The sequence below is a fragment of the Plantactinospora sp. GCM10030261 genome, assembly GCF_042666615.1.
Taxonomy (GTDB): Bacteria; Actinomycetota; Actinomycetes; order Mycobacteriales; family Micromonosporaceae; genus KBS50.
On record NZ_JBHTDD010000029.1, the window covers coordinates 1 to 56700 of the forward strand.

Sequence of the window (56700 nt, forward strand, 5' to 3'; positions counted from 1 at the left end):
GCCTCGGCCCGCGCCGGTCCGCCTCGGCCCGCGCCGGTCCGCCTCGGCCCGCGCCGGTCCGCCTCGGCCCGCGCCGGTCCGCCTCGGCCCGCGCCGGCCCGTCAGGTCACGGCCCGGCCGCGCGCCTCGCGAACCAGAATGCCGATGATCGACGCCGCGGGGATCGCCAGCAACGCTCCCACGATGCCGGCCAGGTCGGCGGCGATCAGCACACTGATCAGCACCGTCAACGGGCTGAGCCGGACGATCCGGGAATAGATAAGTGGTTGCAGGACGTGGTTCTCCACCTGCTGGTAGACCACGAAGAAGACAAGCACCACGATGCCGGCGACGGGGGAGTGCAGGAAGCTCGCGCCGGCCGCGATGACCGCGCCGATGGTGGCGCCGACCAGGGGGATCAGGTCCGCGACGGCGACCAGCACGGCCAGCAACCCGGCGTACGGGACACCCAGCACCGCCATCACCGCGAAGGTCAACCCGCCGCAGATCACGCTGATCAGGAGGTTCCCGCTGATGTAACCGGTGATGGTCCGGGCGGACTGGTGACCGATCCGGCGCACCCGAGGCACCTGCCGGTCGGGGACGAAGGAGAGGACGCCGCTGACGATCCGCGGCGCCTGCAACACCATGAGGTACGCCAGCACCGCGATGGTGATCAGGCCGGCCAGCGTGGTGATCGCCGCCTTGATGGCACCCAGCGACGACTGCTGGAGCCGCTGACCGTACTGGCGGAACTGCTCGGCGTGCGAGTCGATGAACTGCCGCAGGTGCAGCCGCTCCAGCAGGCCGCCGATCGGTCCCTGCCCGGCGCGCGCCTCGCGGGCCAGGTGTGGCAGCCGCTCGCTGAGTTGGCTGGCCTCACCGGCCAGCGGCGCGATGACCAGCGCGGCCAGCGCGGCCAGCAGCACGAAGACGGCCAGGAAGACGAGCAGGGTGGCCAGCCAACGCCACCGGACGAGGCGTCGCTCGGTCCAGTTCACGGCGGGATGCACCGCCACCGCGAAGAACACCGCCACCAGGATCCAGCTCAGCACCCGGCGGGTCACCCAGATCAGCGCGAGAGTCAACGCCGTGGCGAGCAGCAGACCAATGACGATCATGACGCGCCGGGCCGTCGCCCGGTCGTCACCGGTCACCGGTCCGGGGCCGTCCACCCGGCCCGGCTACCCGGCCGGCGGAACCGGAAACCGCTGGGCGGGACCGGGTCGGGTCTACCCGGGGTGGTGCGGCCGGGCCAGGGTCGGCCGGGTCAAGTCGGGTCGTGCACCGGGCGGGCCCCGGCCGCGAACCCGGACAGGGCGGCCCCGGCGAGCACCCGACCGGGGGCCGGATCCCGCGCCGCGCGCGTCGCCAGCCGGGCGATCGGCAGCCGACCCGGGCGTCGTGCCGCCGCCAGCACGACGTTGCCGTACCGCCGGCCGCCCAGCATGCCGCCGGCCGCGATCAGGCACACCTCGGCGAAAACCGACCGCAGGGTCGCCACCTGGGCACGGGAGAAGACCAGGGGCGGCAGATCGGTCAGGTTCACGGCATAGAGCCCGTCCGGGCGTAGTGCCCGGGCCGCCTCGGCGGCGAACTCGGCGGTGGTCAGGTGGCCCGGCATCCGGGCGCCCTCGTACACGTCGACCAGCACCAGGTCGTACCGGCCGGACGGTTCGGCGGCCACCGCCTCCCGCGCGTCCGCCACCTCGACCGTCACGCCTGGCGGCGGGGGCAGTTCGCGTCGGACCAGATCCATGAGAGAGGCGTCCCGGTCCACCACCCGCTGCGCGGAGCCGGGACGGGTGGCCGCCAGGTAGCGTGGCAGGGTCAGCGCGCCGCCGCCGAGATGCAGCGCGCGCAGGGGCACGCCGACCGGTGCCGCGGTGTCCAGCACCGAGGCCATCCGTCGGACGTAGTCGAAGCGCAGCCGCCGCGGGTCGTCGAGGTCGACATAGGACTGTTCGACGCCGTCGACAAACAGGGTCCAGCCGGCGGGGTGGTGGGGGTCGGGAGCCAGGACCGTCTCGACGGTGGCCGACCGGAGTCCGCGTCGGGGCACCGGCGGAGACTACCCGGTCCCGCCGGCCCGTACTCGCCGGCCAACTGGGCGGCCGGAGGCGGACCGCGACCGACGACGGGACAGTCAGGACAGCCCGGCGCCCGCGTCCTCGACGGCGTCGTCCACCCGGTGCGCGAGGTCGACGTCCAGGCCGGTGACGCCCTCGGCCCGGCCGGTGCGCACGGTGAGCACGGCGGTGTCCGGGGTGGGACGACCGATGCTCGGGCCCCGGCCCAGCTCGGGCTTGAGCCGGGACAGGCGGTCGAGCACCCGATCCAGGTTCGCCGGCGGCAGCTCGATGGTCCGGCACAGCACACCGTCCTCGACCGACCAGTACGGCAGCCGGGCCAGGGCGGTGGCGAGGTCCTCGGCGGCCAGCTCGGCGGTGCCGCTGGAGGGACCGACCAGATCCCCGCCGGTGGGCAGCGGTCCGACCAGTTCGCGCAGGGCCACCGGCAGGTCGATCGAGTCGAGCAGCCCAGCGTGGGCGTCGGCGAGGGCGGTCAGGGTCGCCTGCGCCTGGTATCGGGCCCGCTCGGTGGTGCGGCGGCTGAGCCGGGCCACCTCCGCGACGAAGCCCGCCACGTCCCGCTGTCGGTCCACCGTCTCGATCCGGATGTCCTCGGACAATTCAGCCGGTAGGGCGTCGAGGAGTCGTTCCCGGTCACCCTCGGCGAGAGCCCGGGCCAACACGGCCACCGTGGCCTCCGCCACCGATCGGGCGTCGGTGAACTCCACCCCGGTTCGTCGGCTGATCTCGTCGACCAGGGTGCGGTAGCCGATCGTCTCCACGCGGGATCCTGGCGGTCGGGCCGGCCGGGTGGTGACGGGCGTGGGGGATGCGGGCCTGCCGGCCGACGGTTCCATCGGCCGCCCCGGGACGGGCTTGTGGGCGCCCGCCGGGCGGGGGCCGGAACGCCGCTTGTCCGGTTGGTGGGAGGGTTGTTTGCTGGCGCCGAGCGTGGCATCCGCCTCGCTGGCCCGCCGGCCGCTCTGCCGGGCCCGCCTGGCCAGCGCCCGACGCCGTTGGTTGTCACCCTCCATCTGCTTGCCCATGGAACGGCATTCCCGCGGGACACCTGGCGAAACGAGACTTCGGATCACCTGGCTGGGGTGAGGATGGCTCATCCCGGCGCACCGCATCATCGAGCTGGACCGGAAGCTTCCGACACAGGCGGAAGGTAGGTCGTCATGAAGCGGATCGTCGAGATCGTTCCCGCCCGGCCCGGTTGGTACGCGCGGTGGCGGGGCGCGTCGGATGTCACCCGTTCTTATCCGGTGACGATCTGGGCACTGGTGGAGGACAGCGCGGACGACAGCCGCGAGGTGATCGGGATCGACGTGCTGGGCCAGTGGCCCGGTGGCGACGACATCGAGGACGACGCGGTGTTCGTCCGCTATCTCTTCCACGCGCCCGGGGATGGCGAACCCGGCGACGCACTGCCGGATGTGGACCCGATAGGGGCGGCGGAGCGCCCTCGGCCGGTGAGCGCGACGTGACGGTGAGCTGATCCGGGCGACGTCGGCTCCTACCCGACGGCCGAACCGGCCGCCGGGAGGGCGAACACCCGGTCCAGGCCGGTGCGCTCGAAGAGGCGGACGAGCGCCGGTCCGGCGTTGACCGGTGACATGCTTCCACCGCTGGCCACCGCGCACCGGCGAACCTCGATCAACGCGCTGAGCCCGGACGAGTCGCACATGTCGACTCCGGCCAGGTCCACCGTGAGGTGGCAGTGGCCGTCGGCCAGCAACCGGTTCGCGGCCCGGACGAACGCAGGGGCGGTATCGAAGTCGAGGTCGCCGGCGAGCCGCATGGTCACCGACTGTCGGCCGTGCCGGGTGGTCTCGAAGCGCAACGGTCCGCTGGGCATGGTCTCAGTGTGCCCAGTGGACGGGGTGCGGGAAACCAGCGTGCGCCATCATCCGGCGGGGACGCGGTTCGCGTCCAACCCGTCGGGTGGGGCCGGTTGGCGCGCCAGCAACTCGGCGACCCCGGTGATGCGCAGGATGTTCTCCAGGAACGCCGGGACGCCTCGCAGCGTCAGCAGGATGCCCGCCTCCTGGCAGGCCCGCCAGGCCCGGACGATGACGGAGAGCCCGGTGCTGTCCACAAACCGCAGCGCCGTCGTGTCGATCACCAGACGCCCGGGCCCGGTCTCGATGAGGCGTTCCAGCTCGACCCAGAGGCCGCCGCTCGTCTGGAAATCCAGATCTCCGCCGACCAGGACGACGGGACAGGTCGGCTCGGAGGTGTCCGCGGTCAATCGCAGGGGAGTGGCGGGGCCGTCGTCTCGCTGCACGGCAACCACCTCCTCCCGCCACGTTCACGAGCCGTTGCGCAGAGCGTAACAACCCCGTTCCGGGCGTCGACGGGCCGACCCGGTGGCTCCCGTCACACCATGCCGCCCGCGGGGCGACCGGGCACGGCGGGTGGCATGGTGTGACGGCGAACCGGGCACCGACGCGGTGCCCGGTCGGTATCGGGCGCGCGGCCGGCGGCGCCGGGTGGCGATGTCGGCGGATCGGCGTACGCTGGCTCGGACGTGGACAGCCGGGGGCGCCCGGACGAGGGCAGCATGGGGGCGTGGGGACGCGCAGGACGACAAGGAGTGGGCTCAGCCGGTGAACTCCGCCGACGTCAGGGGCTGGGACGCGGGTGACGGGAGGAGCTCGATGCCGGAAGCCGCCGCTCAGCGGGTGCCGACCAGCTCGAAGGCGCCCGTCCGACCCACCGCGCCGGCCACCCCTACTCCCGACCTGACCGCCGCCGCCGACCACTTCCGCGAGGGTCTGGTCATCTGCGACACCGGCGGAGTGGTGCGGTACGTCAGCGCGGTCGCCGCCGGTGTGTTGCCCGACCTGGTCGTCGGCCGGCCGCTCACCGCCGCCGGCATCGACGGCCTGACCGCCGGGTCCGCCGACCCCTCCGAGTTCACCCACCGGGACCGCCGACTGCGGACCCGTCGGCTCCGCCTGGACTCCGAGCACCTGGCCTGGTACGTCGAGGACGTCACCGACGCGGTCCACCGGGCCGACGCGCTGCTCGCGGAGCGCTCCCGGTCCGGCTTCCTCGCTACCGCGAGCCAGCGGCTGGGCAATCCCCTGCACATCGATCGGGCCGCACGGGCGGTCGTCCGGCTGGCGGTGCCGGTGCTGGGCGACGTGGCGGTCGTGGTGCTCAGCCCGCAGGGTGGCCGGCACCGGTGGTGGCGGGCCCAGCCCGGGCCGAACCGCCCCGCCGTCGACGGTGGCGGGCTGGCTGGCGGGGAACTGCCGGCCGTGGTCGCGGCGGCGCTGGCCGGCACCGAGCCGCACGAGATGGACTGGCTGCTCGAACAACTCGCCGAGGCCGGCTGGCTGCCGGCCGGACGCCCACACGACATCACCGCCCGGATCGTGCCTTTGCCCGGCAGCGGATCGCCCACCGGCGCGCTGATCGTGGCCCGGCCGGTGAGCCGGCCCTTCGAGCCGGCCGACGTGGACGTGCTGCGCGGATTCGCGGCACGGGCGGGCGCCGCTGTCACCGCGGCGCTGCTCTACCGCGAGCAGGCCGAGATCGCCGAGACGCTGCAGAGTAGCCTGTTGCCGGCCACGCCAGCCCCGGTGGCCGGGATGCAGTGGGGGGCGGCGTACCGACCGTCGCAGGCCACGTTGCGCATCGGTGGAGACTTCTACGGCACCCACCCGTTGCCCGACGGTGGCTCGTTGTTCTTTCTCGGCGACGTCTCCGGCAAGGGAGTCGAGGCGGCCGTGTTCACCGGGCAGCTCCGGCAGGGGTTGCAGGCGCTGCGCCGGGTCGAGACCGATCCCCGACGCCTGCTGTACCTGCTCAACGACGCCGTGCTGGAGACCGCGCGGGCCAACGGCCAGGGCCGGTTCGCCACGATCGTGCTCGGTATGGCGACGCCGCACCGGGACGGCGGGTTGACCCTCACCATGGCCGGCGGTGGGCACCTTCCCCCGTTGCTGCTGCGGGCCGACGGCTCGGTCGAGACCGTCGAGCTGGGCGGCATGCTGATCGGGGTGGTGCCCGATCCGCACATCGGGCAGGAGACCGTCCGGCTCGCCCCCGGGGAGAGTTGCGTGCTCTACAGCGATGGGGTGACCGAGGCGCGCGGCGGCCGGCACGGCGACGAGCAGTACGGCAGTGACCGGCTTGCGCACGTCCTGACCGGTTGCCATACGATGCCGGCGCCGGCGCTGGCCGAGCGGGTCGAGCAGGTGACCTGTGACTGGCTGGGCGGCGGCGACCACGACGACATCGCCGTCTTCGCGGTCCGGGCCGCGCCGGCGGGCGGCGCGCGGCATCTACACGCCGTCCCGGACCTCGCCGGGCAGGAGACGAACGCTCCGTGAGCGATTCCACCGACGCACTCGCCGCGGCGTATCCGGATCTGATCCGGTGTCTCGGCGAAGCCGACGAGTACGGGGCCACCGACGTCGCGCTCGGCCTGCTGGCCGCCGGGGTGCCCGCCGAGGCGGTGCTGCTGGAGCTGATCGCTCCGGCGCAGGCACAGGTCGGACAGTGGTGGCAGCGCAACGAGTGGAGCGTCGCCCAGGAACACGCCGCCACCCACATCAGCGAGCGGGTGGTGGCCGCCGTCTCGTCGTACGCCAGCCCGCGACCCAACCGCGGTCGGGTGGTCGTAGCGTGCATGGACGGGGAGTGGCACGCCCTGCCGGTCCGGCTGGTCGCCGAGGTGCTGCGGTTGCGGGGCTGGAACGTGACCTTCCTGGGCGCCAGCGTCCCCGCCGCGCATCTCGTCTCGTACCTGCACCGGTACGACGCCCACGCGGTGGCGCTGGGCTGCGCGCTGCCCATGCGGTTGCCCCAGGCGCACGCCATGATCGAGGCGTGCCGGCGGGCCGACGTACCGATCCTCGTCGGCGGTCGGGGGTTCGGCGCCGATGGCCGGTGGGCGGCGCGCCTGGGTGTGGCCTGGGCGCCGGACGCGACGTCCGCGGCCGCCGCGCTCACCGGGGAGGCGTTGTTCGACGAGGCGTCCGAGGTGGAGTTGCCACACCTGGCCGACGACGAGTACGCCGGCCTGGTCCGCCGCCGGGGCGAGCTGATCGACAGCGCCCTCGCGGACCTGACGGACCACGTTCCGGCGACGCGGGAGTACTCCGGGCCGCAGCTCGACCGGACGGTCGAGGATCTCGGGCACATCGTGGATTTCCTGGCCGCGGCCGTCTACGTCGACGACCAGACGTTGTTCGGTGAGTTCGTCGACTGGCTCGGCGAGGTGCTGACCAGCCGTGGCGTGCCGCGCGAACCGGTCGCCCGGACGCTGGCCCATCTCGCCGACGAACTGCGCGACTTTCCCCGGGCCCGCGGGTTCCTCGGCGCTGGTCAGGCTGCCCTGACCGCACCCGCGTTGACCAGTTGATCCTCGTTTCGTCGCGAGGTTCCGACGGCCTCGGTCGGCCGGGCCGCCGGCGGAACGGGTTCCACCGGCGGCGGTCGGCGGGTCCACCGCATCGCCCTTTCGCCGAAACGCCCGGGTCACCGGTGCGCCGGTATCCCGGGACGCGCGTATGCTTGCGCCACCGCAACGGTTGACGGTGCGAATCTTGACCGAAGGATCAGTCCATGAGCTTTTCCGTCTCCCACACCCCGACGGGTGAGGTCGCGCGGATCGTGCTCACCGGGGAGTTGGACATGGCCACCGCGCCGGAGCTGACCACGGTGATCGAGGACGTGGTGCAGGCCGGGGCCCAGCGACTGCTGGTGGACCTCAGCGACCTGGAGTTCTGCGACTCGACGGGGATGGCCGCCTTTGTTCGGGGGGACAACCTGACCCGCGCCCGGGGCGGCTGGCTGCGGCTGACCGGTGCCGGTGGGACGGTGGACCGGGTGTTGCGGGTGAGCGGACTCGCCGACCTTCTCTATCAGCAGCCGGAGGAGATCGCCGACCCCGTGGTTTTGCCGGACCACTGATCGGTTAAATTGCCGGCCAGCGGTCGGTCGTCGGCCGCGGCCAACCGAAGAAGCAGGCAGGTTGCGATGGCTGCAGGTGTTTCCAATCCGGTCCGCATCCTGGTGGTCGACGACGACCCCGGCGACGTCCTCATGATCGAGGAAGCACTCGAAGAGTCCGCGATCAACAAGCAGATCGACGTGGTGGGCGACGGTCAGGAGGCGATGGAGTTCCTCCGCGGCGAGGGCCGGCACCCGGGAGCCGAGCGTCCGGACATGATCCTGCTCGACCTCAACATGCCCCGGATGGACGGTCGCCAGGTGCTCAGCCAGGTCAAGGGGGACGACGACCTGCGGACGATCCCGATCGTCGTGCTCACCACCTCCAGCGCGGACACGGACATCCTCAGCAGCTACAGCCTCCAGGCGAACGCCTACGTGACCAAGCCGATCGGCCTCGACGACTTCACCGACGTGGTTCGGCGGATCGACGAGTTCTTCGGTCGGGTGGTTGTGCTGCCCCGCCAGCGTTGATCATCGGCGGGCCGGTGGACGCGCCGGTGGGTGCCGTGGGTGCGGACCGCCCGTGGTGACCGCTTCGCGGCTACCGGCCCGTCCCGGTCCGCCGAACGGCCAAATAGCGAGCAAGTTTCGCAGAACGGTCCCGGCCGTCGTGGGCGCCCGGTCAGGATGTCGGAGGAGACGGTAACCGGCTGCCTGGGGGGCATCGCAGATGGAATTCTCCGCCGTCGATCATGATCGTGATCGGAACCGAATCGCCTCGTCACTGGCCGAACTGGGGGACCGCCTCGCGCACACGGCGGAGCGGGTGGCAGCCGATCCGGTTCGCGCCGAGTTGAGCCTCGTCCAGGCCGAGATCTATCGGTTGCGGGGCCTGCTGACGGCCGGGTGCGCGCCACCGCCGGTCCACCGGACGTCACCGGGGCCCGCGGAGCGGGCTGCCGCCGACCTGCTGGCCCAGGCCCGCAACGCCCTGCTCGCGGCGCACGAGGAGGCTCGCCAGGTGCGGGACCGCGCCTACGAGGAGGCGATGCAGGCTCGCCGGGACTTCGAGGCCGCTCTGTACGCCCGGCGGCTGCGGGAGGAACGGGCCGACGAGATCCTCCGGAACGTGGTCATCCGGATTCCGGCGGAGGAGCCGGTGGGCGGGCCGGTGCCGGCGACCCGGGTGGCCGAGGCGGGTTGACCGTCGAGGACGTCCGGGCCGGCCAGGGCCGAGGTGGACACCGGCGGGCATCGGGTGGGCGCCGCGGACCGCGCCCGCGGTGACTCAGACCAGCGCGTCGACCACCGTGCGGGCCCGTGTCTCGTGCTTGGCGTACGCGTCCGGGAAGGCGGACGCCTGCACCGCCTGCGCGGCGCCGCTCAGGCTGAGCGACTGCCAACCGGCCACCGTGAGCAGCGCCTGGTAGAACTTCTGGGCCGCGTAGGCGGGTCGCATGAGGTTGGCCACGGTGCCCCAGCCGCTGCTCGGCCGCTGCTGGAACAACCCGACCGAATCGTGGTCGGCGCCGGAGCCCTGGTTCGGGTAGTCCTGGGACTCCGGCAGCACGTCGCTGGCCAGGTTGTAGAGGTTGCTCTCCTGCATCGCGGTGGCTACCGCGACGACCAGGCCCTGCCGCGGGACGCCGAGCTTGCGACCGACCGCCACGATGGTGGCGGCGTTGTCCATCTGCGCCTGGGTGAGTCCCGCCACCGGTCGTGGCCGGGCCGGTTTCGCCGGCTTGGTCGCTGTGGGCTTCGGCTTGGCGCTCGGCGTGGGGCTGGCCGGGGCCGTGGGGGTGGGCAGCGGCGCCCGCTCGGCGGAGCGGCCGGCGTGCTGCTGCTCGGCCGCGACGGCCCGATCCACCACCGCGGCGGGGAGCGGGTCAGGGGTGTCCAGCGCGGCGCGTGTCTCGTGTACCGCGATGAAGCCCAGGCCACAGGTCACCGAGGCGGCGACGGCGATCCGCACCGGTGTCGAGCCGAACAGGGGAGCGAACCGCCGCTGGCGAGGGATCCGACGTTCGGGGGATACAGCCTCCATCGAGCGGGTACGCGCCGGTGAGTCGGGCAGGTCTTGGGGGATTGTGTCCTTTCCGTGCACCCGCCGAGGCTAGGCAGGTCATCGCGGAGTTGCCGCAGCTCGGGGCGTGGCATACCGCACAATCTGCGGTCGGGAGGGCCAATAAATCGCATAAAGCAGGACGAACGCGATGAAAATGATGTAAACGCTATATGCGAAAGATCCGATATGGCGATGCCGAGGTGACTTTTCGCCATCGGTCGTCTGCCAGATCGCCCCATTCGGGCGGCTCGTCCGTTCGGCCCACCCCACCGGGGTCGGGCGGCGGGCGGTCTGCGGACCGATCGGGCCAGGTTCGAGGAGTCCCGTCGCGTAACGGCCATCCACGATCGGATCTACGGAAACGGCGGTGATGATCATAAGCAGGAACGCGATCGGGGGGCCGCCGGCCGCCGGATCGACGAGGGGTGTGGCGGCGCGGTCGATCCGGTCCCGAGGTCGGCTGGTCGTCCTGACCGCCGTGCTGCTGGCCGCTCTGATCGCCGGCCATCGGCTGATCCCCAACGTGCGGGGTCTCGGCAGCCTCGTCGACACGGGAGTGCCGTACCTGGGGCTGGCCGTCCCCGCACTGGCCTTCGCCGCGCTGCTGCGCCGGTCACGGCTGGGGCTCGCCGCGGTCGCCCTGCCCGCCGTCGTCTGGACCGTTCTGGTCGGGGCGGCCTGGCTGCCGGCCGACGGCGGCCCGGTGCGGCTGCGGGTGGTCAGCCAGAACCTGATGGCCGGTAACCCGGACCCGGCTGCCACGGTCGCCCGGCTCGCGGGGACCGGCGCCGACCTGGTGGCCGTGCAGGAGTTGACGGACGGCGACCGTCCCGCGGTCGAGGACGCCCTGCGGGCCAGCCACCCGCACACCACCACGATCTCCACCGTCGGCTTGTGGAGCCGCTACCCGGTGAGCGAGTCCTCGGGCGTGGACACCGGCTTGAGTTGGACGCGGGCGCTGCGCGCGGTGATCGACACCCCCGACGGCGAGTTGGTGGTGTACGTCGTACACCTGGGCTCGGCCCGCGCCGGTGCCACGGCGCTGCGGGACCGGACGGTGGCCCGGCTCGCCGAGCGGCTACGTGCCGAACCGGCCCGCCGGCTGATCGTGCTTGGCGACTTCAACACCTCGACCAGTGACCGGGTGATCGTTCCACTCACCAGCATGCTGCGCGACGCCCAGGCGGACGCCGGCCGAGGCCCCGGGTTCACCTGGCCGGCCGAGTTGCCGGTGATGCGTCCGGACCAGGTGCTCTATCGAGGGCTCACGGCGGCCAGCGCGGGCGTGCTGCGCACCCCGGCGAGCGACCACCGCGCGGTGACCGCAGGCTTCGCCTGAGCGAACGGGCCCCGGCTTGATCCACTAGTTGTCGGCGTAATAGGGGTGTCCCGGTCGGTATGACCCCGCTATTTCGCCGACATCGAGTCGATCAGTTCGGAAGGCCGCGCCGGGCCGGGTCGGCATGGGGCGCTGTGCCGTTGCCGTGACCCGCGGTTGCGGGAGGTCCTGCCGGGATCCGGCCGCTGACCCTGGTGGTGGAACCGGAGCAACGTCGCCAGGGTCAGCGTTGCCGACCGTCGGCGGCGGCGACGGTGAGCGAGTGCCGGCCACCGTCCGAGCTGGAGAACGGCCACAACCGGTCGGCATGGGCGACCAGGTCGGCGAGCTGGTCACGGGTCAGGCCCACCGACGAGATGCTGGCGTGCACGTCGGCGTGGTACCGGCCGTCGGGATCCCGGCCGAGCCGGGCCTGGGCGCGTACCTGCACGGTGTGCGCCTCGTCGGTGACCTGCGCGGCCGCCTCCACCGCCGCGTGATGCAGGCAGGAGGCGAAGGCCGCGGCCAGCAGTTGTTCGGGAGTGAGCCCGTTGCAGTGCGGAGCCAGCGGCGAGGCGAGAGCGTTGCACAGCGCCCCGTCATCGGTCCGGACATGGCCGCCTTCGGCGATCGCCTCGGCCTCGTGCAGCCAGGCATCGTGCTCCGACATGCCTACCCCCCAGGTCGCTGGGGTGGGCTACCCGGCCGGCGGGCCCCGAAACCCGGACCGGGCCCCGCCCCCGGCCTGCTCCGACCCCCAGGCGAAGCCGTTCCGCCTGGTCCAACCCCTGGCCGGGCCCTCCCCAGCCCGATCCCGGAACCGGTCCGGGCGGGACCGCTCACCGTCCGGACGTTCCTCCGGAGCTGCCGGTGGTGGCCAGGATGACTGACGCCACCAGGTCCGGATCGTCGTGCATGGGCACGTGACCGCACCCGGTCAACTCCACATGGCGGGCCGCCGGCAGCCGCTCGCGGGCCCGCGCGGCCTGCCGGTACGGCAGGATCCGGTCACGACTGCCCCAGGCCACGGTCACCGGCACCGGCGGCACGTCCACGGGAACGCCGCGGAAGGCGTACCCCCGGCCGGCTCGGGCCACCGCCCGGAACGCCCGGGCGCCGGCCAGCGCGCGCGCGTCGGCCAGCGCCGCGTCGATCGGGATCCGGTCGGGCCGGGCCAGCAGCATCCCGTACGACAGGCCGCGCAGCGCGGCGGTGCCGAGCGCCCGACGCAGCACCGGAGCCGGCAGCCGGGCCGCCACCCGGTGCAGGCTCAGCACCCGGACCGCCCAGCGCAGCTCGCGCGGGGTACAGAAGCCGGCCGGAGAGATCGCGGTGGCCGACGCGGCCAGCCCGGCCGCCGCGAGCTCCAGCGCGATGGCGCCGCCGAGGCTGTTTCCCGCCACGTGCGGGCGGTCCAACCCGAGCGCGGCACAGACCTCCGCCACTCCGGCCACCACCGACGGCATGTCCCGGGGCAGCCCGTTCGCCGGCACCGGCGAGCCGCCGAAGCCCGGCAGGTCGATCGCCACCACGTCGTGTACGGCGGCGAGCCGGTCCAGCACCGGCAACCACGCCCGCCAGTGGTGACCGATGCCATGCAGCAGTACGAGGGGCTCGCCCACCCCCCGACGTTCGAATACGACATCGAGCGACATCAGAACACGGTGTCTCCGCCTCCGGCGGTGTGCCGACCGAACTCACGTCCCAGGGCGCGTACCTCCGCCTCCATGGCGGGGACGGTGGTGCCCGCCGACCGACCGATCAGCCGGTCGCTGAGCGGGCTGACCAGCAGCGACCGGAAGGCCTGCGCGCCAGCCAGCCCACGTGGCACGTACACCCGGCGTTGCCGGCGCTCGATGGCCCGGACGAACGCGGCGGCGCAGGTCTCGACGGAGGTCGTCGCGCCGAACGACCGGGGCAGCCGGGCCAGGGCGGCGCGGAACGACGGCAGGTCCTCCTTGGCGTCGCGCACCAGGTCGGTGTCCACCCACGACATGTGGGCGGTGCCGACGGCGACCCCGTGGTGGGCGAGTTCCAGCCGGATGGCCGTGCCGAAGTGTTCCACCCCGGCCTTCGAGGCGCAGTACGCCGCCATGCCTGGCATCGCGGCGAACGCGGCGGCGGAGGAGACGATGAGCAGGTAGCCACGGCTGGCGATGAGCGCCTCGACGGTGGCACTGGCGGTCCGCATCACCCCGGTCAGGTTGACCTCGACCGTCCGGGCGAGCGCCTCGATGTCAGCGGTGGCCAGCGTGCCCCGGTTGGCCACGCCGGCGTTGGCCACCACCGTGTCGATCCGGCCGAACCGGTCCAGCGTGCCGCGCACCGCTCTGGCCAGGCTGGCCTGGTCGGTGACGTCGGCGGGAAACCAGGCGTGGTCGCCATCCAGGTCGGCGCGGATCGTGGCGAGCCGTTCCGGTTCGAGCCCGACCAGCGCCACCCGGGCGCCTCGCGCGGCGGCCAGCCTGGCGGTGTGTTCACCGATGCCGCGGGCGGCGCCGGTGACCAGGACGACGGTGCCGGACAGGGAACGGCTCACGGGTCCTCCGGGAGAAGCGGTGGTACCGGGAAGTTACCACCGGGTTGGCCCACCGGCGCCTGTCGTTCCCCCGGCCGCCGGTAGGGAACGGCCGGGAGGTTGGCGGGTCGGCACCGAACCCATCGGCCGACGCCAAGGTGCGTGACTCTGCGTCAACGGTCGCGTTCCCCTGGGTACACAGCCGATCCACAGAAAGGGCCGAGGTGGGACACAGCATCGCTCAGCACCCTGGGGGCATGGTCATGAACGGACGAGCCACGGGCGGGCGCGTCGAGCTGCGCCGACCCGACGGCGGCCCGGTCCGGGTGCTGGTGGTCGACGACGAGGCGAACCTGGCCGATCTGCTCTGTATGGCACTGCGGTACGAGGGGTGGGAGGTGACAAGCGCCGGCACCGGATGCGCGGCGGTGCACGTGGTCCGGCAGTTCCGGCCCGACGCGGTGGTGCTCGACGTGATGCTGCCGGACCTGGACGGCTTCGAGGTGCTGCGCCGGCTGCGCGGGCACCGCCCCACGGTGCCGGTGCTCTTCCTGACCGCCCGGGACGCGGTCGAGGACCGGGTCACCGGGCTGACGGCGGGCGGCGACGACTATGTCACCAAGCCGTTCAGCCTGGAGGAGGTGATCGCCCGGTTGCGGGCGCTGATGCGCCGGACCGGTGTCGCCGTCACGAGTCGGGAATCGGCGGTGCTGACGGTCGGTGACCTGAGCCTGGACGAGGACAGCCACGAGGTGCGCCGGGCCGGCACCCAGATCACCCTGACCGCCACCGAGTTCGAGTTGCTGCGCTACCTGATGCGGAATCCGCGCCGGGTGCTGAGCAAGACGCAGATTCTCGACCGGGTCTGGAACTACGACTTCGGGGGCCAGGCCAATGTGGTGGAACTCTACATCTCGTACCTGCGGAAGAAGATCGACGCCGGCCGGTCGCCGATGATCCACACGCTGCGCGGCGCGGGCTATGTCCTCAAAGCCGCGGACTGACGCCGCGATCCGCTGGTCGGCCCGCCGCGTCGCCGCGGTTCCGCGCTGGTGGGCCGGCCGCTCGCTGCGTACCCGGTTGCTGGTAGCGGTGCTCGCGCTGCTGGCCGTGGTATGCGTGGCGATCGGTGCCGTCACCACCGTGGCGTTGCGGTGGTTCCTGCTGCACCAGCTCGACCAGCAGCTCGCCGGCGCCGCCCGGCGGGCCGAGACGGCGCCGGACGGCCCGCGGCACTGGGCCGGCAACCCACCGACCTGGGCCGGCTCCGCGCCCCGGGTGCCGCCAGGGGTGCAGCCCGGCGCCGTCGCGGTCTGGCGGGGCCCCGACGAGGTGCGCGGGCGAACGCTCGCCGAGGACGGGGTGGCCGAGCGGACGCTCGACGCCGCGCAACTGCGACCCCTGGCGGAACTGCCGGCGGACGGCGCCCCGTACACCCTTACCGTCCCGGGCCTGGGCGACTACCGGCTTGTCGCGCACCGGCTGCCCGCCGGCGACGTGCTTGTCACCGGGCTGCCGCTGACCGACCTCCAGGAGACCATCTGGTGGATGGTGGTGGCGCAGGCCGGGGTGGCCGGGGCTGGGCTGATCGTCGCCGGTTCGGCGGGCGCCCTGATCGTGCGCGGCTCGCTGCGGCCGCTGCGCCGCCTCGCGGCCACCGCGGGTCGGGTCGCGGAACTGCCGTTGGACCGCGGCGAGGTGGCCCTGCCGGTCCGGGTCCCGGCGGCGGACACCGATCCGCGCACCGAGGTCGGCCAGGTGGGCGCGGCGTTCAACAACATGCTGGCGCACGTCGGCGCCGCGCTCGCCGCCCGGCACGCCAGCGAGCTTCGGGTACGGCGGTTCGTCGCGGACGCCAGCCACGAGTTGCGGACGCCCCTGGCGGCCATCCGGGGGTACGCGGAGCTGGCCCGGCGGACCCGGGAACCCGTGCCCGCCGATGTGGCGCACGCGCTACGCCGGGTGGAGGCGGAGAGCGTGCGGATGACCAGTCTGGTCGACGACCTGCTGCTGCTCGCCCGGCTCGACTCGGGACGCCCGCTGGTCCGGGCGCCGGTGGACCTGTCGGCGTTGCTTGTGGACGCGGTGAGCGACGCGCACGCGGCGGGCCCCGCCCATGCCTGGCTTCTCGACCTGCCCGGGGAGACCGTCCGGGTGCCCGGCGACGTGGAGCGGCTGCACCAGGTGGTGGGGAACCTGCTGGCGAACGCCCGAACGCACACCCCGCCGGGCAGCACGGTCAGCACCGCGCTGGTGCCCGCGGCGGACTCCGTCGAACTGGCCGTCTCGGACGACGGGCCGGGCGTTCCCGAGGACGTCCGGCCGGCGATCTTCGAGCGGTTCACCCGGGGTGACGGCTCCCGCTCCCGGGCGGCCGGCGGCACCGGTCTGGGGCTGGCGATCGTGGCTGCGGTGGTGGAGGCGCACGGCGGTTCCGTCTCGGTCGACAGCCGGCCGGGTCGGACCACGTTCCGGGTCCGGCTGCCGCTCGACGTGCCGGCACCGCGCGACGCCCCGACACCTGCGCCATCGCGCACGGGTGCAGAATGGTCGCGTGTACCGGGAACGACCGGTGGCGGCCGGACCCGAGCTGACCGGCGCGGTCCTGTGGTCGAGCGCCAGGCCGCCCGGAGCCGGCCCGGCCCGGGTGCTGCCCGACGGCTGTCTTGATCTTCTCTGGTCGTCGGTGAGCGGGCTGCTGGTGGCCGGCCCGGACACCGCCGTCCACCTGTCCACCGGCCCGGCCGGGGAGCGGTACGTCGGCCTGCGGCTGCCGCCCGGGACCGGGCCGGCGGTGCTCGGCGTGCCCGCGTACGAGCTGCGGGACCAGCGGGTCCCGCTGGCCGACCTGTGGCCCGAACGGTTCGTCGCGGAGCTGGCCGACCGGGCGGCCGGGGGAGCGCCGGGGGAGATGTTGCAGCGGGTGGCGGTCACCCGGTTGCGCGCCGCCGGGGGCCCGGACCCGATGGCCGGCCCGGTGACCCGGTCGCTGTCCGCCGGCCTGCCGGTGGCCGCCGTGGCGGCCGAATTCGGCCTCGGGGTACGCCAGTTGCATCGGCTTAGCCGGCACCTGTTCGGGTACGGCCCGAAGACGCTCGACCGCATCCTGCGGCTGGGCCGGGCGTTGGCGCTGGCCCGGGCCGGGGTGCCGGCCGCCGAGGTGGCCGTCCGGACCGGCTACGCCGACCAGCCGCACCTGTCGCGGGAGGTGCGTGCGCTGGCCGGCGTACCGCTGGGTGAACTGCTCGGGTCCCGCCCGGCTGCCGCGCACGGCCCGGCTGCCGCGCAGGGCCCGGCTGCCGCGCAGGGCCCGGCTATCTCGGCGGCACCGGCTGTCTCGGCTGGCGGGAGCTGACGAGGCCGGCTCCTATTTCCGGGCGAACAGGTCGACGCCGTTTCCGTCCGGGTCCCGCACCACCGCGTACCGCTGGCCCCAGTCCGCGTCGAACGGGGCGAGTTCACCGTGATGTCCGGCCGCGACGAGGTCGGCGTACGTCGTGTCGACATCGTCTGGTGTGCCGCAGTCGAACGCGAGACTGACCCGGGCGCTGCCCACCGGGGGTGCCCAGCCGGGGTCGAACGAGCGGACGGTTTCCACCGGGTCCCAGGCGAGGCGGAGCCCGCCGGGCAGGGCGACCTCCACGTGCGGTTCGTTCTCCGCGCCGGCCGGGATGTCCAGGCCGAGCCGGCGGTAGAAGGCGAGCGAGGCCGCGAGGTCGGAGCTGATCAGACCAATGAGATCGAATCGAGGTGCCATGGGTTCGACGGTAGGACCTCGCCCGACCGGGCGTCTTGACGAAATCGGACAACCGGGAGTCGCCACGCCATCCGCCCCGCGGGTCCCAGCGACATGCCAGCCGGTCGCGTCCCTAGCAAACGGCGGCTGTCCCGGCAACCGGGAAATCAGGTGACTCATCCCTCACCCCTGCCCCACGACAGGCGCGCCGGTGGTCAACCGCACTACGGTTGGAACACGAGGCAATTTCAATGACGATCTGCCGGCACAAGCGAGGGACCACATGACGGATGTCAAGCTCGACCACTCCGGTGGGCAGCTGTCGATGCCGGTCAAGGAGGCCGTGGAAGGGCCGTCCGGGATCGGTGTGGGCAGCCTGCTGAAGGAGACCGGGTACACCACCTACGACCCGGGCTTCGTGAACACCGCCGCCTGCTCGTCGGCCATCACCTACATCGACGGTGATGCCGGTGTGCTCCGTTACCGCGGCTACCCGATCGAGCAGCTCGCCGAGCACTCGTCCTTCCTGGAGGTCTCCTACCTCCTGGTCTACGGCGAGCTGCCGACCGCCGATCAGCTCACCGAGTTCACCGAGCGGATCCGCCGGCACTCGCTGCTGCACGAGGAGATGCGCCGGTTCTTCGACGGCTTCCCGCGCGACGCGCACCCGATGGCCGTGCTCTCCTCCGCGGTGAGCGCCATCTCCACCTTCTACCAGGACAGCCTGGACCCGTTCGACCGCGAGCACGTGGAGATCTCCACGGTGCGGCTGATGGCCAAGGTGCCGACCATCGCGTCGTACGCCTACAAGAAGGCCATCGGCCAGGCGATGCTCTATCCGGACAACTCGCTCGGCTACGTCGAGAACTTCCTCCGGATGACCTTCGGCGTCCCGGCCGAGCAGTACGAGGTCGACCCGGTGATCGCCCGGGTGCTGGACATGCTGTTCGTGCTGCACGCCGACCACGAGCAGAACTGCTCCACCTCGACCGTGCGGCTGGTCGGATCCAGCCAGGCCAACCTGTTCGCCTCGGTGTCCGCGGGCGTGAACGCGCTGTTCGGCCCGCTGCACGGCGGCGCCAACCAGGCGGTGCTGGAGATGCTCGAGCGCATCCACGCCGAGGGCGGCGACGTGCAGGCGTTCGTCCGCCGGGTCAAGGACAAGGAGCCGGGCGTCAAGCTGATGGGCTTCGGCCACCGGGTGTACAAGAACTACGACCCGCGTGCCGCCATCGTGAAGAAGGCCGCCCAGGACGTGCTCGGCCGGATGGACAAGCCGGACCCGCTGCTCGACCTGGCCATGCAGCTCGAGGAGATCGCGCTGGCGGACGACTTCTTCGTGTCCCGGAAGCTCTACCCGAACGTGGACTTCTACACCGGGCTCATCTACAAGGCGATGGGCTTCCCGACCAAGATGTTCACGGTGCTCTTCGCGCTCGGCCGGCTCCCCGGCTGGATCGCCCAGTGGCGCGAGATGATCGACGACCCGGAGACCAAGATCGGTCGGCCGCGCCAGCTCTACACCGGCTCGGCGGAGCGGCCGTACGTGCCGGTCGCCAAGCGCTGAGCCGGACGCCCGCCGGCCGGCCGCAGGTTCGGTCGCGGCCGTCGACCACACAAGGCCGGAAGGCCACCCCCGAATCCGGCGGTGGCCTTCCGGCATTTTATCCGGGTGGCCCTCCGGCCATGTGCCCGGTCGCACCCCGTAGCCCGCACGCCCCGATCCACGGCGTTGCCTCCGCCTGAGATGAGACGGGACGGGGGGCCTGAGAGGATGGACGGGCGCGGTTGGCGTGCCCCCTACCGGGGCAGGAACCACGTGCGGTACGACCCGGCCCTCAGGTGGCCCACGGCGGCCGGTGCGGGAGACAGGGGACGTAATGCAGGTGTGGCCCGGCGAGCGGTACCCGCTCGGTGCGACGTACGACGGCATGGGCACCAACTTCGCGATCTACTCGGAGGTGGCCGAACGCGTCGAGTTGTGCCTGTTCGACGAGTGGGGGCTGGGCACCGAACGGCGGGTCCGGCTGCACGAGGTCGACGCGTACGTCTGGCACGCCTACATCCCCGGGGTGGAACCGGGTCAGCGCTACGGCTACCGGGTGCACGGGCCGTACGACCCGGCCAACGGGCTCCGCTGCAACCCCAACAAGCTGCTGCTCGACCCGTACGCCAAGGCCGTCGACGGCGACGTCGAATGGGACCCGGCGGTGTACGGCTACGACTTCGACGACAACCGCCGGATGTCGGAGACCGACTCGGCCCCGTTCGTTCCCAAGGGCGTGGTGGTCAACCCGTACTTCGACTGGGGCAACGACAAGCCGCCCCGGACCCCGTACCACCACTCGGTCATCTACGAGGGGCACGTCAAGGGGATGACGCAGCGGCACCCGGGCATTCCGGAGGAACTGCGCGGCACGTACGCGGGCATCGCCCACCCAGTGATGATCAAACATCTCACCGAACTGGGAATCACCGCGCTGGAGTTGATGCCGGTGCACCAGTTCGTCCACGACCACCGCCTGGTCGACATGGGGCTGCGCAACTACTGGGGCTACAATACGATCGGCTTCTTCGCCCCGTACCACGGCTACTCGTCGACCGGTCGGCTCGGCCAGCAGGCCCAGGAGTTCCGCGGCATGGTCAAGGCGCTGCACGCCGCCGGCATCGAGGTGATCCTCGACGTGGTCTACAACCACACCGCCGAGGGCAACCACCTGGGGCCGACGCTGAGCTTCAAGGGCCTGGACAACCGCAGCTACTACCGGCTGTCCGAGCAGGACCAGCAGTACTACGTCGACTACACCGGCACCGGCAACAGCCTCAACGTGCGTAGCCCGCACTCGCTGCAACTGATCATGGATTCACTGCGCTACTGGGTGCAGGAGATGCACGTCGACGGCTTCCGGTTCGACCTCGCGGCGACTCTGGCCCGGGAGTTCTACGAGGTCGACCGGCTGTCCACGTTCTTCGAGGTGGTGCAGCAGGACCCGGTGGTGAGCCGGGTCAAGCTGATCGCCGAGCCGTGGGACGTGGGGCCCGGCGGCTACCAGGTGGGCAACTTCCCGCCGGTGTGGACCGAGTGGAACGGCAAGTACCGGGACACCGTCCGGGACTTCTGGCGCGGCGAGCCGGGCACCCTGGCCGAACTCGCCTCCCGGATCTCCGGCTCGGCCGACCTCTACCAGGACGACGGCCGGCGGCCGTTCCACAGCATCAACTTCGTCACCTGCCACGACGGGTTCACCCTGGCCGACCTGGTCGCCTACAACGACAAGCACAACGAGGCCAACGGGGAGGACAACCGGGACGGGGAGAGCCACAACCGGTCCTGGAACTGCGGGGTGGAGGGGCCCACCGACGACGAACGGGTGCTCGCGCTGCGGGCCCGGCAGCGGCGCAACGTGCTGGCCACCCTGATGCTCTCCCAGGGCGTGCCGATGATCGGCCATGGCGACGAACTGGGCCGCACCCAGCGCGGCAACAACAACGCCTACTGCCAGGACAGCGAGCTGGCCTGGATCGACTGGGAGGGCGCCGACGAACACCTGCTCGGCTTCGTCCGCCGGCTCACCGAGTTCCGTCGTCAGCACCAGGTGTTCCGCCGCCGCCGGTTCTTCACCGGGCTGCCGGTGAACACCCGGACCGCCGGGGGCCCGCTGCCCGACCTGGTCTGGTTCACCCCGGACGGGCGGGAGATGACCGGCGAGGACTGGGGCAACGACTTCGGCCGCTCGATGATGCTGTTCGTCAACGGCGAGGGGATCAACGAACGGGGGCAGTTCGGGCAGCGGCACACCGACAGCTCGTTCCTGCTCTGCCTCAACGCCCACGACGCGTCGCTGGACTTCGTCCTGCCGGGCGACGACTACGGGCAGAAATGGCTCCCCGTGATCAACACCGCCGATCCGGACGAGGCGGATCCGCCACCGGTGGGCGCCTCGGCGACCGTCAGTGTCCTGGACCGTTCGCTGCTGGTGCTGGAGAGGACGGTCTGAGATGGCGTCGCCGGTTTCGCGACCCACCCCCGCGGTCCGGGCGACCTACCGGGTCCAGGTACGGCCCGACTTCGACCTGGCCGCCGCGGCCGGTCTGGTCGACTACCTCGCCGCGCTCGGCGTCAGCCACCTCTACAGCGCTCCGGTGCTGACCGCCACTCCCGGCTCCGAACACGGCTACGACGTGGTCGACCCGACCCGGGTGAACCCGGCCCTCGGCGGCCCCGAAGCCCTGGCGGCGCTTGTCGACACGTTGCGCGCCGCCGGCCTCGGGCTGGTCGCCGACATCGTCCCCAACCACCTCGGGGTACGCGTGCCCGCCGCCAATCCGGCCTGGTGGGACGTGCTACGGGCGGGGCCGGACTCGACGTACGCGAACTGGTTCGACATCGACTGGTCGCGCGGCCGGCTGCTGCTCCCGGTGCTGGCCGACGACCCGGCCGCGCTGGACGATCTGGTGGTGGCCGACGGCGAGCTGCGCTACTACGAACACCGCTTCCCGATCGCGGACGGCACCGGCGGCGGCTCCCCGCGCGAGGTGCACGACCGGCAGCACTACGAGCTGGCCTCCTGGCGGCGCGGCGATCAGGAGATCAACTACCGTCGGTTCTTCGCCATCTCCGACCTGGCCGGAGTGCGGGTCGAGGACGAGGCGGTGTTCGCCGCCACCCACGTCGAGATCCTCCGCTGGGTCGCCGAGGGACTTGTCGACGGCCTGCGGGTGGACCACCCGGACGGGCTGCGCGACCCCGCCGGCTACCTTGCCCGGCTGCGCGCCGCCGCCCCGGAGACCTGGCTGGTGGTGGAGAAGGTGCTGGAGCCGGACGAGACGCTGCCCGACTGGCCGGTGGACGGCACCACGGGTTACGACGCCCTCGCCGAGGTGTGCGGGGTCTTCGTCGACCCGGCCGGCGCGCTGGAGATCGGGGCGCAGGACCGGCGCCTCTGTGGCACCGTGCTGACCTGGCCGGAGCTGACCCACCGGACCAAGCGGCACGCCGCCACCCGGCTGCTCGCCGCCGAACTCGGCCGGCTTACCCGGCTGGTGCCGGAACTGCCCGCCGAGGTGGCCCGCGACGCGCTCGCCGAACTGGCCGCCACCTTCCCCGTCTACCGGGGCTATCCGCCGGTCGGCGGGCGGCATCTGGCGCTGGCCCGGTCCGAGGCGGGCCGCCGACGGCCCGCGCTGGTCGGAGCGTTGGACACGATCACCCGGCGGCTGCGCCAACCCGGTGACGAGCTGGCCGCCCGGTTCCCGCAGTTCTCCGGCGCCGTGATGGCAAAGGGTGTCGAGGACACCGCCTTCTACCGGTGGACCCGGTTCGTGGCGCTCAACGAGGTGGGCGGCAGCCCCGGCCGGTTCGGCCGCGACGTCGCGGACTTCCACCGGGCGGCGGCCGCCCGACACGCCCGGTTCCCGGCCGGGATGACGACCCTGTCCACCCACGACACCAAGCGCAGCGAGGACGTCCGGGCCCGCCTCGCGGTCCTCGCCGAGATACCGGTCGAGTGGGCGGCCCACCTCGGACGCTGGCTGGCGGCCGCGCCGCTGCCCGACCCGGCCCTCGCCAGCCTGCTCTGGCAGACCGTGGTGGGTGCCTGGCCGATCGAACGGGACCGGCTGCACGCGTACGCCGAGAAGGCCGCCCGAGAGGCGGCGTCCGCGACGACCTGGACCGATCCCGACCCGGAGTTCGAGGCCGCGCTGCACGCGACGGTGGACCGGATCTACGACGACGAGCGGTTGCGGGCCGAGGTGACCGCGTTCGCCGACCGCATCACTCCGGCCGGCTGGTCGAACTCGCTCGGTCAGAAGCTCGTCCAGCTCACCATGCCGGGCGTGCCGGACACCTACCAGGGCACCGAGCTGTGGGACAACTCCCTTGTCGATCCCGACAACCGCCGTCCGGTCGACTTCGCGGCCCGGCGCGCGTTGCTGGACCGGTTGGACGCCGGCTGGCTGCCCCCGGTGGACGCCTCGGGTGCGGTGAAGCTGCTTGTCACCTCGCGGGCCCTGCGCCTGCGCCGGGACCGGCCGGACCTGTTCACCGGATACCAACCGGTGCCGGTGCACGGGTCGGCGGCCCACCACGTGCTCGCCTACGACACCGGAGGTGCGATCACCGTGGCCACCCGGCTGCCGCTCGGGCTGGCCCGCCGGGGCGGCTGGGGGGACACCACGATCTCGCTTGCCGTTAACAATTCGCCCGCGTCGTACGACAATGTCTCCGAGTCGTTCACCGGACGGGCCTACAGTGACTCTCGGATAGCGGTCGCCGACCTCCTCGACCGCTATCCGGTCGCCCTGCTGACCCCCGCCGAACCGCAGGAAGAATCATGACCGAGTTCCGTGTCTGGGCGCCCAGCACCGACCGGGTGCGGCTCCGCGTACCCGCCGACGCGGGTGGCGCCGAGGTGGGTGGCGCCGGGGTCGCTGCCGGCCGGGACCGGCCGATGTCCCGCGCGGACGGCGACTGGTGGACCCTCGACGTGCCGGAGGCCGGCCCCGGCACCGACTACGCGTTCCTGCTCGCAGACGACGACCGCCCGTTGCCCGACCCCCGTTCGGCCTGGCAGCCGCACGGCGTGCACGGGCCCAGCCGGGTCTACGACCACGGCGCCTACCGCTGGTCCGACGGGGACTGGACCGGCCGGCAACTGGCCGGCAGCATCCTGTACGAGCTGCACGTCGGCACGTTCACCCCGACCGGCACCTTCGACGCGGCCATCGAGCACCTCGACCACCTGGTCGACCTCGGCGTCGACCTGGTCGAGCTGCTGCCGGTCAACGCCTTCAACGGTGAACACAACTGGGGTTACGACGGGGTCTGCTGGTTCGCCCCACACGAGGCGTACGGCGGTCCGGACGGCCTCAAGCGGTTCGTCGACGCGGCACACCAGCGCGGACTGGGGGTGGTGCTCGACGTCGTGTACAACCATTTCGGCCCGTCCGGGGCCTACGCGCCGATGTTCGGGCCGTACCTGGCCGAGAGCGAGAGCCCGTGGGGCCGGGCCGTGAACCTCGACGGACCGCGGTCCGACGAGGTACGCCGCTACATCCTCGACAGCGTCCTCATGTGGTTGCGCGACTACCACGTCGACGGGCTGCGGTTGGACGCCGTGCACGCGTTCGTCGACACCGGCGCCACCCCGCTGCTGGAAGAGCTCTCGGTCGAGGTGGAGGCGCTAGCCACCCATCTCGGCCGGCCGCTGTCGCTGATCGCCGAATCGGACCTGAACGACCCTCGCCTGATCACGTCGCGCGAGGCGGGCGGGTACGGCCTGCACGCGCAGTGGAACGACGACGCCCACCACGCGCTGCACACGCTGCTCACCGGGGAACGGCAGGGCTACTACGCCGACTTCGGCTCCCTGCAGTGCCTCGCCGACGTGCTCACCGGAGCCTTCTTCCACGCCGGCGGCTGGTCCAGCTTCCGCGGACGCCGGCACGGCCGGCCGGTGGACCGGGCCCGCATCCCGGGCCACCGGTTCGTGGCGTACCTGCAGAACCACGACCAGATCGGCAACCGGGCGGTCGGCGACCGGATCTCCGCGTCGCTGTCCCCGGCGCTGCTGCGCGTCGGCGCCACGTTGCTGCTGACCTCGCCGTTCACCCCGATGCTGTTCATGGGGGAGGAGTGGGCGGCCGGCACACCCTGGCAGTACTTCACCAGCCACCCCGAGCCGGAGTTGGCCGCCGCGGTAGCCAACGGCAGGCGCCGGGAGTTCGGTGCGCACGGCTGGGGCCCGAGCGACGTGCCGGATCCGCAGGACCGGTCCACGTACGAGCGGTCCCGGCTGGACTGGTCCGAGCCGGAGCGTCCCGGTCACCGGGACATGCTCGACTTCCATCGCCGGCTCATCGCGCTGCGCAAGGCGTGGCCGGACCTGTCCGACCCGCGGCTGGACCGGGTCGAGGTCCGGCACGGGGACCAGTTCCTGGTGATCGGCCGGGGGCGGTGCCTGGTGGCCGCCAACCTGGCGGACCGCCCCCAGCGGGTCACCCTGCCGGAGGCGGTACGTTCGGTGCTGCTCGCCACCGAGGACGGGGTCAGCGTGACCCGGGGCGGCGTGGAACTGCCCGCCGAGTCCGCCGTCATCGTCTCCACCTGACTCTCCGCACCGCACCGCACTCGCCTCCGCCAACGTGCGGGCCCGAGCAACGGCTACCCGGTTCTGGCGGTACGGACAGCGGCGCGAAACGAGCTCCTCCGCAAACGCCGATCGAGCAGGGATCGACGGCTCGGCGAGCGGGGGTCAGGACATGCCGAGGCGGGCGTACACGTCGCCGGAGCGTCCGGTCGGCCGGACCCGCTCGTCGAGTAGCCGGACCAGCTCTTCCCCGGTGAGCCAGCGCTCGCTGAGGAATCGCATGGTCTCCACGGGGGAGTAGTTGTACCGGTACCCGCCGGCGTCCACGCCCAGCCCGTCGATGATGCGTACCGCCTCGCGCATCTGGTCGTGCGCGGCCGGAAGATATTCGAAGGACAGCCCGCGCAGCGGCCGGGAGAGCCCGGCCAGCACCTCGACCTCGAACCCCTCGACGTCGATCTTGCAGAAGGTCGGCTCGCCGTGCTCGGAGATGAGGGCGTCCAGGCTGTGTACGGGCACGTCGATGGTGCGGTCCCAGCGCACCCGCGAGAAGCTGCGTTCTGTCGCGACCGATCTGATCCAGCCCGGCGCCATCGAGGAGACGGTGGGCGTGGCGCTGGACAGCGCCAGCTGCGCCTGACCGGGCTGGGCGCCGGCTGCACCGGGCACGATGGTGACCCGGGAGTCCCTGCCGAAGAGGGCCCGGAGGACGCGGAGGCAGTCGGGTTGCGGCTCGACCGCCACGACCCGCGCGCCCAGCCGCCGCCAGGTACGCACTCGGCTGCCGACGTGCGCACCGATGTCGAAGCCGAGGTCATCCGGCCCGAGGAAGTGCTGATAGAGCCGTCTGGCCCGGCGTTGCCGACCGGGAACTCCGTGGTAAATGGCCAGGGACCGCAGGATCCCGCGTACGCGTCCGAGCATGGGCGGCAAAATACCCCAGGTCAGCCGGTCGAAGCGACTTTCCCCACATCACTTCGTCGATGATTCGACCGGTCGGGCTTGCGGTACGTATAACCCATCATGGTCGTCCACCACAGTCGCGGAGGCGAGATGCCCGTCGCCCGAACCGCCCCGATCGCCGCCTTCACCGTCCTCGTCGTGCTGCTCGCGGTGCTTGCCGGGACGGCCGGGCTGAGCCCCGGGGGCTGGGTCGCTGGACTCGCCTGCGGCCTGGTCGTCTGCGGCGCGCTGGCTCACGCGCTGCACCGCTCGGGGACCCGGACCCTGGGTCCGGCCAACTCGGTGACGCTGAGCCGAGCCATGCTCGTCGGGGCGGTGGCGGCGTTGACCGTGGCTCCGCAGGACGGGACGGCGCCGGTCGCTCCGCTCGCCACGATCGCCGGGGTGGCGCTGGCGCTCGACTGGGTCGACGGGCAGGTGGCGCGGCGTACCGGTAGCTCGTCCGCGCTCGGCGCCCGGTTTGACATGGAGATCGACTCGCTGCTGGTGCTGCTGCTCGCCGCGTACGTTGCCCGGTCGTCCGGTGGCTGGGTGCTGGCGATCGGCCTCATGCGGTACGCGTTCCTCGCGGCGAGTTGGGCCCTGCCGTGGATGCGGGCGGAGCTGCCTCCTCGCCAGTGGCGCAAGGTCGTCGCCGCGACGCAGGGAATCGTGTTACTGGTGGCGGCGTGCGGTGTGCTGCCGGCGACGCTGACGACCGTGCTCCTGGCCGCGTCACTGACGGTGCTCGTCGAGTCGTTCGGCCGGGACACCAGGTGGCTGTGGCGGCACCGGGCGGCGGTCCGGTCCGTCCAGGCGCGGCCGGCGTGGGCACGGTCGGCCCAGGCCCGGCCCGGTGCAGTGGGGTCGACGCAGGTCCGGCCCGGGTGGGCGGAGTCCGGTGGTGCTCGGCCCGCTGAAGCACGGCCGGCGGCGGCCGAGCGCCCGACGATCCGGGTGGAGCCGCTGACCGCCGCCGACCCGCTGGCCTCCCGTCCGCTGGCGACGGCGACGGCGACGGCGGAGCATCGTTGACGCGCCACGGCCAGCGGAGCTAGTGCAGGGTCCAGGATCGTTCACCGGGTTCGTCAGCGTAGGTGAGGCAGGTCGGCGCTGGTTGCGGAACGTGATAACGGTCGGTGACCTCCTGCTGTGTACCGTGTGTGAGATCTCGTGAGGTGACGGTGGTGGTCTCGGCTGCCTTTGCGCTGCTGTAGCCCACGCAACACCGGAGGCAACCTGGTGTGATAGCTAACAGTCGACGGCTGGTGGCTGGCCGGTGTGGTTACCGTGGGTTGCTGTTGCGTGGGCTACAGCAGCGCAAAGGCTGCAGCCGGGTCGCCTCACAGACCTGCCCTCCGGTGACTGTGGGTGTCTCCGTCCGCCAGATCCGGTACACACCGGAATCCCAAACGTCCATGGACACCGCAGTAGCCGGCGCAGCGCTCAGTCCACCGGCCACTCGTGCACCGGACGGTTGCTGTGCATCAGCGGGATGTACCGCTGGACCACCTCGGCGAGCGCCGCCGGCCGGTCCTGGTTGTCGCGCTCCTCCAGGCTGTGCAGCGTCTCCACCTGCCAGGTCGCACCATTGCGTCCGGTCAGGCAGCGTTGCTCGATGATGCTGAGCAGCCGGTCCCGCTCCGCCGGGTCGACGCCCCACCGGTCCAGGCCCTCGTGCGCGAGTGGCAGCAGCCGCCGCAACACCAGTTCGCTGACCGGGAGGTAGCCGAGGCCGGGCCAGAACACCTGGGCGGCGAGTCCGTGCTGGGCGCAGGCGTGGAAGTTCTCCTCGGCGGCGCTGAACGACATCTGCGACCACAACGGCCGGTCCGCCTCGGCGAGGGCCCGCGCCGCGCCGAAGTAGAAGGCGCCGTTGGCGATGGTGTCCAGCACCGTCGGTCCGGCTGGCAGCACCCGGTTCTCCACCCGCAGGTGTGGCCGGCCGTGCACCACGTCGTACACCGGTCGGTTCCACCGGTAGACGGTGCCGTTGTGCAGCCGCAGTTCCGCCAGGCTGGGAATGTCGCCCCGGGCCAGGGTGTCCGCGGGGTCCTCCTCGTCACACACCGGTAGCAGCGCCGGGAAATACCGCACGTTCTCCTCGAACAGGTCGAAGACCGAGGTGATCCACCGCTCCCCGAACCAGACCCGCGGGCGTACCCCCTGGGCCTTGATCTCCTCGGAGCGGGTGTCGGTGGCCTGCTCGAACAGCGGGATTCGGGTCTCCCGCCACAGCTCCCGGCCGAACAGGAAGGGCGCGTTGGCGCCGAGCGCGACCTGCGCGGCGGCCAGGCACTGGGCGGCGTTCCAGTACGCCGCGAACTGGGCCGGGCTGACCTGGAGGTGGAACTGGGTGCTGGTGCAGGCGGCCTCCGGGGTGATGGTGTCGGCGGTGGTCGCGAGTCGTTCCACCCCGCTGATCTTGATAGCGAGGTCCTCGCCGCGAGCCGCGAAGATCTGTTCGTTCAGCAGCGCGTACCGGGGGTTGGCCGACAGCGCCTCGGCGGTCAGGTGGTTCGGTCGCAGGGTGGGCAGGATGCCGATCATGACCATGTGCGCGCCGATGTCCTGCGCCTTCTCCTCGGCGGCGTTGAGGCTTGCCCGGACGTGCTTCTCGAAATCGGCGGTCCCGGTCCCGGTGAGCCGGCGCGGTGCCACGTTGATCTCGACGTTGAACTGGCCCAGTTCGGTTTGGAACGCTGGATCGGCGATGGCCGCGAGCACGTCGGCGTTGCGCATCGCCGGCATCGCCGCCGCGTCCACGAGGTTCAGTTCGATCTCCAGCCCGGTCATCGGCCGGTCCGTGTCGAACCGCGCCTCGCGCAGCATCTCCGCGAAGACGTCCAGGCAGCGGCGGACCTTCTGCCGGTATGCCGCTCGATCCGCTCGGCTGAACTGGCGCGCGCCGATCTCCTCGCCCATGGGTCACCGTCCTGCCACTCGGGGTATCCAACCTCGCACGACCGCACCCGCCGCGGAAGGGCCGACACTCCGCCGACACTGCGCCGACACGAATGAGGGTCGATGCGTACCGTTGCGATACCCGATTTGACCGGCGGCTACGCCGCGAGATCGTCAATCGACGAGAAACGCGGCGAGCGCGGCGGCCACCTGTTCCGGTGCCTCCTCGGCCATGTGGTGCCCGCAGTCGAAGGTGACCTCGCGGACGTGGGACAGATGACCGTGTGGTCCTCGGCCAGCAGCGGCGCGACCCGGTGCCAGGTGGCGTGGGTGCGCGGATGGCCGTGCAGCAGGACGACGGCGGGGCCCCGGCCGCCGTGCCGGACCCGGAGCCGCACCTGGCCGACGTCGACGTGGTCGAGCGCGAAGCCGTCGAACATGATCGACCTGCTGCCCGGGGAGACGACCGGGCAAACCCGTCAGCCGCGCAGCATCGCCCAGCCAATGACGGCCGCGAGCAGGACCGCCCCGAGCGTCGCCTGCAACACCAGCGCCGGTCCCAGGTGCGACCACAGCGTGGGGGTACGCGGGGTGAGCAGCTGGCCGGTGGTCAGGTTGACGATCCGCTCCACCTTGGGCGGCAGCTCCGGGTCGCGTTGCCGGCGCACGGTGACCTGGACGTGGTCGTGCGGTTCCAGGGCGGTCTGCGGCAGGTGGCCGTGGATTTCCAGCTCCCGCACGTGGCCGTCGGTGGCGCGTACCCGCAGTGGGGTGACCAGGAACTCGGGGCCCTTGCGCAGCTCCTTGAACCGGCGCCGGCCGCCGCGCCCCGACCCGGCCTGGAGCACCGTCGTGATCAGCAGGCCGATCAACCGCGCCACCCCGGCGGCGGTCAGCACGGCGACCAGGATCGGCTGCCGTACCCGGATCTCTCGCGGGTAGCCCTCCAGCAACCGCACCACGTGTCCGGTGACGGGGGGCAGCGCGCGGGGGGCGGTGAGCGGTTCCGGATAGCGGGTGCTGGGCATCTTCACCACCGAAAGTCCCGATTGGTTCACGCATTGTATCCATGGGTGCCGGTGACCGGCGTGAGTGAGTGGTGTTCACGCTGCCCGGACTGCCTCCGCCCCAGGTGACATCCGGGGTGGCGCGGGTATGCGAGGGCCGAGCCGTCAGGGGGTCGACCATGCAACTGTCCTTTCTGCGCCCGCTCTACGCCCGTCCCGGACCGTGGGCCTCGGTCTACCTGGATGCCTCCCGGGACACCGAGGACGCGGCTCCGGCTCTTGACCTTCGCTGGCGAGCGCTGCGCGAGGAACTCGACCACCAGGGCGCCGAACCCCGCACCCTGGACGCCCTCGACGCGGTGATCCGCCAGCACACGCCGCGGATCGGCGACTACGGACTGGCCGCCTTCGCCACCGACGGCCAGGTGGTGCTTACCGACTACCTGACCGCCCCGCCCCGGCGTGACCTCGCCGCCCACGGCCCCCTGCCGCACACGATGCCGTTGGTGGCGCAGAAGGGCGAGCGGGTCCCGTGGGTCCGGGTGGTGGTCGGGTTGACGGGCGCCGACGTGGACGGCGTGAGCGCCGGGGAGGTGGCCCGCCGGGCCCACGTCCACGGTGCCGAGCGGTATCCGATCCACCGGGCCCAGCCGGGCGGTTGGTCCCAGTCGCGCTACCAGCGCGAGGCGATGACCTCCTGGAAGCGCAACGCCGGGGACGGCGCGGCGGCCACCGCAGACCTGGCCGAACGACTCGGCGCCGAGGTCGTCGTGGTGGCCGGCGAGCCGAGGGCCCGGCAACTGCTCGCCGCCCAACTGCCCCGCTGGTGGCAGGACCGGGTGGTGCAGATCGACGCCGGCTCACCCGCGTGGGGCGCCAAGACGGAGGCACTTGACGACATGACGGCCCAGGCCGTGGCCGAGGCGGCCGCCGAGCGGGTGGCCCGGGCGCGGGACCGGTTCGGGATGCAGGAGGACGTGGGAGGGGGACTGGACGCCGTGGTGGAGGCGCTGCAGCGCGGCCAGGTGGACACCATGCTGATCGTGGACGACCCGTCCTCGACCGATCAGCTCTGGGTCGGTCCGGAAGCCACCGACATCGCCACCCGACCCGACGGGCTCGCCGGCCTGGCGGCCCGACCCCAGCGGGTACGCGCCGACGCCGCGCTGATCCGGGCACTGGCCGGCACCGACGCGGACGTGACGGTCCTCGGTCGGGACGAGGCTCCGGACCTGCCCGACGGTGTCGGCGCCGTGCTGCGGTTCGTCGACGCCGGGACGCCGGGGCGGGGCCGTGGCTGACGGGGGCGCCGCCACCGTCGCCGACCTGGTCGTCGACCGGCTCCGGGCCTGGCGGGTGCCGCGGGTCTTCGGCTATCCCGGGGACGGCGTGGCCGGCATCGTGGCGGCCCTGGCCAGCACGGGCGGGGATCCGGGATTCGTCCGCGCCCGGCACGAGGACGCGGCCGCCTTCATGGCCACCGGGCACGCCAAATACACCGGCGGGGTGGGAGTGTGCCTGGCCAGCCACGGACCCGGCGCGGTGCGGCTGCTGCCCGGGCTGTACGACGCCAAGCTGGACAGCCAACCGGTGGTCGCGATCGTCGGCGAACCGGCTACCGCCCCGCTGGGCAGCGCCTACCGGCAGGGCATCGAAGCGGCCCGGTTGTTCGCCGATTCGTGTGGCCAGTTCGTCCGGGTGGCGGGGACCGCCGAAGAGGTGCCGATCCTGGTGGACCGGGCCTTCCGGGTGGCGACGGCCACCCGTAGCCCGACCTGCGTGGTCGTCTCCGACGCGTTGCAGGCGGCGGTGGTGGCCGATCTCTTCCCAGCCGACAGTGGTTCGGTGACGATGGCGCCCGGCCTCCCGCCGGCCCGGGTGGTGCCACACGACGCGGATCTGAGCGCGGCGGCTCAGGTGATCAGCGCCGGTCAGCGGGTGGCGATCCTGGTCGGGCAGGGTGCCGCCGGCGCCGGAGACGAGATCGTGGCGCTCGCCGACCGGGTGGGTGCCGGGGTCACCGCGTCGCTGCTCGGCAAGCCGGTGCTCGACGAGCGGCTGCCGTTCCACACCGGCGTGATGGGACACGTCGGTGGTACCGCCAGCGCCCAGTTGATGGCGGGCTGTGACACCCTTGTCATGGTCGGCACCAACGACCCGTGGGTCGACTTCTATCCGCTGCCCGGTCAGGCAAACGCGGTGCAGATCGACATCGACGGGCGCAAGATTGCCTCGCGCTATCCGGTGACCGTGCCGCTGGTCGGGGACGCGGCCGAAACGTTGCGTGCTCTGCTGCCCCTGGTGCCGCCACGGCAGAACCGGCACTGGCGCGACATGGTGGAGATCTCCGTGGACCGGTGGCGCCAGGAGGCCATCGCTCGGGCCGCGGAGCCGGGCGACCCGGTCAACCCGCGTCGGGTGCTGCACGAACTCTCGACGCGACTGCCGCGCCGCGGGTCGGTGGCCGTCGACATCGGATCGGTCACCTACTGGTACGCCAGGCACCTGCAACTGCCGCCGGACGTGCCCGTCCAGCTCTGCGGCACCCTCGGCTCGATGGGCTGCGCCCTGCCGTACGCGCTCGCGGCGAAGCTCGCCGCCCCGGACCGGCCGGCGCTCGCCCTCACCGGCGATGCCGCGATGCAGATGGACGGCCTGGCGGAGTTGGTGACCGTGGCCGACCGGTGGACCGACTGGTCGGACCCGCGTTTCGTGGTGCTGGTGCTCAACAACCGGGACCAGGCGGGTCGGGGCGCCGCACCGTCCGACATGTCCCGACGGCCCGACGTGCCGTACGCGGGGTGGGCCCGACTGCTCGGCCTGCACGGGGTACGGGTCGATCGGCCCGAGCTGATCGGTGCGGCCTGGGACGAGGCACTGGCCTGCGACCGGCCCACCCTCATCGAGGCGGTGGTCGACGCGGCCGTCCCGCTCCAGCCGCCGGAACTGCCGTTCGGTGACCGGCACCGCGCCGGCGTGCTGGTGGGCGGCACGCGGCAGCCCGAGCCGGTGACCCGGAGGTAGCGGTCCGCTGCTCTACGCGCGTTCGAACGGGATCACCACTGCCTTTGCGGCACATCAGGGTCGGCACCGCCCGTTTGAAGCCGAGCCGGACGGGAAGCCGGGCGCGAGCGGCGAATCGACGAGGGGTGGACCCGTGCGGGAGATGCAGGAATCGCTTGTCAGCGCCGGTGTCAGCGGACCGGGTCCGGACCTTGTCGTCGCCGCTGACAGCACCGCCCGTACCCTGCTCGCCGCCGCGTCCCGGGCCTTGCGCGGCGCGGACTGCGCCGACCTCGACCACCATCCGGTGTTGACCCGGTTCTGGGGCGCTCCCGAGGCGGTGCGCCGTCCCGCGGTGGTCCGGGCCGGTGCTCGCGCCGCCCTCCCGGCCGGATACGCGGGCGAGGTCGACGCCGAACTGGTGGCCCGGTGGGTGGTCGACCACTATCCGCCGCGCCGGTATCCGGGACTGGTGGTCGGCTCGGCGCACGGCGCCGCCGTACACCTGGCGGTGGCGCTCGGGGTGCCGTGGCTGCCGGCCGGCTTCGAGATGTCGGTGGGCTGGCCGGAGGGGGCGGTCGAGGACGCCGCCGGGGCGTTGGCGCATGGTGCGGGCGTGGCCGGCCGGCTGGTCGCGGCCAACCCGGACATCGCGGTCCGGCAGGTGCACGACCCGGCCAGGCGGGGGGTGCTGGCCGGCACCGTCGTCGACCTGATCGTTCGCTGGCGGCGGCTGCCCCGGGCGTACCGCGATTTCCTGCGGACCCGGGTGGTGCCGGGCGCCCCGGTGCTGTTGCTGCGCGACGCCCGCACCTGGCCGGTCCTCGATCCGGGCCGGGGGCACAGCTTCCAGGTGGGTGGGCCGGGCAGCGGGCTGGATCCCGGCGACTTCGACCCGGCCAGCGACGCGCTCGACGCGGTGCTGCGGGGCGCCGGCGGCGACCGGCGCCGGTGGGATCCGCCCGGGCGGGACAGTCCGGTGGGGTACGCCGAGCAGGGGGTCGAGCCGGAGTTCGAGGCCGACGCGCGGGAGGTGTGCGGCACGTCCGGCAGCCCGCTGCACCGGGTGCTGTTCCCACGCCCGGAGGCGTTGAGCGCGGCGGTGGCGGACATCTACCGGAGTTGGCTGCGGTCGGCCGGCAAGACCGGCGACCGGTGCGTGGTGGAGTGCGGCCGGCTGATCGACCCGTGGCAGGTGGTGCGGGCCGGCCTGGTGCCGTACTGGTGCGAGAGTTCCACGGTCCGGGCGGTGACCGGGGCGGAGTGGTGGCTGGCCGGTAGCGCGCCGTTCAGTTCGGTTGACGTCCTTCCCGAACCGCCGGGGCTGGCGTCCCCCGTGGTCGCCGGTCTGCCGCAGTGGCTCGCCGTGGCGTCGTTCGGGCGCAGGCGGCGTGCCGTGGACCGGTTGGCCGCCCGGGGTTACCCCGTCACCGGAGTGCCGACCCGGCGCGCGACGGAGGTGCTGCGCGGTCAGCCCCGCGATCTGCCCGCTCCGCCCCCGCTGGGAGTGCTGGCCGCGCTGTCCGGGTTGCGGGTCGGCGGCACCCCGCACGGCCTGCTGGTCTGCTGAATCGCGGCGTCCACCCGGGCCGCGGTGATGTTGGCCGCTCCCGCGTGGTCAAACGACCCCGAGAAAACCTCGTCTCGTGATTGAGTACCTACGAAGCGGGAACGTGACTGGCTGCGACGAGCCGAGCACGCGAAGTCATCGCATGCTGCCATGGGGCCGTCGACAATCCGTCACACGGTCGCTTTCGGTCCGGTCTGTGGCAGCAGCACGCCAGAGACCGGTTCCGCAGCCTGGTCGGGGGACCTCAGGCGAGGGAGGCGCGGATGTTCGGACAGACCACCACACCGGCACCGACGGAGCGCGGGCTGGAAGATCTGGACGCGGCGGCGCTTGCGTACGCCGCCCGCATCGAGGGGTTGCCCCCCGAGCGGCGGCAGGAGGCGCGGGACGACCTCGTGCGCTTCGCGATGCCGTTCGCGGGTCGGCTGGCCCGGCGGTACCGCGGGCGCGGGGAGCCGTTGGAGGACCTGGAACAGGTCGCCCGGCTCGGCCTGGTCAACGCGGTCGACCGGTACGACCCGGAACGCGGCTCGTTCACCGCGTACGCCGCCATCACCATCGTCGGTGAGATAAAACGGCACTTTCGGGACCGGACCTGGGGGGTGCACGTGCCGCGCCGGTTGCGTGACCTGATCCTCGAGGTCGGTCAGGCCACCGCGGCATTGACAAGCGAACTGTCCCGGGCGCCGACCGTCGCCGAGTTGGCCGAGCGGCTGGAGACGCCGGAGCCGGAGATCCTCGCGGCCCTGGAGTCGGCCGCCGGCTACAGCCCGGCCTCGTTGAACGCGCCGGTGGGCGGGGAGAGTTCCGCCGAGTTCGGCGATCTGGTCGGCGAGTCGGACAACGCCCTGGAATCGGTCGACGACCGGGTGACGGTGAGTGGGCTGCTCGGTCGGCTGCCCTGGCGGGAGCGGCGCATCCTCGCCATGCGGTTCTACGGCAACCAGACGCAGGCCGAGATCGCCGCCCGGTTCGGCATCTCCCAGATGCACGTGTCCCGGCTGCTGTCCCGGGCCCTGACCTGGCTGCGCCAGTCCATGCTGGCGGACGCTCCGGCGCCGTGGCAGACCGGTACCGTCGATGCCGCGCCGCCCCGGATGCGGTTGGTCGTGCACCGTTCGGGCGACCGGGTCATGCTCGAGGTCGGTGGTGACATCGACAAGGAGGGCGCCGACCAACTCCGGCAGGCGCTCACCGACGCGGTCAGCACGGGACATCCCGCCGAGGTGGTGGTCGACCTCGCCCACGTCGCGACCGTCGAACCGGGTGCCGCCGCCGCGCTTGTCGCCGGCCGCGAGGCGGCGTTGCGGGCCGGTATCCCGCTGCGGCTGGCCCGGCCCGGCCCGGCGGTCCGAGCCTCGCTCGGCGCGGCCGGTCTGGCCGCCAGAGTCCCCGGCTGACGACCGTTCAGGAGGGGCGCTCATCGGTACCCTCCGCCCCCCGGGCCCGCTCACCGCCGAGCGGATCCTCGTGCGGTTCGGTGGTCTCCTCGAAGGACGGCCGGCGCAGTCCCTCCGGGTCTGGCACCTGCACCGGCCGGGCCCCGGAGCGCGGGTCGGGATGGTGCTCGGTCGCCACCGGGGTGCCGTACGCGCCCTCGGTGCTCGGCGACTCCGGCTGACGCTTCTCCCGGTGCAACTCCTCGCTGAGGTGCTGGGGTGGACGGGTGCTCCGCATCGGCTCGTCCCGGAGCAGGTCGGCGACCATCGGGCCGTACTTGACGTCGAAGGCCGGCCGTTCCGAGCGGATCCGCGGGAGCCGGTCGAAGTTGCGCAGCGGGGGCGGGCACGTGGTGGCCCACTCCAGGCTGTTGCCGAACCCCCAGGGGTCGTTCACGGTGACCGTCTGCCCGAAGCGCCACGACTTCCACACGTTGTAGACGAAGAACAGGGTGGACACGCCGAGGATGAACGATCCCACCGTGGAGACCATGTTGAGCGTGGTGAATCCGTCGCTGGGCAGGTAGTCGGCGTACCTCCGGGGCATGCCCTCGGTGCCCAGCCAGTGCTGCACCAGGAAGGTCGCGTGGAAGCCCACGAACATGGTCCAGAAGTGGGCCTTGCCGAGCCGCTCGTCGAGCAGCCGGCCGGTCATCTTCGGGAACCAGAAGTAGACGCCGGCGAAGACGGCGAACACGATCGTGCCGAACAGCACGTAGTGGAAGTGCGCTACCACGAAGTAGGTGTCGGTGACGTGCCAGTCCACCGGCGGGCTGGCCAGCAGCACCCCGGTGAGGCCACCGAGCAGGAAGGTGACCAGGAAGCCGACGGCGAACAGCATCGGCGTCTCGAAGGTGAGCTGCCCCTTCCACAGGGTGCCGGTCCAGTTGAAGAACTTGACCCCGGTGGGCACCGCGATCAGGTAGCTGAGGAACGAGAAGAACGGCAGCAACACCTGTCCGGTGCCGAACATGTGGTGCGCCCAGACGCTCATCGACAGGACCGTGATCGCGATGGTGGCCGCGACCAGCCCCTTGTAGCCGAATATCGGCTTACGGGCGAACACCGGGATGACCTCGGTGATGATGCCGAAGAACGGCAGCGCGACGATGTAGACCTCGGGGTGACCGAAGAACCAGAACAGGTGTTGCCAGAGCATCGGACCGCTGGTGCTCGGGTCGTAGACGTGGGCACCGAGGAGGCGGTCCGCGGCGAGCGCCAACAGCGCGGCGGCCAGCAGGGGAAAGACCAGCAGCACGAGCACCGAGGTGAGCAGGATGTTCCAGGTGAAGATCGGCATCCGGAACATCGTCATGCCGGGCGCGCGCAGGGTGAGGATGGTGGTGATCATGTTTACCGCACCCAGGATGGTGCCCAGGCCGGAGATCACCAGCCCGATGATCCACATGTTCGCGCCGACGCCGGGGGTGTGTGCGCTGAGGCTGAGCGGGGTGTACGCGGTCCACCCGAAATCGGGCCAGCCGCCGGGGGTGAGCAGACCGGCGACGGCCAGGCCGCCGCCGAGGAGATAGAGCCAGTACGCGAACGAGTTCAGCCGGGGGAACGACACGTCCGGCGCGCCGATCTGCAGCGGCACGATGTAGTTCGCGAAGGCGAACAGGATCGGGGTGGCGAACAGCAGCAGCATGATCGTGCCGTGCATGGTGAACAGCTGGTTGTACTGCTCAGGGGAGAGGAACTGGAGCCCCGCACGGGCCAGCTCGGCCCGCATCAGCAGGGCCATGAAGCCGCCGACCACGAAGAACCCGAAGGCCGTGGTCAGGTAGAGCAACCCGATCTGCTTCGCGTCGGTGGTGCGCAGCAACCGGGTCAGGGCGTTGCCGGGCACCGCCTCGCGGATCGGACCCGGATAGCCGCCGACCTGCGCCGGCGCCAGGATGACCGGCCCGTGGTCCCGTTGCGGCTCGGTGGTCACCCGCTTCGCCATCTGCTCTCACCCCGTCCCGTCGGCACAACGGACGGGCGTGGCTACCCGGTGGTGGGGGGCCGAAACCCGGCAGTTCGGGAATTTCCTCGCTAGGGGAGCGGCACGGACACCGAGTCACGGGGGATCAGCGTCGGGACGATCCGTTCCGGCTGCCGAGGGCGCCCAGCGCCAGCATGCCGCCGCCGGACACCGCGTGCAGCCACCCGTCGGCCCGGCCCAGCGGCATCAGGTTGGCCCCGCTGTCCGGGGCGATCGCCAGGCCGGCCAGCCAGAGCCCCAGGTAGGCGGCCCCGCCGCCGAGGAGATAGATCCGGGCGCCGCGGCCCGTCCGGCCGAGCAGCAGGCCGGCCACCCCGAAACCCAGGTGTACGGCGTTGCGCAGCACCGAAACCTGGAACGCGCCCAGCAGTTCGGCGCCGGATCCCGGTCCGGCGACCGTCATGGCCCCGACGTTGTTCGTCACCCCCGGTAGGAAGCCGAGCAGCCCGAAGACCACGAAGAGGCCCCCGAACCCCATCGCCAGCCGGCTGACCAGTGGCCGCGCGTTCGCCGGGTGCGGCCGGGCCCGGGCTCGGGCCTGGGATCTGCCGGTCACCATCGCGCCCACCTCCGCGCGTCGGCTTCCCGTGCCGCCGTCCGGCAAACGCGGCCCGCCGGTCAGCCGGCGGTGGCCGCGGTCGCCGCCACCGCCGGCTCGGGGACCTGCGCGCCGCGCCGGACGTGTTCGTAGAGCGCCACGTACCTGGCGGCCATGATGGCCGGTGTGAACCGCTGCACCGCCGCCCGCCGGCACTCCGCCTCGTCCAGCAGCTCGGCGGCCACGAGCAGGTCCGCGAGTTCCTCCTCGTCGTCGGTGAGCAGCCCGGTGCGTCCGGTGTCGATCAACTCCGGCAGGCAGCCGCGCGACGTGGCGACCACGGGCGTCCCCAGCGCCAGCGACTCCACCACCGCGGTGCCGCCCGGCTCCTCCCAACGCAGCGGGAACAGGGTCGCCCGGGCCCGGGCCACCAGATCGTCCCGCTCCCGGCCGGCGACCGTGCCGACCCACCGCACCAGGTCGCCGTCCACATGCGGGGCCACCTTGTCGTACCAGAACCGGACGTCCGGATTCTGCCGGGCCTCGTCTCCCGCGGCCGCGAGGTCCGCGGGCCGGTGGTAGGGACCGACCGGGCCGGCCAGGATCAGCGGTACGCCGGCCTGGCGGGCCAGCCGGGCGCCGGTGTCCTGGCCCTTGCCCGGCGTGATGCGGCCGAGGATGACCGCGTAGTCGTCCTTGGCCACCGGGGCCCGCCGGTCGGCTCCCACGGCGAGCGGGGTGGCCAGGTGCACGTGACCCACCGAGTGGTCGCGGAGCGCCCGCGGCGCCCGCGCCAGTTGGGACGCGGACACGCCGTTGACCCGGACCCGGTCACCGCCGTCGATGGTGCCGTACAACTCGGGGTGTTTGGCCAGGTCCCAGTGCAGCGTGTGGAGGGCGGGCACGTCGGTCGGGTGCATCGCGGCGAGGGTCGCCAGGCCGACCGCCTCGACGTGGTCGTGCACCAGGTCGATGTCGTCCCGCCGGCGCAGTGCCCGGATCACCCCGTGCTGGTGCGCCTGGGCCACCCCGGAGACCTGGTTGTAGGGCCGTTGCAGGTTGGCGAACTGACCGTCCGGAAAGACCGAGATCCGCTCCTCGGCCGGCAACGTGCTGGTCCCGACCGAGGCGAGCACCACCCGGACGTCCTGCCGGCGCAGTTCGGGGACCAGGGTGGCGATCACGTTCTCGATCCCGCCGTACCCGGGTGGCGGCACCGCGAGCCACGGTCCGGCGTTCATCAACACGGTCAGGCCCATGGGGCAACCCCTTCGACGGAGAGCCGCGGGCCCATCAGGCGGCCACCTCGCGGTTGCGTTCCCGCATCAGGTCGCGCACCTCGGCCAGCGGGGGACGTTCCTGCACCGCCACGTCGGTGACGATGACCTCGCGGCTGACGTACGGGCGTTCCGGGCTGGCCGCGCCTCGCCGGAACTGGGTGAGCAGCCCGGTGGGCGGCAGCGGGTCGGTCACCCGGCCCTGCCGGTGCAACCGGGACCACGCGGTGTAGAGGATCTGGGCGGACATCCGACCGAGTGCCTCGGTGTCCTGGTGCCGGTGCAGCCGCTCGCCGAGGTCGACCTGGGCCAGGGCGTCCAGCCCCACCAGCTCCAGTAGATCGATGAGCATCGCCGTCTCCACGCCGTACCCGGAGACGAACGGCACCCGCTCCAGCACCGAACGCCGGCCCGCGTACTCGCCGGCCAGCGGCTGGATGAAGCCGGCCAGCTCGGGCCAGAAGAGGTTGAACATCGGCCGCGCCATCAGTTCGGTGACCCGCCCGCCGCCGTCCTGCTCGACGCTGGCGGCCCGGACCAGGGGCCGGTGGTAGAAGCCCTTCACGAAGGCGACCGAAGGGTCGGTGAGCAGCGGGCCGAGCAGGCCGGTGACGAAGTGCGGGCGGAACTCCCGCAGGTCGGCGTCGATGAACGCGACGACGTCACCGCCGGCCGCGGCGAGCCCCGACCAGAGGGCGTCCCCCTTTCCGGTGAGCTGGGGCAGACCCTCGGTCATCCGGTCCTGGCTGACCACCCGGGCGCCGGAGGCGGACGCTACCGCCGCGGTGGCGTCGGTGGACCGGGAGTCCACCACGATCAGCTCGTCGACCAACGGCACCTGATCCACCAGATGGCGCCGGATCGTCGAAACGATCGCCCCGACCGTGTTTTCTTCGTTGCGAGCGGGTATGACCACGCTGACCGCGGCGTCGCCCTTCGCCCGCAGCAATTCCGTCGCCGTCCAGTTGCCGGCGGTGCCGGTCCGGTAGCTCGACCAGGCCTCCACGGTGGGCGGGACGGTGGGTATCGAGTGCCTCACGGGCCACCCCCGGTTAGTTGATCCTGAACAAGTAATGCCCAGCGAAACGTGTTTTCCCCGTCCTCGGGATGGTTAACCGTGATCATCCTCATTGGTGATCTTCGTAGGATGGCGGCATGAGGGTGTCGCCACGAGGGAAAGGTGCGGCACACGAGCGGCAAGCCGGACGAGCGGGCCGTCGGGTGTATTGGGGGTCGATCGGGTGAGAAGTCGGATCGGGGTCGTCGGTGCCGGTGGTGTGGCGCAGCGGCATGTTCGGGTGCTCAGCGGTTTCTCCGACGTCGAACTGGTCTGCGTGACCGATGTGGTCCCTGAGGCGTCGGCACGGCTCGCCGACACCTGCGGCGCGCGGGCTGTGCCGGACGTCGAGGCGGTGCTCGCCGCGGGAGTGGACGCCGTGTACGTCTGTGTTCCGCCGTTCGCCCACGGCCCCGCCGAGGAAGCCGTGCTCGCCGCCGGGCTGCCGATGTTCGTGGAAAAGCCGGTCGCGGTGGACCTGGCCACCGCCGAACGGGTCGCGGCGACGGTGGCCGAGCGGGGGGTGTTGACCGCGGTCGGTCACCACTGGCGGTACCTCTCGGTCGTGGAGCAGGCACGGTCGATTCTCGGCGACCGAGAGGTGCGGATGGTTAACGGATGGTGGCTGGACAAGGTCCCACCCGTTTCCTGGTGGGTCAAACGGGACATGTCGGGCGGACCGGTGATCGAGCAGGCGGCGCACGTCCTGGACCTCATGCGGCTGCTCACCGGGGAGGTGGCCGAGGTGACCGCGTACGGCGACGGGCGCCCGCCCGCCGTGGACGGTGCCGACATCGACGGTGTCACCGCCGCCGCGCTCCGCTTCGCCAGCGGCGCGGTCGGCACGCTCGGGTCGGCCTGCGTGCTCGGCTGGAAGCAGCGCGCGGCGGTGGAGATCCTCGCCGACGGGCTGGCACTCACCGTCGGCGAACAGGAACTCGTCGTCCGGGACGCGGACGGGGAACGGACCGTCCCCGGCGATCCGGACGCGGCCCGGACCGCGGTGGACCGGGCCTTCGTGGACGCGGTGCGCGGCCTCGGCCACGACATCCGGGTCAGCTATCCGGAGGCGGTCGCCACCCACCGGGTGGCCACCGCCGTGGCCGAGTCCGCGTGGACCGGCCGCCCGGTCCACCTGGACCGGCCTGAGCCGGCCCCGGCCGGCCCCGGCGTCACGTCGCGGGAGGCCGCGGAGGTCACCGGGCGGGAGCCGGTGAACGTCACCGGGCGGGAGCCCGCGGATGGCTGAGCGGGTCGTGGTGGTGAACGGGCCGGGTGCGGTGGCCGTTCGCGAGGAGGAACCGGCACCGTCGCGGGACGGCACGTTCCGGGTGCAGACGTTGTACAGCGGGATCTCCGCCGGCACCGAGCTGAGCTACGTCAAGGGCACCAACCCGTACCTGTCGACGACCTGGAACGCCGACCTGGGCCTGTTCCAGCCGGGGGCGCCCAGCACCCCGTACCCGGTGAACCGGTTGGGATACATGCAGGTGGCGCGGGTGGTGGAGAGCCGGACTCCGGCGGTGGCCGAGGGCGTGGTCGGCGCCATGGCCTACGGCCACCGCACCGGATATCTGGCCGACCCGCTGGTCGACCGGTTCGTCCCGCTGCCCGGGGACCTCGACCCGGTGCTCGGCGTCTACGTCGCCCACATGGGACCCATCTGCGCCAACGGGCTGCTGCACGCCGCCGCCGACCTGTACGGCCCGGGGGTTCGCCAGCTCGGTGACGGCGTCCGCGGGCGCCGGGTGGCGGTGACCGGCGCGGGGGTGGTGGCGTTGCTGACGGCCCTGCTGGTCCGGTTCCACGGTGCGGCCTCGGTCGTGGTGATCGATCCGACCCCGGCCCGGCGTGCGGTGGCGGAGGCGCTCGGCCTGGACGTCCTGGACTCCGAGGCGGCCGACCCGGCGGAGGTGCTGAAGGCGCGCTGGGCGCACGGACCGGGGGACCGCGGCGCCGACGTGGTTTTCCAATGCCGGGGTCAGGCCGCGGCGCTGCACCTCGCTCTGCGCCTGCTCCGCCCTCAGGGCACCGTCATCGACCTGGCCTTCTATCAGGCCGGGGCGACGGAGGTACGGCTCGGCGAGGAGTTCCACCACAACGGGTTGAGCGTCCGGTGCGCGCAGATCGGCCGGGTTCCCCGCGGGCTCGCCTCGATCTGGGACCGGGAGCGGCTCTCCGCCGAGACCATCGAGCTGCTCCGGGCGTACGGCGATCGGGTGCGCGAGCACCTCATCTCCGCGGTGGTCCCGTTCGACGAGGCCCCGACCCTGCTCACCGACCTCGCTGACCGCCGCCGCCAAGAACTCCAATCCATCCTCACCTGCTGATCCCCACCCCACTCCTGACCCGCGTTGATCAAGAGGTTCGCGTCACCGGAAGGCCGGTTTGGTGACGCGAACCTCTTGATCAACGCGGGTCAGGAGTGGGGTGGGTGTTGGGTGTGGGGATTGGGTGTGGGGTTGGGTGAGGCGGGGGCGCCCGATGGGGTTCCGGTCGGCTACCGTTGCCCGTCATGGGCCTGTCACAGCGGTTGAAGAGCAGGGCCCGGCGCTTCCTCCAGCGCCCGGGCAGCACGGTGGATCTCACTCCGTTGCGCCGGTTGCTGCCGGCGATCGAGGCGCGCGAGCAGGAGTTGACCGGGCTCGATGACGCCGAGCTCACGGAACTCGCCGGCGCGGCGGACGACTACACCGAAATCTGCGCGATCGGCCGCGAGGCTGCCCGCCGCGCGCTCGACCAGCGGCCGTACGATGTCCAACTGCTCGGCGCGATGGCGCTGTTGTCCGGCAAGGTCGCCGAGATGGCCACCGGCGAGGGCAAGACGCTCACCGCCACGGTCGCCGCCTACGGACACACCCGGTTGGGCAACGGCCCGGTGCACGTGCTGACCGTGAACGATTACCTGGCCCGCCGTGACGCGGAGTGGATGGAGCCGGTCTACCGGTTGTTGGGACTCACCGTGGGTTGGGTCAACGAGGCGAGCACCGCGGAGGAGCGGCGCACGGCGTACGCCCGGGACGTCACCTACGTCTCCGTGAGCGAGGCCGGCTTCGACTTCCTGCGTGACCAGCTGGTGACCGATCTCGATCAGCGGGTGCAGCCACCGCTGGCGACCGCGATCGTGGACGAGGCGGACTCGATCCTCATCGACGAGGCGCGGGTGCCGATGGTCCTCGCCGGCGCGGTTCCCGGTGAGCAGGACCCGGTGCACACCGCCGCCGCGCTGGTCCGTGGGCTGCGGGCCGACAAGCACTACACCGTCGCCGACGACGGCCGCAGCGCCGCCTTCACCACCGAGGGCCTGGCCGCCCTGGAGGAGCGGCTGGGCGGCCTCGACCTGTACGCCGAGGAGAACGTCGCCCAGCTCTCCGCGCTGCATGTGGCGCTGCACGCGCACGCCCTGCTGCGGCGGGACGTGGACTACATCGTCCGGGGCGGCACGGTGGAGCTGATCGACGAGATGCGGGGCCGGGTGGCGCAGCGACGCCGCTGGCCGGACGGCCTGCAGGCGGCCGTGGAGGCCAAGGAGGGACTGGACGCCAGCGCCGAGGGTGAGGTGCTGGGAACCATCACCGTCCAGGCGTACGTCGCGCTGTACCGGACGCTGTGCGGCATGACGGCGACCGCGGTGCTGGTCGGCGACCAACTGCGGGAGTTCTTCTCGCTCGAGGTCGCGGTCATCCCGCCGAACACCCCGTGCGTCCGGGTGGACGACCCGGACCGGATCTACGCCACCCGGGCCGAGAAGGACGAGGCGCTCGTCGACGAGATCCGGCGCTGCCACGAGGTGGGCCGGCCGGTGCTGGTGGGCACCCTGGACGTGAAGGAGTCCGAGCAACTCGCCGTCGGGCTGACCGCGGCCGGGGTGCCGTGCGTGGTGTTGAACGCCAAGAACGACGAGGAGGAGGCGGCGATCATCGCCGAGGCCGGTAAGTTCGGCGCGGTCACCGTCTCCACCCAGATGGCCGGCCGGGGTGTCGACATCCGGCTGGGCGGCAGCGACCAGGCCGACCGCGACCGGGTGGCCGACCTGGGGGGCCTGTTCGTCATCGGCAGCGGCCGGCACGACAGCCGTCGGGTGGACGACCAGCTCCGTGGCCGGGCCGGCCGGCAGGGCGACCCGGGCGGGTCGGTCTTCTTCGTGAGCCTGGAGGACGACCTGGTCGTACGTCACGCCGTCGACGCCGTTCCGCCGTCACCACGGATGCACGCCGACGGCCTGGTCACCGACGACCAGGTGGAGTTCGCGGTGGAACACGCCCAGCGGGTCGCCGAGGGTGTCAACCACGAGATCCACCGCAACACCTGGCGGTACAGCGTGGTGATCGAACAGCAGCGTAAGGCCCTCGCCGAGCGGCGGGAGCGGCTGCTGACCACGGAGGTGGCGGCGCTGATGCTGATCGATCGGTTGCCGGAGAAGACCAAGGACATGGACGAGGACATCCTCTCCCGGGCGGCCCGGTCGATCGCCCTCTATCACCTCGACCGGCTCTGGGCCGCGCACCTGGCCGAGTTGTCCGAGGTGCGCGAGGGCGTGCACCTGCGGGCGCTGGGCCGGCTGGACCCGCTGGACGAGTTCCACCGCTCGGCGGTGCCGGCGTTCAACGACCTGATTCCGGAGATCGAGCGGCGCACCGTGGAGACGTTCGAGGAGACCGAGTTCGACGAGGACTGGGAGCCGGACGACGCGAAGCTGGTGCGGCCCAGCGCGACCTGGACGTATCTGGTCCACGACAACCCGTTCGGCTCGGAACTGGACCGGCTCATCGCCTCGGTCGGGCGCCGCCTCCGCGCCTCCCGCTGACCCGGGGCCGGATATCCCGTCGATCTAGGGCAGATGGTCACTGTTTGATCTCCAATCACGACCATCTGCCCTAGATCGGCGGGGCGGGGTTCTCGGGGCCGGGCGGCGACACGCCGGGCGGCGGTACCCGGTGGACCGGCGTGGTCATATTTCCTGCCGATGGGCCGGCCGAACCTGCGGCGCGATGGTTTCCTCCTACCGTATTTTGGGAGGTCGTGGGCCGTTTTTTGCCCGGTTTCGGCCGTCCTTGGCCGGGGTAGTAGGCCGGGTCCGAGATCTGCGGGGGGAGAGCACGACGATGACGAAGTCGACCGAAAGAGGACGAGTGTCGCGCGCGGCGGTGCCGCGGGCCATCCTGCGGTGAGGCTGGAGACAGTCACGCCCGGCGGCGACGCCTTGGGCGTGGTGGAGACGGCCGCGCTGCTGCGCGAGTTGACCGCCGGCCTGATCTCCGCGAGTGACTTCGACGAGGCCCTCGATCAGCTGGTACGCACCTGTGGCGCGGCGGTGCCCGGGGTGACCTGGTGCAGTGTCACCATTCTGCAGGCGGGCCGGCCGGCCTCGGTGGCCGCCTCCGACGCGCCGATCCGGGTGCTCGACGAGGTGCAGTACGGCGGGGACGGGCCCGCGATGGCCGCCATCCGACAGCGGGACCTGGTGGTCGTGCCGGACCTGCGGGCCGGGGCGTCCTGGCAGCCGTGGACGGATCGCGCCCTGGCCCTCGGCGTGCACGGGGTGATCTCGGCCCCGGTGGACATCGACGACCAGGTCATCGGCTCGTTGAACCTGTACGCGCGGGCACCCGAAGCGCTGACCGAGCGACGGCAACTCACCGCGATGCTGCTGGCGGAGCACGCCGGGTTGTTACTGGCCGCGGTGCGGGACCGGGTACGGGCGGGGGAGTCGGCTCACGTTCCGCACCCACCGGCGACCCCGGACCCGGCAAGTGACGAGGTCGTGGGGCAGGCGATCGGGGTCATCATGACGCAGCGCGGCTGCCCGGCGGCGGACGCGTTGGAGGTGCTCCGGACCGCGTCCGACGCGCTGTCCATCCCGCTGTCCGAGGTGGCCCAGCGGCTCGTCGCGTCGGTGGCCCGCAAGAGCGTGGGTCGCCCAAAAGGGTGATGGTCGAACCGGTTGTTTGACGCCGCACCACCCGGGTAGCACGCTTGATGTCGGTGAGCGCACCGTCGGTGAGCGCACCCCCCGGGGAGGCACTGTGGAGAGCCGGTTGCGGGTGCAGGGGCACTCGATCCAACCGATGCTCGCCACGTTTCCGTTCGGTTTGTTCGCCTGCGCGACCGTGTTCGACATCTCGGTGGTGGCGGGCGCACCCGCCCTGCTTGGCAGGGTCGGATACTGGACGGCGCTGGCCGGCCTGCTGGCGACGGCGCTGACCGTCCTCGCCGGCATGGTGGAGTTGTGGGACACCGGGGACGGCGTGGCCCGGCGTGCCGCGCTCGCCGGCACGCTGACCGGAGTCGGCGCGGCCGGGTTGTTCACGGTCGTGTGCCTGATCCGGGCCGGCGCGGGGGAGCCGTTGTCACCGACCGGCGGCCTGGTGGTCGTCGAAGTGGTGGCGTTGGTCGTGGCGGCGGTGGGGATCGTCCGCACCGGACGGTCGGTCCGCCGGGTGGACCGTGGCCCGCGGGAGCGGGCCGGGTTCGAGGCGTTCCGCTCGGGTCCCGCCGGTTTCGTCGCCGGGGATTCGCCCACCCGTCACTGACCCACGGATCCCGGGTCCAGTGAGGGCGGTCGGTCCCGGGGTGCGTTACCGGGTGTCGGGCGTGTCGCCGCCCAGCAGGGCGAGCATCTCTGGCAGGTCGAAGAACGCGGCCGTCTCCGCGGCCGACGGGCTGCCGTGGTCCGGGTCGGCGCCGGCGGCCAGCAGGGCGGTCACCGACTCGACCGACCGGCGGAACGCGGCGGCGGCGAGCGCCGTCTGGCCGCGGTCGTTGGTTCGGGCCACGTCTGCGCCGCGGGCCAACAGCGCGCCGACCGTCTCCGGGTGGTCGTGGTATGCGGCGAGGATGAGCAACGTGTCGCCCTTGTCGTTTGTCATGTTCACCGGCAGACCGGCGTCGATCTGGGTGGCGAGTTCGGCGGTCTGGCCGCCGCGCGCCAGGTCGAACATCCGGTGCGCGAACGCCAACGTGTCCTCGTCCAACTCCTCCGCCATCGGCCCAGCCTAGTGCGGCAACGGGTCGCCGTTCGCGGGGACGCTGTTTCCGCCCCTGCGAGCGGCGCCGTCCCGCGTCCCACCGGTGCGGACGGTCCCCGATGGAGGGTGCGGATCGGCGCTACGCACGGGCATCTATCATCGGAACTGGCACCCAGCGCAAGCGTCCGGTTCCAATCCGTTCGTCGATTGTCACATTCATGCAACGCCGAGGGACCTTGACCCCCTTCGGGACGGCCGGAAGCATCGGTGCTGCGGCGTCCCGGGGCCGTGGAAATCCCGGATCAGCCAAGGAGGACCATGTCGGTCAGCTCCCCGTCGTCGCGTACCGGACGGCATCCGTCCCAACCGCCCGGTCCCGGCCGCCCGCCGGGTGCCCAGCGTCGCCCGGCCGCCGGTTCCGGTGGCCTGGCGGCCCTCACCGTCACCCTGTCCATCCCCCTGGCCGGGGAGGAGCCGCTCATCCCGGCCGCCCGTCGGTTGCTGGAGGCCGCGCGCGAATTGGTGGAGCGGGGTGAGGCGACGGTCAGTGGTCCCCACGGCGGGGAGCGCCGGGCGGATCCGCTCGCGGTGCGCACCCCGCAGGCGCCGCACGTTCCCACCGTGCACATTATGTCGGCCTCCCGGACGGTGCTGCTCGACGGCGAGAAGCTGCCGCTGACCCGGTTGGAGTTCGACCTGCTCATGCACCTGGTGGCCCACCCGCGCCGGGTGTTCACCCGGTTGCAACTGCTCACCGCCGTGTGGGGCTACGAACACGCCGGCGTGCGCACCGTGGACGTGCACATCCGCCGGTTGCGGGGCAAGGTCGGCGCCGAGGTCCCGCTGATCACCACGGTGTACGGGGTGGGTTACCGGCTGGCCGACGATGCCCGGGTGGTCATCGACTCCACCGGCTGAGCCGGCACCATGGACCGGTGAGGATCCGCCCGATCGCCCCCGACCTGCTGGTGAGCGAACTCGCCGACCGGATCGCCGGGGACCGCCCGGACTGCCGGCTGCGAGTCGCCGTCGACGGACCACCCGTCGCCGACCCGCGCCGTCTCGCTGACTCGCTCGTCGACCCGCTGCGGGCGCGCGGCCGGTCAGCGGTCCACATCCAGGCCGACGATTTCCTGCGACCGGCGTCGTTGCGCTACGAGCAGGGTCGGACGAACCCGGACAGCTACTACCTGGGGTGGCTGGACGAGGCGGCGGTGCGCCGGGAACTGCTCGATCCGGCCGGACCCGGGGGAAGCGGGCGGATCCTGCCCAGCTTGTGGGACGCGACGACCGACCGGGCCAGCCGGGCGGCGTACCAGACGCTGCCGGAACGGGCGGTGGTGCTGCTCAGCGGAGCGTTCCTGCTCGGCGGCAGCCTCCCGTTCGACCTCGTCGTGCACCTGGACGTGTCGGCGGCGGCGCTGCGCCGTCGGCTGCCGGCCGACCTGCGGTGGACGTTGCCGGCCTTCGAGCGGTACACCACCGAGGTGGATCCGGTCCGGCTCGCCGACGTGGCGGTCCGGCTGGACGACCCGCGCCGCCCCGCGGTGATCGACGACCCCGGCTGAGCTCGCCAGAAAGACCGTTTGACCGCCCTCAGTGGGGGGTACTCGGCCCGCTCAATGCGACGGGTACGTGTCCGGGAGGGGCCGGGCGTGCCCGCTTTGGGGGAGAGGCAGGTTTGCCCATGCTGGTCCAGGAAACGGTCGGTCGGACCCAGGCGGAGACGGAGAAGATCCGTGTCTCCCTCCGGGCCCGGTATGACGAGCTGACCGCGGAGTACGACGAGGCCGTCCTGCAGAACGAGACGATGCGGCTGGTCGAGGTGGGTGATACCGCCGGCGACGACCAGGCGGACCACGGCACCAAGACCGCCGAACGGGACACCGCCCGGTCGTTGCTGCGTGCCATCCTGGAGCGGCGTACCCAGTACGAGCACGCCCTCGCCCGGCTCGCCGAGGGAACCTACGGCTACTGCGAGGGCTGCTCCGCGCCGATCCCGGTCGAGCGGCTGGAGATCTTCCCGTCGGCGACGAGCTGCGTGACCTGCAAGCAGAGTCGGGAGCGGCGGGCGGCCTGACCGGTCCACCGACCGGGATCCGCGGTAGCGGTTGCCGGTCGGCCCGCCAGGGGGTGGACTTGGCGGATGGGCGCGATACACATCGGCACCGCCTCCTGGACGGACCCCACCCTGCTCGAATCCGGCTGGTACCCGGCCGAGGCGGACACCGCCGAGAAGCGGCTGGCCTACTACGCCGAGCGCTTCCCGCTGGTCGAGGTGGACGCCACCTACTACGCCCCGCCGGCGGAGCGCACGGCCGAGTTGTGGGCGGCGCGAACACCGCCCGGCTTCACCTTCAACATCAAGGCGTTCAGCCTGCTGACCGGGCACCCGACCCGGGTCACCGCGCTGTACAAGGACCTACGACCGGACACCGACAAACGTACCGTCTATCCGGACGGGCTCGCGCCGCAGGCGTACGAGGAGGTGTGGACCCGGTTCCTCGCCGCGCTGGACCCGCTGGCGTCGGCCGGCAAGCTGGGTGCCGTGTTGTTCCAGTTCCCGCCGTGGTTCACCATCCGCCGGGACAACAAGCAGTACCTGCTGGAGGTGCAGAAGCGGTGCGCGCCGCTGCGCGCCGTGGTGGAGTTCCGGCACGCCTCCTGGTTCACCGACGACAACCAGCGGGAGACGCTGGACTTCCTCCGCAAGAACGCCATCCCGTACGTCTGCGTGGACATGCCGCAGGGGCACAAGTCCTCGGTGCCGCCGGTGCTGGAGGCGACGGCGGATCTCGCGATGATCCGGTTCCACGGCCACAGCGACAAGTGGACAAGTAAGGACATCCACGAGAAGTTCGGCTATCGGTACTCCAAGGCCGAGCTGAAGCGGTGGGCGCCGAGGCTGCGGGAACTGGCCGACCAGGCCGACCAGACCCACGTCCTGATGAACAACTGTTACCGGGACTACGCCCAGGACAACGCCGGTACGCTTATCGACCTGTTGGACGGCGACCAGGCGGCCTGATCGGCGGTCCGGCAGGCGTACCCCGATCCCGGTGGGGTACCCGCTGGCGTGACGGAGGCACGGATCAGCGACCACGGCTTCCTGGCCGACGGCCGCACCGCGGCCCTGGTGGACCGGGACGGGTCGGTGAGCTGGTGGTGCCCGGCCCGATTCGACACCCCGTCGGTCTTCGCCCGGCTGCTCGACAACACCAGCGGCGGACACTGGTCGATCCGCCCCCGGGAGGCGTACCGGGTCGACCGGGCATACCTGCCGGACACGCTCGCCCTGCGCACCGAGTTCCACACCGCCCGCGGGTCGGTGGCGGTCACCGACGCGCTGGCCCTGGAACCGGGCGTGCGCGGCCACGACATCGGGATGCGGTCCCCGGGCATCCTCGTGCGTCTGGTCGAAGGGCTCACCGGCGAGGTGCCGATGGTGCTCACCTACTGTCCGCGCTTCGAGTACGGTCGGGTCCTCGCCTATCCGCTGCACCAGGACGGGGTTCTGGTGGCCACCGCCGGACCCACCACCCTCGCGCTGACCGCCAGTGTGCCGATGACGGTCACCGACGGCACGGCCACCGCCGAGTTCACCGTCGCCGGCGGGCACCGGGAGAGCTTCGGCTGCGCGTACAGCGCGACGTACCACGACCGGGACGTCAGCCGCGTGGACCCGGCGGCGCTGCTGGCCGAGACCGTTCGCGGCTGGCGGTCGTGGACCGGCCTGCACAGCTACGACGGACCGTACGCGGCGCTGGTGCGGCGCAACTCGCTCATCCTGCAGGGGCTCACCTACCAGCCCAGCGGAGCCGTGGTCGCGGCCGCCACCACCTCGCTGCCCGAACAACTCGGCGGTGACCGCAACTACGACTACCGCTACACCTGGCTGCGGGACTTCTCGCTGACCCTGCGGGCGCTGTGGGTGGCGGCCTGCCCGGACGAGGCCAACCGCCTGTTCACCTGGGTCGCCCGGGCGGTGGGCCGGGTGGACGGCCGGCAGATCCCGATCATGTGCGGCGTGGAGGGGACCCGGGACCTCACCGAACACCGGATCGACACGCTGCGCGGGTACGCGAACAGCTCGCCGGTGTGGGTGGGCAACGACGCCTGGCGGCAACGGCAGACCGACGTACCCGGGGAGGTGCTGGACGCGGCGTGGCTGCTGCGCGACTACCTCGACCCGAACGACGACGAGGTACGGGACCTGCTGCGGTCGCTCGCGGACCGGGCGGCCCGGGACTGGCCGGATCCAGACGCCGGCATGTGGGAGGCCCGTGACACCGAACGGCACTACCTGTCCTCCAAGGTGCTGTGCTGGGTGGCCCTGGACCGAGCGGTCGCGTTCGGCACCCGGATCGGCACGTCCGGGCAGGTGGCGCACTGGCGGACCGCCCGGGACGCGGTACGGCGCGCTGTCCTCGACCGGGGCTGGAACGACGCCGTCGGCGCGTACACCGGTGCCTTCGACTCGCCCGAACTGGACGCCTCCGTGCTCGTCATGCCGGTGGTCGGATTCCTGCCGGCGACCGACTCCCGGATGTGGGCGACGATCGAACGCGTGGAGCGGGTCCTCGCCCACGACGGGCTGGTCCGGCGCTGGGACGGGGACCCGGCGGGCTTCTTCCTGTGCTCGTTCTGGCTGGTGCAGTGCCTGGCGCTGGCCGGCCGGCGGGACCGGGCCACCGCCCTGTTCGAGACCGTGGTGGCCCACGCCAACGACCTGGGTCTGCTCGCCGAGCAGGTCGACCTGGACACCGGGGAGCAGTTGGGCAACATCCCCCAGGCGTTCTCGCACATCGGGTTGATCACCGCGGCGTGGTCGCTGGCCGAGGCCGCACCCGCGGCGATGGGCGTCGGGGACAGATTCACCCGGGCGGGGTGAGGCCGGCTCGTCCGATCACCCGGCAGGCTGGCGCCGAGGGCCATGCCCGACGACGAGCGCACCATGAGCACCGCGGGGGGATTGCCGTGAGTAACAAGCCGGAGTCGACCTTCGACACATCCGTGGACAAGACCAACCTGCTCCTCAAGGACATCGAGCAGGCGTACGGCTGGCCCAAGGAGCGGCGCAACCAGTCGTACGCGGCGTTGCGTACCGTGCTGCACCTGCTGCGTGACCGGATGCCCGTGCAGGAGAGCGCGCATTTCGCCGCCCAGCTGCCCACCCTGGTGCGGGGGATCTACTACGACGGTTGGGACCCGATGTCGGTGCCGGTCAAGCTCAACCGGGACGACTTCCTGTACGAGGTGCGCCGCAACTTCCAGTACGACGTGGAGGGTGGACCGGAGAGCCTGGTCCGTACGGTGCTGGAGGTGCTGCGTCGGCACGTACCGCAGGGCGAATGGGACGACGTCCGGTCCACCATGCCGAAGGATCTCGCCACCGTCATCCCCTAACCGCGGCCGGCGAGGCCCCGTAGCCGGACGAGGCCGGGGGCGGCGATCCGGCCGATCTCCCGACCGTCGTCCGGATCGTGCCAACTCACCACGTCGCTCTGGCCGACGTAGAGACGTTCCCCGTCCGGACTGGACACGAGACCGGTCACGGCTTCCCGGACCGACCATGTCGCGGCGACGCCGAGATGTGCGGGATCGACCACGGACACGGTTGTCCCGGCGGCGACGAAGAGCCGGTTCTGGTCGGCGGCGGCGTGCGCGGCACCCGGAAGCGGGGACATCGTGGCCGTCCGGTCCACCGTCAGGTTCTGCGTCGAGATGTCCGCGAGCGTCCCGGACGTGACGTCGGCGACCACCAACCGCTCGCCACCAGTAAACATAGCCATGGCATGGCCGTCCGCCGGTCCCGTCCCGAACGGGTGCGGCAGGTCGACGCAGTACGCCCAGGACTCGGCGAGGTGCAACGTGTGCACGAACGCGTGGACGTCGCTGGCGGGCCGGCCACTGACCAGGTCGCGGGTGTGCTGGTGGTCGGGCTGGTGGGTGTAGAGCGTGTACAGGACGGTGTGGGTGGGGGCGAGCACCGCCTGGCGTCCGTCGCCGCGCATCTCCTCCTCGGCGCCCGGCGGGACCGGCACCTTGGCGCGGGTGGAGAGCGGGCCGGGAGTGCCGGTGGCCAGATCGACGACCCGGACCCGGTACCGGTCCGGTGCGTCCGCCGGAAGCCACTCCAGGACGAAGAGACCCGACAGGTCGTTCGTGAAGGTCTCCGGCACGAAGTTGCCCCGCAGCTTGAGCCGGTGCCGGACACTTTCGCCATCGGTGATCAGCACTGGCGTCTCGGTCCTCGCGACGGGACGTCCCGTCGCGGCGGGGACCCCCTCGGGGGTGAGCGCCACCAGCGCACCGGTGGCCGAGATGGCCCGCGGCACCCACCGGCCAGGCAGCGTACGGCGGTCGCCGGCCCGGCCCGTGGCGGTGTCCACCCGCCAGAACGCGGTGTCCGCGCCGGCCGGCTCGCTGGCGTAGGCGACCCGCCCGTCGTCGGTGGCGACGGCCCGAGGGACCGGCCGGCGATCGCTCCCGCGCAGCATCTCCAGGCCGCCGGCAACCTCGACGAGGAGCGCGTCGGGGAGGGTCGCCGCGGTCGCGGATCTCGGGGTACGGGTGACGTCGCAGCCGACCAGGCCCGCCACGCCGGCGCTGCCGAGGACAGTCAGGACGGTGCGCCGGGAGATCGGTGTCGAAGGCATCATGACCCTCATGACACCGCCGGGCACCCCGGGGTTCCGGCGTCGGACACCACCCGAGACTCGCGGAACCCGGACGGCTCGGCCGGTGTCATGAGGGTGTTCCGGACGAGGAGGTTCCGCTGGACGACGATGCCGTCGCCCGCGCTCGGGCTGGCGACCTGGAGGCGTACGAACTCCTGGTCGCCCGGCACACCGCGGCCGCGTTCCGGACGGCGGTGCTGTTGGGCGCGGGTCCCGATGCCGAGGACGTGGTCCAGGAGGCGTTTGTGAAGGGTCACCGCAACCTGTCCCGCTACCGGGGTGAGTCGTCCTTCCGCTCCTGGCTCCTGGCGATCGTCGCGAACGAGACGCGTAACCTGCACCGGTCCCGCAGCCGGCGCGACGGCCTGGTGCTGCGGGCGGCGGCGACGAACCCGGAGCCGGGCGTCGCGGAGGACACCGCGGTCGGCGCCGTGTTGGCCGACGAACGCCGCGCCACGCTCGTGCGGGCGTTGCGCCGACTGCCCGACAAGGACCGCGAGGTTATCGTCTGCCGGTTCTTCCTCGACCTCAGCGAGGAGGAGACCATGACGACGCTGGGCTGGCCCCGGGGGACCGTGAAGTCCCGCACCTACCGGGCGCTGGCGAAGTTGCGCGGCCTGCTCGACCGCGAGGAGATCCGCCATGGATGACCTCGAACGGGAGCTGCGCGACCTCGCCGGATGGCTGGAGACCCCGGACCCACCCGACATGACGGCTCGGGTCCGTACCCGGCTCGCCGCCGCCCCCGCCGGTCGCCGTCACTGGCGGCTCTGGCGCCGCTGGCGTCGCTGGCGCCATTACCTGGCGGCGGCGATCGTCGCCCTGCTCGTCGCGGTGCTACCGCCGGGACGGGCGGCCGTCGCCGACGCCGTGACGGGCCTGCTGCGCTTCGCCGGAGTCCGCGTCACGTCGTCTCCCGCGCCGGCGCTGCCCCCCGGTACCCCGTCTCCGCTGCCGGCGCAGCGACCGGCGAGCCTGGACGAGGCGCGGCAGAACGTGCGGTTCCCGATCCGCCTGCCGGCGGCGTTGGGTCCGCCCGAGCGGCTGCTGCTCGCCGATCCCGACGACACCGGCGGTTACCGGGTGGCGAGCCTGCTCTACCGGGCCGGGGCCGTGCGACTGGACGCCTTCGACGGGCAGCTTGACCCGGCGTTCGCCAAGCAGGTCGGCGGACCGGAGGTGGAATGGGTCGAGATCAACGGTGCCCCTGCCGTCTGGGTCGCGGGACCACACCAACTGACCTATGTGGATCGCACGGGGATGACCCGGGCGGAAACCGCGCGGCTCGCCGGGTCGACCCTCATCTGGCAGGTGGGCGACGTGACCTACCGGCTCGAAGGTGAGCTGACGAAAGACGACGCCGTCGCGATCGCCCGTACACTTCGGCCATGATGGACAGGCCCGCGCGGTCGTCGGGGCGGCCGTGACGCGGCAACCCCGGCCAGCCGAGGACTCTCGTCCCGGCTGGCCGTGGCGGGTCCTGCTGGTCTTCGTCGGCGCCGTCCTGGTCTGGCTGTTCGTGCTCCACGGCACGCCGCTGGGCGACGAGTACGACCGCTCGACGCACGCCGCCCGGGCCGTCCTGACGACGATGCTCGTCGTTGCGATGGTGTGGGCCGCCCGCCGGTTCCTCGACC

Annotated in this window: 52 protein-coding genes and 2 pseudogenes (1 of these 54 only partly in view); 33 read left to right on the plus strand and 21 right to left on the minus strand. The window is 72.3% G+C overall.

Going from position 1 to position 56700, the window contains the following annotated elements; translation table 11 throughout:
• Window positions 1-101: 101 nt before the first annotated feature.
• The 3 genes from ACFQUZ_RS26485 to ACFQUZ_RS26495 form a co-directional block, all read right to left on the minus strand.
• Window positions 102-1154 carry an AI-2E family transporter gene (locus tag ACFQUZ_RS26485; RefSeq protein WP_377446866.1) on the minus strand — a complete coding sequence of 351 codons (1053 nt, stop codon included), beginning with the start codon at window positions 1152-1154 and terminating at the stop codon, window positions 102-104.
• Window positions 1155-1249: 95 nt separating this feature from the next.
• The gene (locus ACFQUZ_RS26490) at window positions 1250-2041 is read right to left on the minus strand and encodes a spermidine synthase (RefSeq protein ID WP_377446869.1); all 792 of its coding nucleotides are present in this window, start codon (window positions 2039-2041) and stop codon (window positions 1250-1252) included.
• An 84-nt stretch (window positions 2042-2125) separates the two neighbouring features.
• Complete coding sequence (locus tag ACFQUZ_RS26495; RefSeq protein WP_377446871.1) at window positions 2126-3097, minus strand: DUF2267 domain-containing protein; 972 nt, start codon at window positions 3095-3097, stop codon at window positions 2126-2128.
• A gap of 135 nt (window positions 3098-3232) precedes the next feature.
• Here ACFQUZ_RS26495 and ACFQUZ_RS26500 point away from each other — a divergent pair, with 135 nt between their 5' ends.
• Window positions 3233-3541 carry a hypothetical protein gene (locus ACFQUZ_RS26500; RefSeq protein WP_377446873.1) on the plus strand — a complete coding sequence of 103 codons (309 nt, stop codon included), beginning with the start codon at window positions 3233-3235 and terminating at the stop codon, window positions 3539-3541.
• A 29-nt stretch (window positions 3542-3570) separates the two neighbouring features.
• On the opposite strand, the gene ACFQUZ_RS26505 is transcribed toward ACFQUZ_RS26500, so the two are convergent.
• Window positions 3571-3912: an STAS domain-containing protein gene (locus tag ACFQUZ_RS26505; RefSeq protein ID WP_377446875.1), complete on the minus strand. Its 342-nt coding sequence runs from the start codon at window positions 3910-3912 to the stop codon at window positions 3571-3573.
• 48 nt (window positions 3913-3960) lie between these two features.
• Window positions 3961-4341: an STAS domain-containing protein gene (locus ACFQUZ_RS26510; protein WP_377446878.1), complete on the minus strand. Its 381-nt coding sequence runs from the start codon at window positions 4339-4341 to the stop codon at window positions 3961-3963.
• 373 nt (window positions 4342-4714) lie between these two features.
• Between ACFQUZ_RS26510 and ACFQUZ_RS26515 the strand changes: the two genes are divergently transcribed.
• The 5 genes from ACFQUZ_RS26515 to ACFQUZ_RS26535 all read left to right on the plus strand — a co-directional run bounded on the left by ACFQUZ_RS26515 (window position 4715) and on the right by ACFQUZ_RS26535 (window position 9168).
• Window positions 4715-6397, plus strand: a complete 1683-nt coding sequence (locus ACFQUZ_RS26515) for a PP2C family protein-serine/threonine phosphatase (protein WP_377446881.1) — start codon at window positions 4715-4717, stop codon at window positions 6395-6397.
• A complete protein-coding gene (locus ACFQUZ_RS26520; RefSeq protein ID WP_377446884.1) occupies window positions 6394-7431 on the plus strand; it encodes a B12-binding domain-containing protein in 1038 nt (345 codons plus the stop codon). The genes ACFQUZ_RS26515 and ACFQUZ_RS26520 overlap by 4 nt, the downstream gene beginning before the upstream one ends.
• Before the next feature lie 203 nt (window positions 7432-7634).
• Window positions 7635-7982, plus strand: coding sequence for an STAS domain-containing protein (locus ACFQUZ_RS26525; RefSeq protein ID WP_377446887.1), 348 nt, complete (start codon window positions 7635-7637; stop codon window positions 7980-7982).
• 66 nt (window positions 7983-8048) lie between these two features.
• On the plus strand, window positions 8049-8495 hold the full coding sequence (locus tag ACFQUZ_RS26530) for a response regulator (protein WP_377446889.1): 447 nt from the start codon (window positions 8049-8051) through the stop codon (window positions 8493-8495).
• Window positions 8496-8694: 199 nt separating this feature from the next.
• Entirely contained in the window at window positions 8695-9168 is a 474-nt protein-coding gene (locus tag ACFQUZ_RS26535; protein ID WP_377446892.1) for an ATPase, read from the plus strand.
• A gap of 84 nt (window positions 9169-9252) precedes the next feature.
• On the opposite strand, the gene ACFQUZ_RS26540 is transcribed toward ACFQUZ_RS26535, so the two are convergent.
• The gene (locus ACFQUZ_RS26540; protein ID WP_377446894.1) at window positions 9253-10068 is read right to left on the minus strand and encodes a hypothetical protein; all 816 of its coding nucleotides are present in this window, start codon (window positions 10066-10068) and stop codon (window positions 9253-9255) included.
• A 388-nt stretch (window positions 10069-10456) separates the two neighbouring features.
• Here ACFQUZ_RS26540 and ACFQUZ_RS26545 point away from each other — a divergent pair, with 388 nt between their 5' ends.
• Window positions 10457-11368, plus strand: coding sequence for an endonuclease/exonuclease/phosphatase family protein (locus tag ACFQUZ_RS26545; protein WP_377446897.1), 912 nt, complete (start codon window positions 10457-10459; stop codon window positions 11366-11368).
• Between the two features lie 223 nt (window positions 11369-11591).
• Here ACFQUZ_RS26545 and ACFQUZ_RS26550 read toward each other — a convergent pair whose 3' ends face one another.
• The 3 genes from ACFQUZ_RS26550 to ACFQUZ_RS26560 all read right to left on the minus strand — a co-directional run bounded on the left by ACFQUZ_RS26550 (window position 11592) and on the right by ACFQUZ_RS26560 (window position 13886).
• Window positions 11592-12017: an OsmC family protein gene (locus ACFQUZ_RS26550; RefSeq protein ID WP_377446900.1), complete on the minus strand. Its 426-nt coding sequence runs from the start codon at window positions 12015-12017 to the stop codon at window positions 11592-11594.
• Between the two features lie 169 nt (window positions 12018-12186).
• Complete coding sequence (locus tag ACFQUZ_RS26555; RefSeq protein WP_377446903.1) at window positions 12187-13002, minus strand: alpha/beta fold hydrolase; 816 nt, start codon at window positions 13000-13002, stop codon at window positions 12187-12189.
• The gene (locus ACFQUZ_RS26560) at window positions 13002-13886 is read right to left on the minus strand and encodes an SDR family oxidoreductase (protein WP_377446906.1); all 885 of its coding nucleotides are present in this window, start codon (window positions 13884-13886) and stop codon (window positions 13002-13004) included. The genes ACFQUZ_RS26555 and ACFQUZ_RS26560 overlap by 1 nt, the downstream gene beginning before the upstream one ends.
• A 236-nt stretch (window positions 13887-14122) precedes the next feature.
• Between ACFQUZ_RS26560 and ACFQUZ_RS26565 the strand changes: the two genes are divergently transcribed.
• The 3 genes and pseudogenes from ACFQUZ_RS26565 to ACFQUZ_RS26575 form a co-directional block, all read left to right on the plus strand.
• Entirely contained in the window at window positions 14123-14869 is a 747-nt protein-coding gene (locus ACFQUZ_RS26565; RefSeq protein ID WP_377446908.1) for a response regulator transcription factor, read from the plus strand.
• Window positions 14847-16352 (plus strand): annotated as a pseudogene (locus ACFQUZ_RS26570) (sensor histidine kinase); the annotation flags it as partial. The gene ACFQUZ_RS26565 and the pseudogene ACFQUZ_RS26570, both read left to right, overlap by 23 nt.
• Before the next feature lie 67 nt (window positions 16353-16419).
• Window positions 16420-17112, plus strand: a pseudogene (locus ACFQUZ_RS26575) (helix-turn-helix domain-containing protein); the annotation flags it as partial.
• A gap of 120 nt (window positions 17113-17232) precedes the next feature.
• Here the strand turns inward: ACFQUZ_RS26575 and ACFQUZ_RS26580 are convergent.
• Window positions 17233-17622 carry a VOC family protein gene (locus ACFQUZ_RS26580; RefSeq protein WP_377446911.1) on the minus strand — a complete coding sequence of 130 codons (390 nt, stop codon included), beginning with the start codon at window positions 17620-17622 and terminating at the stop codon, window positions 17233-17235.
• 262 nt (window positions 17623-17884) lie between these two features.
• On the opposite strand from ACFQUZ_RS26580, the gene ACFQUZ_RS26585 reads away from it, so the two are divergent.
• The 4 genes from ACFQUZ_RS26585 to treZ all read left to right on the plus strand — a co-directional run bounded on the left by ACFQUZ_RS26585 (window position 17885) and on the right by treZ (window position 25712).
• Window positions 17885-19168, plus strand: a complete 1284-nt coding sequence (locus ACFQUZ_RS26585) for a citrate synthase (RefSeq protein ID WP_377446914.1) — start codon at window positions 17885-17887, stop codon at window positions 19166-19168.
• Window positions 19169-19481: 313 nt separating this feature from the next.
• Complete coding sequence (glgX, locus tag ACFQUZ_RS26590; protein ID WP_377446917.1) at window positions 19482-21599, plus strand: glycogen debranching protein GlgX; 2118 nt, start codon at window positions 19482-19484, stop codon at window positions 21597-21599.
• 1 nt (window position 21600) lies between these two features.
• Window positions 21601-23940, plus strand: a complete 2340-nt coding sequence (treY, locus tag ACFQUZ_RS26595) for a malto-oligosyltrehalose synthase (RefSeq protein WP_377446919.1) — start codon at window positions 21601-21603, stop codon at window positions 23938-23940.
• Entirely contained in the window at window positions 23937-25712 is a 1776-nt protein-coding gene (gene treZ, locus ACFQUZ_RS26600; RefSeq protein ID WP_377446921.1) for a malto-oligosyltrehalose trehalohydrolase, read from the plus strand. The genes treY and treZ overlap by 4 nt, the downstream gene beginning before the upstream one ends.
• Before the next feature lie 144 nt (window positions 25713-25856).
• Here treZ and ACFQUZ_RS26605 read toward each other — a convergent pair whose 3' ends face one another.
• The gene (locus tag ACFQUZ_RS26605; RefSeq protein WP_377446923.1) at window positions 25857-26615 is read right to left on the minus strand and encodes an FkbM family methyltransferase; all 759 of its coding nucleotides are present in this window, start codon (window positions 26613-26615) and stop codon (window positions 25857-25859) included.
• A 129-nt stretch (window positions 26616-26744) separates the two neighbouring features.
• Between ACFQUZ_RS26605 and ACFQUZ_RS26610 the strand changes: the two genes are divergently transcribed.
• Window positions 26745-27668: a CDP-alcohol phosphatidyltransferase family protein gene (locus ACFQUZ_RS26610; protein ID WP_377446926.1), complete on the plus strand. Its 924-nt coding sequence runs from the start codon at window positions 26745-26747 to the stop codon at window positions 27666-27668.
• 411 nt (window positions 27669-28079) lie between these two features.
• Here the strand turns inward: ACFQUZ_RS26610 and ACFQUZ_RS26615 are convergent, their stop codons facing one another.
• From ACFQUZ_RS26615 to ACFQUZ_RS26625, 3 genes are all read right to left on the minus strand, one after another.
• Complete coding sequence (locus ACFQUZ_RS26615; protein WP_377446929.1) at window positions 28080-29558, minus strand: glutamate--cysteine ligase; 1479 nt, start codon at window positions 29556-29558, stop codon at window positions 28080-28082.
• Between the two features lie 137 nt (window positions 29559-29695).
• Complete coding sequence (locus ACFQUZ_RS26620; RefSeq protein ID WP_377446931.1) at window positions 29696-29977, minus strand: alpha/beta fold hydrolase; 282 nt, start codon at window positions 29975-29977, stop codon at window positions 29696-29698.
• 39 nt (window positions 29978-30016) lie between these two features.
• Entirely contained in the window at window positions 30017-30574 is a 558-nt protein-coding gene (locus tag ACFQUZ_RS26625) for a hypothetical protein (RefSeq protein WP_377447050.1), read from the minus strand.
• Between the two features lie 149 nt (window positions 30575-30723).
• Here ACFQUZ_RS26625 and ACFQUZ_RS26630 point away from each other — a divergent pair, with 149 nt between their 5' ends.
• The 4 genes from ACFQUZ_RS26630 to ACFQUZ_RS26645 all read left to right on the plus strand — a co-directional run bounded on the left by ACFQUZ_RS26630 (window position 30724) and on the right by ACFQUZ_RS26645 (window position 36517).
• Window positions 30724-31845, plus strand: a complete 1122-nt coding sequence (locus tag ACFQUZ_RS26630; RefSeq protein ID WP_377446938.1) for a Vms1/Ankzf1 family peptidyl-tRNA hydrolase — start codon at window positions 30724-30726, stop codon at window positions 31843-31845.
• A complete protein-coding gene (locus ACFQUZ_RS26635) occupies window positions 31838-33568 on the plus strand; it encodes a thiamine pyrophosphate-binding protein (RefSeq protein WP_377446941.1) in 1731 nt (576 codons plus the stop codon). The genes ACFQUZ_RS26630 and ACFQUZ_RS26635 overlap by 8 nt, the downstream gene beginning before the upstream one ends.
• A 142-nt stretch (window positions 33569-33710) precedes the next feature.
• A complete protein-coding gene (locus tag ACFQUZ_RS26640; protein ID WP_377447051.1) occupies window positions 33711-35117 on the plus strand; it encodes a hypothetical protein in 1407 nt (468 codons plus the stop codon).
• Between the two features lie 263 nt (window positions 35118-35380).
• A complete protein-coding gene (locus ACFQUZ_RS26645; protein ID WP_377446944.1) occupies window positions 35381-36517 on the plus strand; it encodes a SigB/SigF/SigG family RNA polymerase sigma factor in 1137 nt (378 codons plus the stop codon).
• Window positions 36518-36524: 7 nt separating this feature from the next.
• Here ACFQUZ_RS26645 and ctaD read toward each other — a convergent pair whose 3' ends face one another.
• From ctaD to ACFQUZ_RS26665, 4 genes are all read right to left on the minus strand, one after another.
• A complete protein-coding gene (gene ctaD / locus ACFQUZ_RS26650) occupies window positions 36525-38504 on the minus strand; it encodes a cytochrome c oxidase subunit I (protein ID WP_377446946.1) in 1980 nt (659 codons plus the stop codon).
• Window positions 38505-38628: 124 nt separating this feature from the next.
• Window positions 38629-39102, minus strand: a complete 474-nt coding sequence (locus ACFQUZ_RS26655; protein WP_377446949.1) for a DUF4383 domain-containing protein — start codon at window positions 39100-39102, stop codon at window positions 38629-38631.
• A 59-nt stretch (window positions 39103-39161) separates the two neighbouring features.
• On the minus strand, window positions 39162-40340 hold the full coding sequence (locus tag ACFQUZ_RS26660) for a glycosyltransferase (RefSeq protein ID WP_377446952.1): 1179 nt from the start codon (window positions 40338-40340) through the stop codon (window positions 39162-39164).
• Window positions 40341-40374: 34 nt separating this feature from the next.
• Complete coding sequence (locus tag ACFQUZ_RS26665; RefSeq protein WP_377447053.1) at window positions 40375-41364, minus strand: glucosyl-3-phosphoglycerate synthase; 990 nt, start codon at window positions 41362-41364, stop codon at window positions 40375-40377.
• A 235-nt stretch (window positions 41365-41599) separates the two neighbouring features.
• Between ACFQUZ_RS26665 and ACFQUZ_RS26670 the strand changes: the two genes are divergently transcribed.
• The 5 genes from ACFQUZ_RS26670 to ACFQUZ_RS26690 all read left to right on the plus strand — a co-directional run bounded on the left by ACFQUZ_RS26670 (window position 41600) and on the right by ACFQUZ_RS26690 (window position 47948).
• Window positions 41600-42664, plus strand: coding sequence for a Gfo/Idh/MocA family protein (locus tag ACFQUZ_RS26670; protein WP_377446955.1), 1065 nt, complete (start codon window positions 41600-41602; stop codon window positions 42662-42664).
• On the plus strand, window positions 42657-43745 hold the full coding sequence (locus ACFQUZ_RS26675; RefSeq protein WP_377446957.1) for a zinc-binding dehydrogenase: 1089 nt from the start codon (window positions 42657-42659) through the stop codon (window positions 43743-43745). Before ACFQUZ_RS26670 ends, ACFQUZ_RS26675 begins: the two co-directional genes overlap by 8 nt.
• A gap of 185 nt (window positions 43746-43930) precedes the next feature.
• On the plus strand, window positions 43931-46222 hold the full coding sequence (secA2, locus tag ACFQUZ_RS26680) for an accessory Sec system translocase SecA2 (RefSeq protein WP_377446960.1): 2292 nt from the start codon (window positions 43931-43933) through the stop codon (window positions 46220-46222).
• Window positions 46223-46582: 360 nt separating this feature from the next.
• Window positions 46583-47347 carry a GAF and ANTAR domain-containing protein gene (locus ACFQUZ_RS26685; protein ID WP_377446962.1) on the plus strand — a complete coding sequence of 255 codons (765 nt, stop codon included), beginning with the start codon at window positions 46583-46585 and terminating at the stop codon, window positions 47345-47347.
• A 94-nt stretch (window positions 47348-47441) separates the two neighbouring features.
• Window positions 47442-47948: a DUF2231 domain-containing protein gene (locus ACFQUZ_RS26690; protein WP_377446964.1), complete on the plus strand. Its 507-nt coding sequence runs from the start codon at window positions 47442-47444 to the stop codon at window positions 47946-47948.
• A 45-nt stretch (window positions 47949-47993) separates the two neighbouring features.
• Here ACFQUZ_RS26690 and ACFQUZ_RS26695 read toward each other — a convergent pair whose 3' ends face one another.
• A complete protein-coding gene (locus ACFQUZ_RS26695; protein ID WP_377446966.1) occupies window positions 47994-48401 on the minus strand; it encodes an ankyrin repeat domain-containing protein in 408 nt (135 codons plus the stop codon).
• A gap of 300 nt (window positions 48402-48701) precedes the next feature.
• On the opposite strand from ACFQUZ_RS26695, the gene ACFQUZ_RS26700 reads away from it, so the two are divergent.
• The 6 genes from ACFQUZ_RS26700 to ACFQUZ_RS26725 all read left to right on the plus strand — a co-directional run bounded on the left by ACFQUZ_RS26700 (window position 48702) and on the right by ACFQUZ_RS26725 (window position 53789).
• Window positions 48702-49301, plus strand: a complete 600-nt coding sequence (locus ACFQUZ_RS26700; RefSeq protein WP_377446969.1) for a winged helix-turn-helix domain-containing protein — start codon at window positions 48702-48704, stop codon at window positions 49299-49301.
• A gap of 17 nt (window positions 49302-49318) precedes the next feature.
• On the plus strand, window positions 49319-49951 hold the full coding sequence (locus tag ACFQUZ_RS26705) for a uridine kinase (protein WP_377446971.1): 633 nt from the start codon (window positions 49319-49321) through the stop codon (window positions 49949-49951).
• 119 nt (window positions 49952-50070) lie between these two features.
• Window positions 50071-50463, plus strand: coding sequence for a TraR/DksA family transcriptional regulator (locus tag ACFQUZ_RS26710; protein ID WP_377446974.1), 393 nt, complete (start codon window positions 50071-50073; stop codon window positions 50461-50463).
• Between the two features lie 66 nt (window positions 50464-50529).
• Window positions 50530-51411 carry a DUF72 domain-containing protein gene (locus ACFQUZ_RS26715; protein WP_377446976.1) on the plus strand — a complete coding sequence of 294 codons (882 nt, stop codon included), beginning with the start codon at window positions 50530-50532 and terminating at the stop codon, window positions 51409-51411.
• Between the two features lie 48 nt (window positions 51412-51459).
• Window positions 51460-53274: a glycoside hydrolase family 15 protein gene (locus tag ACFQUZ_RS26720; protein WP_377446979.1), complete on the plus strand. Its 1815-nt coding sequence runs from the start codon at window positions 51460-51462 to the stop codon at window positions 53272-53274.
• Between the two features lie 86 nt (window positions 53275-53360).
• Complete coding sequence (locus tag ACFQUZ_RS26725) at window positions 53361-53789, plus strand: DUF2267 domain-containing protein (protein ID WP_377446982.1); 429 nt, start codon at window positions 53361-53363, stop codon at window positions 53787-53789.
• On the opposite strand, the gene ACFQUZ_RS26730 is transcribed toward ACFQUZ_RS26725, so the two are convergent.
• Together ACFQUZ_RS26730 and ACFQUZ_RS26735 are read right to left on the minus strand one after the other, a co-directional pair.
• Window positions 53786-55045, minus strand: a complete 1260-nt coding sequence (locus tag ACFQUZ_RS26730; protein ID WP_377446984.1) for a YncE family protein — start codon at window positions 55043-55045, stop codon at window positions 53786-53788. The genes ACFQUZ_RS26725 and ACFQUZ_RS26730 overlap by 4 nt on opposite strands.
• Before the next feature lie 5 nt (window positions 55046-55050).
• Window positions 55051-55320, minus strand: coding sequence for a hypothetical protein (locus ACFQUZ_RS26735; protein ID WP_377447058.1), 270 nt, complete (start codon window positions 55318-55320; stop codon window positions 55051-55053).
• Between ACFQUZ_RS26735 and ACFQUZ_RS26740 the strand changes: the two genes are divergently transcribed.
• The 3 genes in view from ACFQUZ_RS26740 to ACFQUZ_RS26750 are tightly spaced (at most 31 nt apart) and all read left to right on the plus strand, a layout consistent with a single transcriptional unit that may run on beyond the window.
• Window positions 55258-55713 (plus strand): RNA polymerase sigma factor, encoded by a 456-nt coding sequence (locus ACFQUZ_RS26740; protein WP_377446987.1) that lies wholly within the window; start codon window positions 55258-55260, stop codon window positions 55711-55713. The genes ACFQUZ_RS26735 and ACFQUZ_RS26740 overlap by 63 nt on opposite strands.
• Complete coding sequence (locus ACFQUZ_RS26745; RefSeq protein ID WP_377446990.1) at window positions 55706-56455, plus strand: hypothetical protein; 750 nt, start codon at window positions 55706-55708, stop codon at window positions 56453-56455. Before ACFQUZ_RS26740 ends, ACFQUZ_RS26745 begins: the two co-directional genes overlap by 8 nt.
• 31 nt (window positions 56456-56486) lie before the next feature.
• Window positions 56487-56700 carry the 5' end (the start) of a type II CAAX prenyl endopeptidase Rce1 family protein gene (locus ACFQUZ_RS26750; protein WP_377446993.1) on the plus strand. Its footprint extends 620 nt past the window's final position, so the window shows 214 of its 834 coding nt (coding positions 1-214); it begins with the start codon at window positions 56487-56489; its stop codon lies beyond the right edge, outside the window.

Coding starts and splice junctions, on each gene's coding strand:
- ACFQUZ_RS26675 (WP_377446957.1), top strand. CDS start 42,657: ATGGCTGAGCGGGTCGTGGTGGTGAACGGGCCGGGTGCGGTGGCCGTT.
- ACFQUZ_RS26655 (WP_377446949.1), bottom strand. CDS start 39,102: ATGGTGACCGGCAGATCCCAGGCCCGAGCCCGGGCCCGGCCGCACCCG.
- ACFQUZ_RS26700 (WP_377446969.1), top strand. CDS start 48,702: ATGTCGGTCAGCTCCCCGTCGTCGCGTACCGGACGGCATCCGTCCCAA.
- ACFQUZ_RS26715 (WP_377446976.1), top strand. CDS start 50,530: ATGGGCGCGATACACATCGGCACCGCCTCCTGGACGGACCCCACCCTG.
- glgX (WP_377446917.1), top strand. CDS start 19,482: ATGCAGGTGTGGCCCGGCGAGCGGTACCCGCTCGGTGCGACGTACGAC.
- ACFQUZ_RS26605 (WP_377446923.1), bottom strand. CDS start 26,615: ATGCTCGGACGCGTACGCGGGATCCTGCGGTCCCTGGCCATTTACCAC.
- ACFQUZ_RS26525 (WP_377446887.1), top strand. CDS start 7,635: ATGAGCTTTTCCGTCTCCCACACCCCGACGGGTGAGGTCGCGCGGATC.
- ACFQUZ_RS26660 (WP_377446952.1), bottom strand. CDS start 40,340: ATGGGCCTGACCGTGTTGATGAACGCCGGACCGTGGCTCGCGGTGCCG.
- ACFQUZ_RS26710 (WP_377446974.1), top strand. CDS start 50,071: ATGCTGGTCCAGGAAACGGTCGGTCGGACCCAGGCGGAGACGGAGAAG.
- ACFQUZ_RS26745 (WP_377446990.1), top strand. CDS start 55,706: ATGGATGACCTCGAACGGGAGCTGCGCGACCTCGCCGGATGGCTGGAG.
- ACFQUZ_RS26630 (WP_377446938.1), top strand. CDS start 30,724: ATGCAACTGTCCTTTCTGCGCCCGCTCTACGCCCGTCCCGGACCGTGG.
- ACFQUZ_RS26535 (WP_377446892.1), top strand. CDS start 8,695: ATGGAATTCTCCGCCGTCGATCATGATCGTGATCGGAACCGAATCGCC.
- treY (WP_377446919.1), top strand. CDS start 21,601: ATGGCGTCGCCGGTTTCGCGACCCACCCCCGCGGTCCGGGCGACCTAC.
- ACFQUZ_RS26530 (WP_377446889.1), top strand. CDS start 8,049: ATGGCTGCAGGTGTTTCCAATCCGGTCCGCATCCTGGTGGTCGACGAC.
- ACFQUZ_RS26580 (WP_377446911.1), bottom strand. CDS start 17,622: ATGGCACCTCGATTCGATCTCATTGGTCTGATCAGCTCCGACCTCGCG.
- ACFQUZ_RS26585 (WP_377446914.1), top strand. CDS start 17,885: ATGACGGATGTCAAGCTCGACCACTCCGGTGGGCAGCTGTCGATGCCG.
- ACFQUZ_RS26695 (WP_377446966.1), bottom strand. CDS start 48,401: ATGGCGGAGGAGTTGGACGAGGACACGTTGGCGTTCGCGCACCGGATG.
- ACFQUZ_RS26515 (WP_377446881.1), top strand. CDS start 4,715: ATGCCGGAAGCCGCCGCTCAGCGGGTGCCGACCAGCTCGAAGGCGCCC.
- ACFQUZ_RS26610 (WP_377446926.1), top strand. CDS start 26,745: ATGCCCGTCGCCCGAACCGCCCCGATCGCCGCCTTCACCGTCCTCGTC.
- ACFQUZ_RS26550 (WP_377446900.1), bottom strand. CDS start 12,017: ATGTCGGAGCACGATGCCTGGCTGCACGAGGCCGAGGCGATCGCCGAA.
- ACFQUZ_RS26645 (WP_377446944.1), top strand. CDS start 35,381: ATGTTCGGACAGACCACCACACCGGCACCGACGGAGCGCGGGCTGGAA.
- ctaD (WP_377446946.1), bottom strand. CDS start 38,504: ATGGCGAAGCGGGTGACCACCGAGCCGCAACGGGACCACGGGCCGGTC.
- ACFQUZ_RS26730 (WP_377446984.1), bottom strand. CDS start 55,045: ATGATGCCTTCGACACCGATCTCCCGGCGCACCGTCCTGACTGTCCTC.
- ACFQUZ_RS26495 (WP_377446871.1), bottom strand. CDS start 3,097: ATGGGCAAGCAGATGGAGGGTGACAACCAACGGCGTCGGGCGCTGGCC.
- ACFQUZ_RS26615 (WP_377446929.1), bottom strand. CDS start 29,558: ATGGGCGAGGAGATCGGCGCGCGCCAGTTCAGCCGAGCGGATCGAGCG.
- ACFQUZ_RS26500 (WP_377446873.1), top strand. CDS start 3,233: ATGAAGCGGATCGTCGAGATCGTTCCCGCCCGGCCCGGTTGGTACGCG.
- ACFQUZ_RS26620 (WP_377446931.1), bottom strand. CDS start 29,977: ATGTTCGACGGCTTCGCGCTCGACCACGTCGACGTCGGCCAGGTGCGG.
- ACFQUZ_RS26505 (WP_377446875.1), bottom strand. CDS start 3,912: ATGCCCAGCGGACCGTTGCGCTTCGAGACCACCCGGCACGGCCGACAG.
- ACFQUZ_RS26555 (WP_377446903.1), bottom strand. CDS start 13,002: ATGTCGCTCGATGTCGTATTCGAACGTCGGGGGGTGGGCGAGCCCCTC.
- ACFQUZ_RS26565 (WP_377446908.1), top strand. CDS start 14,123: ATGGTCATGAACGGACGAGCCACGGGCGGGCGCGTCGAGCTGCGCCGA.
- secA2 (WP_377446960.1), top strand. CDS start 43,931: ATGGGCCTGTCACAGCGGTTGAAGAGCAGGGCCCGGCGCTTCCTCCAG.
- treZ (WP_377446921.1), top strand. CDS start 23,937: ATGACCGAGTTCCGTGTCTGGGCGCCCAGCACCGACCGGGTGCGGCTC.
- ACFQUZ_RS26640 (WP_377447051.1), top strand. CDS start 33,711: ATGCAGGAATCGCTTGTCAGCGCCGGTGTCAGCGGACCGGGTCCGGAC.